This is a genomic window from Taibaiella koreensis (assembly GCF_003545715.1).
In the GTDB taxonomy this organism is placed as follows: domain Bacteria; phylum Bacteroidota; class Bacteroidia; order Chitinophagales; family Chitinophagaceae; genus Taibaiella; species Taibaiella koreensis.
The window spans coordinates 1-57,470 of the sequence record NZ_QVNU01000007.1 but is presented as its reverse complement, the minus strand read 5'-3'; the positions used below and the strand labels follow the sequence as shown (position 1 = coordinate 57,470).

Here is a 57,470-nt window from a genome sequence, read left to right as displayed (position 1 = left end):
TCGCCGATTCCATGCTTATTGTAAATATAGACATGAAAAGCAGCATCCATAGCCCCACAAATACGTTGTATCTGAGTGTCGTAACCCAAGACAGTTACCAAGGTTCGGGCATGGCTGTCTTCGACGCTTCCCGGAACCTTGTCGGCCATGATACCTTTACGACTACAGGCGTGAGCTACGGAGGCACAGCATCCGGCTTCAGGAGTGGTAATGCCCAATACACACTCGGCACCTATTTCGGAGCCAACTGTACCTTTAAGGGCCAAACCTTCAACAATCCGTTTGGCAACGGAAGGTTCGGCTTTGTAATGAAAACAGACTTGAATGGCAATCTGATTTGGAAACGCCAGCTTAATTCAGTGGCCAGCACAGACGTCGGGCTTACTGCGTGGAACGGCGACTTGTCTGATAGTAAAATAGCCCTGACCGGATTTGCGAAAAGCGTTGTGATCGGCTCCGATACATTGATCTTGCCCGGCATTACCGGCAAGATCCCCGTGGTTGTCATGGACAGTTCTGGTAATGTGGTGAAGATGGATTTCTGGAACAACGACAACTCCACCGGAGGCATTGAATCCGGCACGACAGCGACCTTTCGCAAGAACAATATTTATATAGGGGGAACGGTAACGGATTCCATCTGGGCAGGTAATTCTGGCTACCGAAGCCATGGTGGTCCCAGCGATTTTTTTATCGCCAAATATGGATACAGTTGCAATTGTTCACCGCCTTTTGCTGTATTTACCCATACGGCGCCTGATGCAACAGGTCTCGTCACTTTTACCGCTACCTCTATAGGGATAGACAGCGTACGCTGGCGTTTCGGCGATGGCAGTACCAGCACCCTGCTCAATCCATCCCATACTTTTCTACCGGGCAGCTATACTGCTTGTGTTACCGTCTATAACGCTTGTGGTAATTCGCAAAGCTGCCAGACGATAACCATTGATTGTCCACAGCCATCAGCGGCATTCAACTATACCACAACAGGCAACATGGTGACCACAACCTATACCGGTAGCGCTCCGGTAGACAGCATACGCTGGGACTTTGGCACCGGCGCTTATACAACAGGCTTTACGGCCAACCATACCTACCCCTCATCAGCTACCTACACTATTTGTGCCATCAGCTATAAGGGCTGCGGCACAGATACGGCCTGCGAACAAGTCACCCTTGCTTGTCCCTTGCCTGATGCAGGCTTCAGCTATACAGCATCCGAAAAGGCATTGCAATTTCAATATAACGGCATACAGCCCGCAAACACCGTTCACTGGAGTTTCGGAGATAATGAGGTCGGAACAGGCCATACAACCAGCCATACTTACGCAGATGCCGGCAGCTATGTGGTATGCGTAACAGGCACTAATTCCTGCGGCGACAGCAGTAACTGCCAATCCATTCAGGTGCAGGGAGGGGTAGGAATCATTGATCCCGCCGATTTTTCCCGTGTCCTGGTTTATCCCAACCCCACGGCCAGGGTACTTGTTATAGAAAACATGATGCCTTCTTCTGTGCTGCATATCTATGACGTTAGCGGGAAAAAACTTCGTAACATCACTATCACAAAGCCGAGAGAAAACATCGATATAAGTAGCTTGTCTCCCGGCGCCTATTTATTAATATATACAGGCACTAAACAACAGGTATCCTGGCGTTTTATAAAAGAATAGGCAAAGAAGCACTTTTGATCTCCAGATTTAAAGACTAAGTTATAGTTTGAGCGGGACATGTTTTGGGAGCCGGCCTTGAGCCTGAACTACTTACAGCGGCTAATCCCTTATGACAAATAAGGTGGGAATATTTTTGAAATCACAATGGCTAATCATAAGGTTCAAGCTATTAAATGTTTCCGTTATAGTATCACGCTTGCTCAAAAACGGAACACACCTGTATAAAATTGTTCACCGTTAATCATTCGTTCTTTTTTGTCCAGATATAAGTTTCCAAATTGCAGGTAGTAAGCAACACGAAAATAGGTTCTCATTCCTTAGCGAAGACATGTTGATTGCCCCGGAGCCAGAGCACTTCAGCGCAGTTTTTCTTAACACTTAAAACCGATAAAAATGAAAAAGAAAAAAGTAGCCCTCGGTAAATTATCCTTAAACAAGGGCACTATTGCACCTCTTACCAGTACCAATGTCGCTATGGTTGTCGGTGGAGCTACAATTGATAACTGTTCTTTAAATTCCGTTTGTATTTGCGCTCAAACGAAACCACCGGTTTGTGCGCCCATAACTGTTGGCGAAACATTGCCCTGTAATGGTCGTATATGTTTCATCACAGACTAAGCACCGGGAACCGAACTGCATCAGAAATGCCCGATCATTGCTGATCGGGCATTTCTGACATTTACATCAGCCCATACCACCAATAAGTCTCAGGAATTCTTCTTTTTTCCTTGAGGATACCTGTATCTCTTTTTTATCGCTCATGATAACCAGCCCCCCCCTGCCACGAACATATTTTTCAACGTACTTCAAATTGATCAGGTGCTGATGATGCACCCTGGCAAATCCATGATCTTTCAGCAACTCTTCATAGACTGCAAGCGTTTTTGATACAACTACTTTTTTCCCTCCGGTTAAATAGACATAGGTATAGTTGCTGTTGGCTTCACATCGAACGATATCTGCGGTATGCACGTAAATAAAGCCTTCTAAAACCGGCAACGCGATTTTAGGCAGCTCTGGTAGCCGTCTGAAGCTTTCAAAAAATCCTTTGAGCTGCTGCGCTTGCTGCTTGTCATCCCGCAGCTGCTTAACACGGTTGACCGTTACTATAAGTTGATCGATATCGATCGGTTTAAGCAGGTAATCCAAGGCATGGTGCCTGAAGGCCTGAAGGGCATAGCTGTCATAGGCCGTAACAAATACGGTATAAAAATCGATCCCCGATAATTTATTGAATAATTGAAAGCCGTTCTCCCTGGGCATATTGATATCCAGGAACACCAGTTCGGGCGCGGTGTCCCTGATCGAGACGATTGCCTCATCAATACAGGATGCCTCTGCGACGACCTTGATATCGGGGCAATATTTAACAAGAAACCGTTGTAATATTTTGCGGCTTTCGTATTCATCATCGATGATAACTGTACTAATCTTATTCATATCGCTATTTAATGGGTATTATTATGATTACTATGGTTCCTTGCCCATAGCCCTGCAGCGTGTTTTTATCCAGAATGTTTACAGCGATATAGGTATTATACAGCTCGTTGATTGTAGCGATACGACCGTCCGTAATTTTCATGCCCATAGACTCGTAGTTGCCAGGCCTGCTATCCAGTGCTTTCGCTTTTACGAAGCCGACGCCGTTGTCTTCTATTGTACAGACTATATTACTACCATCGCGATGAAAAGATATCGTCAGCTTTCCCCGTATGCCGTCCAGGTGGCGCAGCCCGTGAATGATGGCGTTTTCCGTATAGACCTGCAGCAACATTGTTGGTATTTTCTCCTGTTCCATTTCAGGGCCTAATTCAATACGGTAAGCAAAAGCATGCCTGGAACGCATTTGCTCCAGTTCTATATAGGTTTTAAGTAGCGACACTTCGTCGGCCAAGGAAATCCAGTGTTCTTTTGAGTGATTGAGGGTTTGCCGTATAAGCCTCGCAAATGCCGACATATAGTAATTGGCACTCCGCTCATCATTCTCACTATAATAATTCTGGATCGCGTTCAAAGAATTGAACATAAAATGAGGATTAATCTGAGCACGTAACGCCTGCATCTCAAGTTCAGCCATTCTGCGCCTTCGACTCGCGATTTCCGTTTCCCTGCGTTTCAGGACGGCTACTCTTCGTTTATAGATCAGCGCAAGCAGGAGCAGCATGGCCAATATGACCAGCACAATAAACCATATCTCTCCCCAGAATGGCGGCAGTATAGTGAGATATAGTACTGCAGCGCTCTTACTCCAATTGTTGTTCTTACCGGCCGCCCAAATCATAAGTTCATATTGGCCTGGCTTGAGCGCACCCAGGTTCAAAGTACTTTGGGTCGTTTGTATCGTATCGTTACCGCTGCTACCCCGCAGCAGGTACCGATAGGTAATATCATTACCACCGACATAAGAAATGCAGGTGTAACTAATGACGACATTGTTTTCATTATATTTCAGACTGACATTCCTTGGATAATTGATAACCTTATTTTTATGGGATAGACTGAGTACATAAACCTGCGATGGTACAGTAAGGTCGGTTTGATCTTGCCTGATGACCACAATTCCCCTGGACGTCGCTAAATAGGCTTTCCCTGCTGCAAAAGCGATATCGTTGATGATATGCATGGGTAAACCTTCGGCAGTCGATAAATGATAAATGGTGCAGGTCGAGTCGTCAAGCAATGTAACACGATCGATCCCTTTATCTGTACAGACCCATATTCGCCCCTGCTCATCAACGGCGGCCTTACTGCAGAGATTACTGATCAATCCTTTTCTTTCATCAAGATGAAGGGTCATTTTCTGCTTATCCAGGATATAAAGCCCGTCATTGGGCGTGCTGACCACTACTTGCCCTTTTTTTGTTACCGCAAGCGACGTAATATGCCTGTCGGGCAAAGCGCCATTGCCAACCCACTGCTGTATCACATTCTCTCTACAGTAATATAACCCATTGATGGTGCCCATCCACAAAGTTTGCTGATCATCTATAGCTGTTGCCGTTACCAGCGTGGTAGCCGCTGCAAAAGGCAAATAGTTCCATACATCACGGGCTATATTGTATAGCGCGGTGCCACCATGCCGCCAGTTGTTAAAACCAACAAGGCAGCTATTGCCAGCAAGGCATCCGGACTTCTGCGGAGCATTTAGCATCATTTCATTTTTACCACTTGCCCTGCTGATTTTGTACAACCCGGCATCTGTACCGGCTAGAAAAGCTGCTTGATTGATGGGCAGCATATAGCGAACCCGGTTCCAGAAATTACCGCTATTTATGTTAAATGATATTATACTCCCATCTCCGATCTGGTCTATAAGGCCGTTATCATAGCCTGCCAGTATGCCTTCCGGTGTGTAGCAAACGGAGAGCACATTGTCTCTGGACAAGCCCGTTTTACGATCATAGATTTCGATGGCATTGGGAGCATCCATATATATGCCATCGCTGGCAGTAAGATACCAGGAATTACCTTGGTGATCGGTAAAAAAATGATTGACTGCCGTTCCCTTTAGCGCCACTGCCTGCCGGGAATCTATTTCCTGCTTTGCCGGATCGTAGGCAAAAACACCCGCTTCTGTGCAGCACCATATCTCCTTATTTTTACCTGGTACAAACTTGAGTATTTTATAAGGCGTTCTTACCAATTTTACCAAAGGCTTTGTCCCCGAAAAATTGATGTCGCAGAAGAACTTCGTCCCAGACCGGTATAAAGCATCTCTGGAAAGAACGCCATACAAATGCCCCCCATAAAAAGCGGTACAGATATAGCTACCTTCCAGCAATGTATCCCAGCCATGGCTAGTCTTCTTCAGTATCCGGTCCGGATCTATCACATAGTCGACGCCTGCGTAATGGAACGGCAGGGGCGTGCCCTCAAAAGTCCTGCCAGGGTCGGAAACGGTTATCCGGTCCTTGTGTACGATATAGGTACGTTTACCTATCAGGCAAAATTCATTTTGCACATTATAGGAAAAGAAATGATATTTTATTCCGGCTCTTTCGACGCTTCGGCATAAAGCGTCGTTATGTGTCGAGTATACTTTGCCATCGAGGATGTACGCCGGCTTTCCATTGTAGCACAATAGCCAGCAACGATGCCAGGGGTCTTCCATCATGTCGAAAATTTCATTGTCTGGCAGTCCCTGTTTGCTGGTAATGTTTTCAAAATAATGCCCATCAAAACGACTCACGCCCCAGTTCGTGCAGAACCAGATAAATCCGCGACTGTCCTGGAAAGCGCTGTACACAGTATTACTGGGTAGCCCTTCGTTTATGGTATAATGCCTCATGAGTTGTCGTTGTGCACGACTATATGTTGCACTGCAGATTAGAAGGATGAGGAGGTAAGCGTAACGAACCATGACATTGATTACCGGTCTAAAGTAGGAAGAAATTACCGGCAATTGAAAGAACAGACAAGTCATGCAGCAAGGGATTGCACAGTTACTCATCGATAAAACATACCTGCTCAAAAACAAACGCGCTGAATCATTTGCCTTTTTTTTCCACCATAATTTCTCATATTATCTGATCCAATTGGACTTGATGAGTTTCCCGGCGAAATAGTTGTAAATGCTTGCTAAACCACATGTTTTTTGTGTAGGTGAGACATCAATTTTAGCCAAATTGAACGTCGTCTTTACCACCATTTACAAAGCCAATAAAATAAACCACCCTAAGATGTAGGGTGGCTATTTTTAATCATCATCGCCGGACTTTATTTAGCAAAGTAGCTTAACAAATCACTGGTGTAGTAATTGTCCCGGTACATGGCGGAGTGCTCGTCGGGCAAGCGTCGCAAACGGATTCGCAGGTGCCAAAACAGCTATTTTCAAAAGTGTGACAAACCTGAGGGGTTGAAATCATGCCGCCTACGACCTTGTGTTGGTCATCTGCGCCAAGGTTTGAAATCGTCTCTTTGGCTAAAACAAGCTTTCTGCTGATTTGAATCTTTTGTTTTTTCATTTTTTGGTTTTTAGTGGTGTTTTAATAAAGTATTTTAAATGTTCCTCGGCCGGAGGTTGGTTGTAACATGTAAGTCATGTGGGTTTATCCTGGAATAAGAATATGCATCTGTTTTGAAGTTATTCTTTAAAACATGGTCAGCTCTTTTCAAAAGTCATGATGCAATTATAAATTGGACGACGATCTTTTCCTTCTGACTGTCCTTTGTTTTGCTTTATCTATTACCTGCAATTTGGAGGCTTATATTCAAACCAAAAACAGCAAATGATTGGGCGTGAAGATTTCTGAGTATGTGAGTCACATTGCAGAGTATGTGTTCCAGACTTTGATGAGATCAGACCTATCATTCCAATTGACACAGCCTTCGCCGGCTTTCGGATTTAAAAGCTGCTCACTGAAATGGAAGATAACGCCGTAAAACGAGTTGACGTCCAATAGCCTATGGCCATCAACTATTGGTGTGCTGATTGACAGCAATCGTATCGTGCAATTGTTCAGTAATCTGCTCAGTAATGCGTTAACAACCGGTTCTGGCAGAGGCGTTTTTGAAGGCGAAAAATTGATACTCCGGGTCAGTAATTCCGGCAAACCCATTTCTGACGCGGTTATAAAATCCTTATTCCATCCGTTTTCCCGCGGCGACATCAAGGCCGGAGAAAAAGGTTTGGGGCTTGGCTTATTCATCTCCTCTGAAATCGTAAAGGCCCATAGCGGGACTATCGAAGTTTCTCTGATAAAAAAACAATGTTTGCGGTGATTATTTAGGAGCCGCATTAAAAGATTAGCAGGCGTCCGGCAGCAATAAGCCGAAGACGGTCAACAGCAAAAATATTCGCTTTTCATACCGAAACCTGTCTCTTTAAGATTTGGTCCTTTTTGTGCTTGACAACGCCCAAAGGATAAGCAGCGGCTGAAAGGCCAGCCTCACCAGTCGCTTGTTATCCGTGTTAAGCCCGAAGGCGTTACGGTGATGCGTGTACTGTGCAATATTACCGGGGAACACAGCGGCGAAAAAACCGGCAGCTATCTTACCTACGAAATCACGGTGTTTTTTCGGCGCGGCAATCAGCGCCGTTCCCAAAGCGATCTCGGCAAAACCGGAATAAACCACGGTATCATCCTTTTTGAGTGGTACCCAATCGGGCACTTGCGCACGGAATGCTTTGCGGGCAAAGCTCAGGTGACTGGTACCGGCGAAGACCATGGCCACACCTAGCAGGATACGCGCGCTATTTTTGATTTTTTCTTTTTCCATTTTTACTCTTCTTTATCGCTTTCCGCTTCGGCTTTTTTGTTTTCTTCCAGCAGGTTGGTGGTGTGAGGATGCTCAGCCAATATACTTTGATAGTTGTATCTTTTTCGATAAATACAGAATTGACAGCTGTTTCTACGAAAAGAGCATTCCTACCGATGCTTCTGCTTCCGGTTATTTTGGGTACTTCAATACCTTTTCCGCAATACCAAGGATAAGCATTACCAATAGCATATTTCAGATTTTCAAACATGCGCCTGTAAAATTACGTAATGCATCAGGATCATATTCTGTATTTAACAATAATAAGCTATACACTATCAGTTACGGTTGGCCTTGGAAAGCTTCTCTCCCTGTGGAAAGAATAAATTTTGACCAAACACTAACAATACTTTTTCTCAGGGCTCAGTTCTCCTCTCAAAAAGCCTTTCATCTTATTTAATCTAAAAAGTCCTACCCCGCCCAGCCTTCCCGGTCCAGGCTGCGGTATTGGATCGCCTCTGCCACATGCTCGGGGCGTATCGACGATCTTTCTTCCAGGTCGGCAATAGTGCGTGCTACCTTAAGAATGCGGTCGTAGGCCCTGGCGCTGAGGTTGAGCCGCTCCATAGCTGTCTTGAGCAGGTTGTTGCCGGCATAGTCCAGCACACAGATCTCCTTGAGCAGCTTACTGCCCATAACGGCATTGCAATAGATACCCGGATGCGCCTTAAACCGCTCTGTCTGCCGGTTGCGGGCCTTCACCACCCGCTCCCGGATGGTGGCACTACTCTCGGCCACCCGTTGCGACGATAGCTCGGTAAAGGCTACCGGCGTTACTTCAACATGCAGATCGATACGATCCAGCAGGGGTCCGGAGATCTTGTTAAGATAGCGCTGTACCATTTGCGGGGAGCAGCTGCAATCCTTTTCGGGATGGGTGTAATAGCCGCAGGGACATGGATTCATGGAAGCGATAAGCATAAAGCTGGCCGGAAAATCGATGCTCAGTTTGGCCCGGGAAATGGTTACCCGCCGCTCTTCCATAGGCTGTCGCATCACTTCCAGCACCGTACGCTTGAATTCTGGTAGCTCGTCGAGGAACAGCACACCATGGTGCGCCAGCGATATCTCGCCCGGTTGCGGAAAGCCGCCACCGCCTACCAGCGCTACATCGCTGATGGTATGGTGCGGACTGCGGAAGGGGCGCCGGGCCACCAGCCCGGCATTGGCCGACAGTTTACCGGCTACAGAATGTATTTTGGTGGTCTCCAGTGCCTCGTGCAGGGTGAGCGGCGGCAGTATGGTAGGCAGTCTCTTGGCCAGCATAGTCTTGCCGGCCCCGGGCGGACCAATAAGTATGGCGTTGTGCCCACCGGCCGCTGTGATCTCCAACGCCCGCTTGATATGCTCCTGCCCTTTGACCTCACTGAAATCGATGTCGAAATGATCCTGGGCTGTAAAAAACTCGGCCCTGGTGTCGACCTTGGCAAGGGGTGGCCTCCCCTCCCCTTTTAACAGCTGCACCACCTCCTGAAGGTTCGCAACCGCAAATACATTTAATCCCGATACCAACGCTGCTTCCCTTGCATTTTGCTCCGGCAGGATCATGCCGGTAAATCCTTCCTTCCGGGCCTGGATGGCCATAGGCAACACGCCCTTTACCGGCTGCAGCGCTCCGTCGAGGGAGAGCTCGCCCATCAGGATATGGGTTTTAAACAGGTCGGACGGCAGCTGCCCGGTAGCGCCGAGTATGCTGATAGCAATAGGCAGGTCGTAAGCCGAACCTGCTTTTTTGAGATCGGCCGGCGCCATATTGATCACCACACGGCTCCGCGGCCGTTCAAACCCGTTGTTCTTAAAAGAAGAGAGAATACGGTCGATGCTTTCCTTCACAGCATTGTCGGGCAGGCCCACGATGGCGTAGCCCAGCAAGCCGGCGGCTACATCGGCTTCCACGGTGATCGTCATCGCCTCTACGCCCAGCACGGCGCTGGCAAATACTTTTACAAGCATATCGCTGGATTAAGATTTCAAATATAACAACATGCATCAATTATGCAAAATCTGATTCTATGAGCCTCAGCGGTCGCCTGTCATCGTTTCCTTTCGCATTCCTTAAGGCCAATAGGCGAAAATTAGCCCTGCATTCTTTACTTTTGCGCCCAATATGTCTACGCCCCATTTTCATTTGCTCAGGATCAAAGAAGTGCGCCCGGAAACGGCCGAATGTGTATCCGTGTCCTTTGATATTCCGGAAAGCCTGAAAGAAACCTTTCATTTTTTACCCGGCCAGTACCTTACGCTCCGCACCAATATCGACGGCGTGGAAGTACGTCGCTCCTACTCCATCTGTTCTGCACCCGGCGACGAGCTGCGGGTGGCGGTCAAAAAAGTGGACCAGGGCAAGTTCAGCGGTTTCGTAAATGAAGGGCTGAAAGCCGGCGATACGCTGGAGGTGATGCCCCCACTCGGTAAATTCACGCCGAGGAGCAATGAAAAAACGGCAAAGAAATACCTGGCTTTTGCGGCGGGCAGTGGCATTACGCCGGTGATCGGGATCATGAAAACCGTATTGCAGCAGGAACCGGAAAGCGAGTTCACGCTTGTTTATGGCAATAAGAACAGGGGTTCCATTATTTTCAAAGAAGGCATCGAAGCCCTGAAGAACAAGTATATGGAGCGGTTGCGGATATACCATGTGTTTACCCGTGAAACCATGGACACGCCTTTGTTCAATGGCCGCATCAATACGGAGAAAGCAAAAATGTTCTGCGAACGGCTGATCGACCTGGAGCAGATCGACGAGATCTTCATTTGCGGACCTGAAGATATGATCCTGGGATTGCGCGATTATTTTATCGAGGAAAGAAAGATGCCGGCGCAGAAGGTGCATTTCGAGCTTTTCTCCTCCCCCGACCAGCCCAGGGCTGTACACAAGGACTGGGAAGAGAAGCAGCAACAGATCGATCACAGCAAGATGAGCCGGGTAACCGTACGGCTCGATGGTGCGGCCTTCGAAATGGACCTGGCTTATGGCGGCAATAATATACTCGACGAGGCCTTACGCCAGGGCGCCGACCTGCCTTATGCCTGCAAAGGCGGCGTATGCAGCACCTGCAAGGCCAAGCTGGTTTCGGGCGAGGTGGATATGGAAGTCAATTATGCGCTGGAGCCGGACGAACTGGCTGCCAACTTTATCCTCACCTGCCAATCGCATCCCCGTACCGAAAAGGTAGTAGTAGATTTTGATATCAAATAAAAAATCGAAGCAGAATGAATACGATGCAGTGCTTCCCAGGCGCTGCATTTTTATTTAACACATATTCTGCCGGAAAATGCTTATATTCATATCGCCAATAATACAATAACCCTGCCTATGCCTGATGCGTTCACTTATCTGGTTGTCGACGACGACGAGCTGGACCGCCTGACCCTCATCAGCGAGGCTACCAAGTATGCCTGCCTGCAACGGGTAGGCACCTGCAGGAATGGCCGGGAAGCGCTCGAATACATTCGCCATCTCAAGCCCGATATTGTTTTTTCCGACATCGAGATGCCCGACATGGACGGTATGGAGATGATGCGCACCCTCTACGGAACGGTGCCCATACCTGTCTTTATCACCTCTCATCCCGAATTTGCTCTTGAGAGCTATGACCTGGAGGTATTCGATTATATCCTGAAACCCTTATCGGCCGAGCGGTTTGAAAAATGTATCAGCCGCATACAGGAATTTTTCCGCCTGCGGCAGCGGGCTATGGCTGTGGCGCAACCCGAAGAAAACGGTTACATCCTGGTCAAACAGGGCTACGAGAAGCACCGCCTGCACCATAGCGATATTCTTTACCTGGAGTCCATGAAGGACTATACCAAGATCAGGACCATTTCGGGCCAAAGCCTGCTGGTGCTGGAAACCCTCAGCAGCCTGTTGCTGCAATTGCCCGGAGATCAATTCATGCGCATCCATCGTAGCTATGCCGTCAACCAGCGCAAAGTGGAGTCGATAGGTACCGGCAAGGTAATGGTGCAGGGCGTAGAGCTGCCTGTGGGCAAATCGTTCAAGTCGGCCGTAGGAACAAGAATAAGTTAAGCCCGATAACATTAAGAATATTTAACAAACATTATTCCCTACCAATATACCTAACGATTATTTTTGCGCTCTGCAATTATCCTTTAAACCCCCTCATATGAAAACAGAAGAATACATTATCATCCTGGTGGGCGTTACCGCCGACGACAAGGAAGTGACCATTGTGTACAGCTCCGACTCCCGCAACGAAGTATCGGTAAAAGTGAGCTACAGCAGCGGGAAAACCGTAAAAACCTTTGAGCATATCGCTCCTGCGGAACAAGGTGTGCTCACCTTCCCATCAAGCGGCTTAATGCCAGGCACCTATACCTGTGCCATTTATGAGAATGGAACAGAAAGAGACAGCAGGTCATTTAATATCAGGTAAACTATGACCTGTATTCAAAAGGCCTGCATCTGCATGCAGGCCTTTTGACATTAGCATATCCATAATTTAAATATTACCTTAGTACTACATTAGACCAGACCAAACATCAGTGAATACGTTTTGCTTCCCGCATATGCAATCCCTCTTCTGATGAGATATATCTTTATCCTGCTGCTGCTTTGCCAACTTCAGCCACTTTTCGCCCAACAGTCCGCTATCCCCGATTTCGATCGCATAAAGGATTATACCGTCCGTATGGATAGCCTCAAGGCTTATTGCAATATTCAAATAGGTAGCGATGCAGCCAAAGGCGTTGATTTTCCACAGGCGATCGCCTGTAGCCGGAAAGGCATCGCTATGGCCCGGAAAGACGATTACCTGCGCCGCGCTCATTTTGCTCTGGTAGCCGGCATAGGTTATTATTCACTTGCGAGCTTCGACAGCGCGCTTATTTTCATGAAGCTATCGGTTAAAGAAAGCGTCCCCGCCCGTAACAGCTTGCTCATCGCCTGGAGCAGGAGCAATCTTATCCCCTTGTATATGCAAAGCCAGCAAGCGGCGGCAGCCGACTCCATAGCAGATGAGCTGAAGGTGTTCGCAGATACTTCAAGGGAACAGACAGCGCTGGCCAAATGCTATTATGGGCTGGCCACTTATTATTACCTGAAGTCCTACTACGCGACTGCTCAAAGCTATTATCTGCGCAGCCTGGAGATCATCCGCCGCCTCATGGATACCTCGGCAGATAACCGGCATCGCATGGATTATGCCGTCCAGAACTACATGTTGTATAAGGTGTATGCCAATACAGAGCTGTACGACAAAGCGCTGCAGGCGCTGAAAGAGGGCGGCAACTACCTGCATAGCGCTGCTTCGCTTACACTGCGTTATTATTCAGCTTATGTGGATGTCTATACCACCACACCCATCGCCAATATCGACTCCGCATTGCATTATTATCACCTGCTTGAGGAGCTGCCGCGACCCGGTAAGGGTATCAACTCCGAATATGTGATCTCCAATATAGCGTTGGGCCAGTTTTATACCAAAAAGGGCGATTTTACACAGGCCCAGGTCTATATCGATAAAGCCACAGCGCTGGCCGATGCCAGTAAGGCGCCCTTTCTCATCCACCAGGTACAGAATATTAAGGGTATCTATAAATACCATACCGGCGCTTACGACGAAGCCATTGTCTTGCTGGAACAAGCCATGGCCATTAATAAAAATGTGCACAAAGGCAATTACCTCGAAGACCTTTACCTGATTGCCCAGTCTTACAAAGCCAAAGGCAACCTGCGCAAAGCCATGGACTATTACGACCTGTACGACCGGGAGAAAGATACTTTTACCAAAGCCAATATGAACCGGTACTTTGCCGACCTGGATGTACAATACCGCTCCAGGGAAAAGGAAAAGCAGATCAGCTCGCTCAGCAGTGAAAACCAGTTGAGGGCACTGGAGCTGGCTAACGCAAGCCGGCTGCGGCTGTTGCTGATCGCCGGGCTGGTGGCACTCGGCATCATTTCGCTGCTGCTGTTCCGCATTTACCGTAATAAAGAAAAGCTGAACAAGATACTGAACGAGCGGAACAGGGAGCTGGACCAGCTCAATGTGCGGCTGGCCCTGGCCAATGAAAGCAAGGCCAGGCTGTTTGGTATCTTCAGCCATGACCTGCGCTCGCCGGTAAGCAAGATCGCCCAGTTCCTGCGCCTGCAAAAAGAAAATCCCGACCTGTTCAACGATAACGCGCGTTCGGAATACCATGAAAAGTTCACGCAAACTACTGCCAACCTCCTCAATACCATGGAAGACTTGCTCTTATGGAGCAAAAGCCAGATGGAGAATTTTACACCCGAATACCACGCGGTGGCCATAAAGGAGCTGGCAGAAAGAGAGCTGGGCCTGCTACGCGGGCAGGCGGAAGAAAAATCATTGCACATCGATAACCAGATACCGGAATCGTTCTTTTCGGTAACCGATGAGAATTTTGTGAGCATTATCCTGCGTAACCTGCTGCAAAATGCCGTGCGGTACAGCCGCGAGGCCGGAACCATTACCCTGAATGTACAGGATAACGAGGTATGGATCTCCAATCCTTCTACTTCTGGCATGAGCGCGGCGGCACTGAACGAGCTGTTGCAGCGGGAGTCGGTCAGCAGCAGCAATTATGGCCTGGGATTACAGATCGCCCACGACCTGGCCGGGCGTATCGGTATCCGGCTCAGCTTTACAGAAGCGCAACCGGGATATATTACCGCAAAGCTTGCATGGGAGCGACCTTCATAGCTTCATAAGGACGGGCATCAATGGTCGTAGCTGAGCACACGGCTCACTTTCCAGCCTTGACCGGTCCTGCGCCATACCATTGTATTCTTAAAGGTACCGCAGTCCTGCTTTCCTTGTTCAAGGTGGCAAAAGCGATGCCGGCTTTCTGCAATCGCCCCATAATCTTTGACCGGGTACACTTCCAGGCTGCCCGGGATCAATTCTCTCCTCAGACCGGTAGTGGCATTTTGCTGAAACAGGCGTTCAAAGCCTTGCTTTGTCTGCTCATAGCCCGATAGACCACCCTTGTCGTGGTAAAACTCTAGGTCTTCTGTAAAGAAGGACATAAGCCCGGCCAGGTCGTGCCGGTTAAAAGCAGCGAACATAAGGCTATCCTCGCGGGCGATCTCGCGGTACAGGGTTTCCGATACCGGCTTATAGGCCTTTGCTACCGGGCGGCAAGCGGTACAGGCCTGGAAGCAGGCCGGCAACAGCAGCAGGCCGGCTATCCGGCAGATCATCAGTTTTAGGGTCATCGGTTTGTATTTGTCTGGCCCACCCGTTAGGGCCGGGCTTATTTCCGGTAAGCTAATCGCTTTCTATGCGCCATTCCAGGTCGATCCGATCCAGGTCGGTATCAGGATAGCCGATCTCCTCCCGGCTGAATGTCCGTTTGGCGGGATCGAGAATGAGACAGAGTGTTTCATCTATTTCAGAAAGGTTGCCGGCGATAACTTCTTTCAATTGGCGTTGCAGGTAATAGCTGTAATGCAGGCCTGCCGAAAAACCTTCCAGCATACCCGCGTTGGGATAGGTTAATTTAAATACCTCCTGCCTGAAGCGAAGCAAGTGATTGAACAGCCAGGCGATGTCAGCCGGCTTTTCGCGGATATCGGCCATTAGCTCCGGTTCCAGTTCCGTTATTTTTTCCTTGATTTTTGCATGGAGCGCCGCATTGGCGCTTTCCTCACGATCGTGCAGGAATTCCCCGTGCAGCAGATACTGGAGATCAGAAAGCTGACTCAGGCGACCAGCCCTGTCCTGTTTACCCCCTCCAAAGGAATAGACGATCTGAACCGCCGGATTGATCTGCTTTTTGGTCAATCCGAAAGCTGCCTGTAGGGCCCCGATCCGTGCCTGCCTCGCCATCGCCGGCCGGGAATGTCTTCTATCCGGCAAACACCATAAGTAATTGTAGTCCAGTATAAGGTTCAATAGATCCTCTACGGTTATTATTGCATTCATAGCCTCATTAATCTTGTTATGGGGATGCTGCTGTAGCAGACCAGGCCGGCGCCATCAATGACCGCCACCGAAATGCATGTTGGAGCAAATCGAGAATCCGATAAGCAGCTCAACCACCAGCCATATGCCGCCGGTGAGCAGCATTATTTTACCACGCTTCCTTGACTCCGGAATGAGCGCCAGGATGAACCCCGTCAGCAGCAGCACAAAAGGTGCAAAAAGCAATATGAGCAGCAAAGAGAGCAGGATCATAGCTAAAATAAGGATTTACAGAACAGGGCTGAGCCGCTCCTGCTGCAGGGTCTTGAGATAATACTCTTTATCGTCCCGGTAAAACAGATTCATCGTCTCAAAAGGTATAATACGGCCATCTTTGTGTACGATGTGCACACAACTTTTCTTGATCGCCCTCACATCGAAATCATAGGCATCTATGAATCGCATGATTATGATACGGAACAGGTTGTCGTAAGTAAGGCCCGGGGCCTGAACCTGCGGCAGGCAGCAAAGCAACTGCTTCATGTTTTCTTCTACCCTGTCGACCGAAATGCCGGTACTGAAAATATCCAGCATCCTTTCTTTCAGGACTTCGTCCTGCTCGTATACGATCGTATTGCGGCTGTTGTCCAGCAACAGCGCCGGGTCAATGTACCGCGTCAACGGGAAAACCTGATCCGATAGTTTGAGCGCATAGCCCATAGCCAGCGCGTCCGGGTTGCAAGGCACAGGAATCAGGTCATTGGGTTGGAACACGGAAGTCTGCTCCAGTATCTTCCTCCGTACATCCGTAAGGGTAATGCGATGCAGTGCAGGATCAAAGTTCTCGTTGCGACCTGCTACCTGCACCGGCTGGAACGTTACCCCACGCACACATCGCTGCTGCAGCGCAAAGTCGATGATCGCGCCGAGTTCATCATCATTAACACCCATTTGTACGGTAACCACCAGCGTCGTCGACAGGTTAAGTGCATTCAGATGCTCCAGCGCCTTTTTCCGTACATCGGTAAGATCTTTACCCCGCAGTTTCTCGAGCGCATCCGGCCGGAAAGAATCGAACTGAAGATAGAGCTCAAAGTCGGGCATATAGCTTGCCAGCCGCTGTGCAAACGCAAAGTCACGGGCAATCCGGATGCCATTGGTATTAACCATGAGATGCTTGATCGGCCGGGCTTTTGCCTTATCCAATATTTCAAAAAAATCGGGATGCAATGTAGGCTCGCCCCCGCTGATCTGCACTACGTCGGGCTCACCTTCATTTTCTACGATGCGGTCGAGCATACTTTCCACTTCGGCCAGGGTACGGTGTCTTCCGTAGTGCGGGCTGCTCATGGCGTAACAGGTAGGACAGGTCAGATTGCAGCGGTCTGTGATCTCGACCAGGGTGAGGCAACTATGTTGCTCATGATCCTGGCACAGGCCACAATCATAGGGACAGCCATACCGCGTTTCGGTATTGAATTTTAAAGGGGTTTCCGAAGGCTTATTGTAATTCCGGATATTTTTATAATAAGCAATATCTGTAGCGATCAGCACCTTTTCGAATCCGTGCTGCGGACAATGCTTCAGCATCATTACCCGCCCGTCTTCAAATACAATTTTGGCATCCACCCGGCGGAGGCAAGTGCTGCAGATGCTCAGTGTAAAGTCGTAATAGGTATAAGGGCGTTCAGGCATAAATTTTCAACAGGCGCTTCGGCTGATAAAGATAACGGTAATAATAAAGCAAGCCAACCAGGCAAGCCAGCTGAATGCTTGAAAGGCCAAAAAAGAAAGTATAATGCGGCTTTACAAAATCCAGCAGGAACCGGAACAAAAGATAGCTGATCATAAAAAGCTTGAATCGTGCGCCGGTGGCCAGACCATATTTTTTTTCCAGCAGTGCCAGGCTTATCCATAGCAGCACCAGAAAACCTATCTCGTAAAGGCTCACCGGATGCCGGAGCAAGCCGTCACCGAGATACATACCGGTAATCCAGGACGTGGGCAGACCATAGGTTTCTTCATAAATACCCATACTGAAGCAGCCGATACGTCCCAGGATAAGGCCCAGCAACATAGGATAGGTGAACAGATCCCCACTGCTGCGCCGTTCGCCTATGCACCGCTTTACAAGTTCCACGCCCCAAAGTCCTCCCAGGAATCCACCCACCACCGTCTTGTTCTCGTAAAAGTAGCGCCAGGGATGTCCGCTGTGCATGAGCCCGGGGGGATTTTCCAGACCGCCTAACAGCCGTGAACCGATCAGCGCGCCGGATGCTGCACCCAATATAATCCACAAGCGGTTTTCCTTGCCTATCTCATCTCCCTGCCGCCGCTTCAGGTACAAATAATACCGGAACGCGATAAAAAAGCTCAACACTTCAGTAACAGCATGCAGCAACACCTGCTCCCCGCCCAAATGGATATATACAGGAAAAGTCAATAGCCGGATATTCTTTTATAGTTAGAAATAAAGATAACATTTTAACGTCAATGGCTTTCTTTAAACGGCATCTTCTGTAAGCCAATGGCCAAACCGTCCGGCTCACCTTTCATTGTTATATCTCTAAACGCCTTCTGTTTTCCGCTTGACCACCAGCAGCCATTCCCCGCCATCCAGCGGCAGGTAGCCGTACTCGTAGCTGAAATGGTAGGTTTGCCCTTTCTGGTTCTGGTATTGGTGGGTATGGTATTTAAAATTGAACCCGGCCTGGGCCAGCTTTTCCCACAATACCTTTTTCATCTCCTCCCCTTCGGGTATTTGTTCCTCCAGCAAACGGCGGTTCTTGCGCAGAATATGGTTCACATTACGCACATAATTGTTCTGATCGCTATTCTGCTGGTTGTTGTACGTATTCCGGCAGGCATCGTCGCAAAATTTTTTGTCGAGGCGTCCACGCAGCGGCTTGCCACAGGTGAGACACAAGCGGGGCATCGTTTCCATTGTCTGAAGTTAGGAAAAAATTTCCGTTTTCAAACGACAACAAGCAGTTACATCCGCTCATAAATGGTTAAAAACCGGCTACGGCTTCTGGTCGCCCCCATCTTTGCCTTGGCGTCGATCGGAAGAAGATAGCGCCGTTACAAAATAGCAAAATCCATTTTTCATTTTTTAAATTTTCATGTTATGAGCACTTTAAGAAACCGAGTTCAACTGATTGGACACCTGGGCGCAGCCCCCGAAATGAAAACACTGGAAAACGGCGCTAAAGTAGCCCGCCTGCGTATGGCCACCAACGAAAGCTACCGTACCGCAGCCGGCGAGTGGAAAGAGGAAACCATGTGGCATAGCGTCAACGCATGGGAGAAGCTGGCCGAACGTGCCGAGCAGCAATTCCATAAAGGCAGCTATGTGATGCTGGAAGGCAAGCTGGTCAACCGCTCTTATACCGATAGCACCGGAGCCAAAAAATACATTACCGAAGTGAGGGCCGTAAGCATGGTACTCCTGGATAAAAAACAACAGGAACAGACAAGCCTGGTAGCCGAAACGGCCGGGCCTGAAGATGACGGATTGCCGTTTTGAGCAAATCCCTATAACATCAACAGCTCCTGGAAACGGAGCTGTTGATATGTTTATTATGAGATGCGATGGAGATGGTTCCGGTCCCGAAATTTTTTCCGAACCAGGATAAATCATCACCCGCCGATACCGCAGCCGGCACAGTGTGTATCCAGCGAAGGACAGCCGCCGCTCTGACAGGGTGTACATTGAGTAGCCTCCCGGCCACAGGTAATTCTGCTACACGGAATCCCGCAGCTGGCCTGCTCTTGTATTGCGGTGCAGATACAGCTGGCAAGCTCCGAAATGCCACCGATAACTTTATCGGCAGATAATGATCCGATCGTTTCCTTGTTCAGGCTAAGCTTGCTCAGGCTCACTACTTTCTTTTTCATAAAAGGCATTTTGATTGAAGATCCTCCCCTGTCGCGCCTTGGGGTGGTTGTTCGGCGATTTTTTTTATATTCCGGCTACCGGTTAGCGGCCATTATTCTTTTACAAAACGGGCAAGCTGCACCTTGCCGTTCCGGTCGGTTATCCGTATACCGTATACGCCGGGCAACAGAGAAGCAACCGGCAGGCTGAACGATGTTCCGGAGACCGCTTGCCGCAGCACTTCACGGCCGGTAAGATCGTAGACAGCAGCTTCGGCCGGCATATAATCGTTGCCGGTTTGTATATGCAACGCGCTTTGCGCCGGGTTAGGGAAAAGCGAAACGGCCTGTTCTCCCGGTAACATAGCTATATCTGTGGGGGCAGGCTTAAGAACACCGCAGGCATTGGATTCGCTATAGGGGAAAGAATAGCTGAGCATTACTTCTTCAATGGCAGGTACGGAAATGATATAATGATCCGATGGCGCATTTACAGAAGGCAGATTGGCTACAGATACCATAACATCCCCGGCACAATCAAAGCCATAATTATTACGAACAACATAGGTACCTCCGGGGTAAGAGCCGGAATACACCGGATAATTACCCAAAGTATTGATCGTCATAAGACCGCCTTTGGAAGCATCGGAGGGGTTGTGCGGCGTATAACGCAACAAGTTGCCGTTGTCATCGGTTTCCAGGTAAATGGCAGTACCGCTATTAGAACCCGATATGCAATAACGGGTAAGCGGCCCGCGACGCCATACATTGAGCCCCTGGCCATAGGAATAGGTACCGGCTATCTTATTATACTGTTTGAAAAAATCGACCACGAATGTCATGGGATCCAGCTTGACCATAATCAACGCGGAATTGAGATCGCTACCGCATGGGAAACCACCGGAAGCATCGATGGATGAGCCGGTCAATACCAGCTTTCCGCCGCCGGCATCGGCGACATCAAAGCAGTTTGGAAACATATGAAAAGCGCCCTGGTGCAACATGGCATCATGATAGAAAGCCCCATTGGCATCGACCAGGGTAATGAGGATGCCACCGTCAATGCCCATGCCTTTTTGGTCGGCATTGCCAGCCAGGGCATAGCAAAACTGGCCGCTTGCGGTAGTAAAGGGAATGATTCGGGCATAGCTGGTACTAAGGTTAGCGCCGGGATAAGGATCTGTTACCTTGTCGCCCCGGCTCCAGAGCACATTACCTCCCGCATCCGTACACACGATCAATCCATCGGAATAAAAACCGTTCATACTGCCGCACGCGATCAACCGTCCGGTGGCCCTGTCTTCTACCATGGCGCTAAAGCCGCCCTCCACATCGTAACGCTTATACCATATAACAGCTCCCGTGCTATTCGTTTTCAGCAAAAAGGGCTGACTATAATACGGTATTCCCGTGCAGCCGCTGATCTCACTACTCTGCACACTGGTACCGCAGATCAGGTAGCCCCCATCTGCCGTCCTTATTGCGCCGGCGGTATAGAAAGCATTGGTCAGCTTACGGCAGCTTCCCTGTACGCTCATGGCGTGGCTCACTTCCGTTTGTGTAGCGTAGGTTTTCAGCCACAAAGTATTCAGCTGATCGTCGAGCAGCTGTAGCTGGATACGGGACAAGGGGCCACCCGGTCCGCTGTTATCCATACCCGAAAGCAAGGGAGGAGCGATGTTCCCCGAAAGAATATACTGATTGATCGCCGGCTCGTACCGGATAACCGAGGTACTGTTGTAAAAATGCCGCATGAGGTTCTGGGCATTACCTGACATAACGGACAAGAGGAGGACGAATAGGATTACGCTACACTTTCTCATGAACAGGAGCCACGTTTATGCCTGTCTAAATGTGGCCAAAATTTTGAAGTTAGGTTAAAGGAATGATGTTGACCATCAAGGTAATATACAATGCGCCACCTAGCCAACCATTAATGATTAAGTGTCGTCTTATAGCAATAAGTGTACCGCTCCGGCAATAGCCTGTTAGCCATTCCGGGGGCCGTGCACAAACCGAAAAGATTTATCTTTAGGATCACCAACACCTTACGGATTTCAAAACAGTCTGGCTATGCGCATTAGCTTTAAGCTATGCTTTTTATTGCTGCTTTATGGCAGCTGCCTTAAAGCCCATGCCCAGTTGCCTGGTATGCGGCGGTATACACAATTTGATGGCTATACTGCCTCTACAGGCTATCTGCTGGACCAGGATGCCGAGGGTTTTTTGTGGATCGGTACCGACAATGGCGGCATGCGCTTTGATGGAAAAAAATTCGGCGTATTGCAGGAGCTCAGGCATTCTCCCGATGTCGATATCATTTCCTGCAGCCCTATTGGTAAAGACCGTATTCTCCTTGTTCCGGCCAACCATGCTACCCGCTTGCTGGAAAAAGGTAAGTTGATTACGGCCCGGGAAGACCCTCGCCTGATGGACACGGCCCTGCGCGAGCTCAATTCCTTCACGCGTGACCCCGTAACAGGCAGCAGGTGGCTATCCAATAATTCAAGCATAGAAGTGCTGCATCGCTTTTGCGGTGACAGCGTCAGTGTATTTCATCTTTCTGAGCCCAACTTCAGCCTCCATTATATTTTCAACAACCGGATCATCGGTCTCAGAGGAAAAGAAATAGTTTGCTATACCCTGGCCTCCCGCTCCATCCAATGCCTTTATGACGGTGCTACAAAAAGAAAGTTGCTGCACGATAACCAAACCCAGTTGATCGACGCAGATTGCAGCGCCACCTATATCTTTATCCATAGAATACGCAGCCGGGAAGTAGTGGCATACCGCTATGTTGAAGGCGATAGCACGGTAAATCCGGTTCGCATCCTGCAGCTGTCCCCGGGAACCTCTCCCGAGTTTCGCGTCTTGACCGACAACCAGGGACGGCTCTGGATAAAATTCTATGGGAAAGGCGGGATCGCCTATTACGGCGATATAGAGCGGGGCACTTCACGGGATTTCTTCCAGTTCATGCAGCCCATGGCGCTGAATACACTTTTTATCGACCGGAACAATAATCTGTGGATGACCTCCCGTAACAATACCTTGTATTTTTTATCGCAAAAACACTTTCAGAATGCCCTGCTGACAAAGGCTTTCCCACGCCGTCAGGAAACGCCAAGGGCTGTTTCGGGCGATCAGCAGGGCCGGCTGCTGATCGGCTATATCAATAGCCCGGAACTGGACTACATCAATGCAGGAGAAAAGCACCGCATCCGGCTGATTCATTCTTTCGACCAGGGTCTACGCAAGATACTGCCCACCGGGGATGGACGATACCTGTTGTGTGCCGCCAATGTGGCTCTTTTTGACCCGGCAAAGGTGGCGCTTAGTTACCTGGGGATCTACGGCCATGTCAAAGACATTTGCCTTTACAAGAACAAAGGCCTGCTCATAGCCACCTCTTACAACCTGCAATACTGCCCCTCGCTTTCCAATGGCAACAAAGCAAGGAGCCTTCTCCGGCGCCGGTGTACGGCTGTAGCTTTACTTGGCGGAGACAGTATCATGGTGGGCACATCCGGCGGACTATATATCATGCAGGGCCTCGGCGGCCCCATCGGAAGGGCAGACCATCCTGTGCTGAAGGAGAGCTCTATTTCTGATTTGCAGGTAATGGCCGACGGAAGCCTGCTGGTAGGCACCAATGCCCGTGGTTTGTACCGCTATACATCCGGGGGGCAAGTATTACCGGTACAAACAGCCGGTGGACAGCCCGAACAGATCCGGGATATCTACCGGCAAAACGATAGTATTTACTGGGTGGCCTCAGACAATGGCGTATGGCGTTTTATTTTCGGGAAGAAGGGCAACCTGCTATCATCCCAGAATTATACCTTCTACGACGGCCTGCCCTCCAACAATGTGAATGCCGTATTTGTCAGCAGGGATACCGCTTATATCGCTACTGCCGACGGCATGGGCGTGGTGCCGCTCAGGGATAGCCTGCGGTACACCATGGCTGCGCCGGAGATCTATCTCAACACCTTACAAACAAATAAGCTAAGCTTCCGGAAACCCACAGACAGGATCGTCCTGGATCACCTGCAGCGGGACCTGTTATTTAACCTGAGCGTGATATCCTATGAAAGCCTGGGTAACCTGCGTTATTACTACCGCCTGTATCCTTTTCAGCAAGAATGGACGCCCGCCACCGACCCGGATGTCCGCTTTACCCATTTGCCGCCCGGCCAATACCGGTTCCAGGCCTACGCACTCAATGCCAAGGGCGACAGGAGCAGGAAGACGATCGATATTATGATCAACATACAGCCGGCCTTCTGGCAGACCTTCTACTTTACTGCCGCAGTCTTTGCTGTTATTGGAACGATCTTATTTTTAGTATTCCGTTACTGGGTACTTCGCCGGGAACGCAACCGGCTGGAAAAAGTGCAGGAGAAGAAACGGCTGGCCGAGCTGGAGCTGGAGGCCATTAAAGCACAGATCAACCCCCACTTCATTTACAACTGCCTTAATTCTATCCAGTACCTGAATTACAAATTGGAACATGAGCAGGCACAACAATACCTGGACCTGTTTGCCCGCCTCATCCGCATGACCATGCAATACTCCCGCCAAACCTTTATACGGCTTGATGAAGAAGTTAGCTACTTGTCGCTTTACCTGCAGCTGGAACAGCTGCGTTTCAAAGACAAGCTGACCTACCATATTGCAGTAGATCCGGCTGTGGACCGCTCCGTGCTGCTGCCGGCCATGCTGGTCCAGCCTTATGTTGAAAATGCGTTGAAGCATGGCATCGCCGGCCGTGATAAGGGAAGCCTGGATATACATTTCTGCAGGAAAGCCAACCAGCTCCAGGTAACGATACAGGACAATGGCGCCGGCTTTTCGGGACAGAACAGGCCCGGCGCCCAGGGCTTAAGGCTTTCGGGAACGCGGGCGCTCTCCTATAACGAATTGTTCAATTTCAACATAAGCATACACGCCTATAACCGGCAAGACAGCGAGCCTGGCAGCACCGGCGCTGTAGTGAAGGTAGGGATGAAGTATTTTCAGGAGTCTTTAAGGGACATATCGTAAACTTGGTGGAAGAAAATATGCCATTCGCCCAAAAGATTTGCACCATCCGGTTACAAGTTGTTGTTTTGAATACATAGCCCAACACCATTATTATGGAACAATTGCATAAAGTTGCCGTCATCGACGATGAAGCGGATGGAAGAAATATCATCTGCCTGCTGCTGGAACAGCATTTTCCCGATCTCAGGCTCTGCGGAGTGGCCGAAAATGTAGCACAGGGAACCGCGCTCATTCGCTCGGTACAGCCCGACCTGATATTCCTGGATGTAGAAATGCCCGACGGAACAGCATTCGACCTGCTGGCCTCCTGTAAAGACCTGTCGCCGCATGTGATCCTCGTTACCGCATACGACCACTATGCTTTGCAGGCCATTAAAATATCTGTGCTGGATTACCTCCTTAAGCCTGTCAACCGGGACGAGTTCGTTGCGGCGGTGCGCAAAACCATCGGCCGCGGCCAGGGAGATAGCCGGGAGGCCATGTTCGGTTTGCTGACGCAATTTCAGCGGCAGCTCAATATCCGCAAGGTCAGGATACCGACCCTAAGTGGCTTTTCGGTAGTGAATGTAGACGATATTGTCCGTTGCGAGGCCTCTGGCAATTACACCATTCTATCCTTTACCGATCATAGTAGTATTGTGGCTTCCCGTCCGCTGGGCGATTACGAATCGGAGCTGAAGGCCTATGGCTTCCTGCGTATCCACCACAAGCACCTGATCAATCCCAACCAGGTAGTCGAATACCAGAAGGGAAAAAGCGGCGGTGGCTATGTCATACTCCGGGGAAGAGAAATGCTGGAAGTATCGGCCCGCAGGAAGGCTGCGCTGCTACAGGCTTTTGGCGCCTGAAGTTAGTGGGCGGGCATCTGCTTTATCACCCACCAGCTCAGCAGCACCAGCAAAAGCAGGATAAGCGCAAAGAGCCAGCCCCAGTGGTGTTCCAGCTTCGGCCGGCGCCGGCGCTGCTTCCTGCGGCTTTGTATCTGTTTGCGTAGCTGCGCATTGATCTGACCGGCTATGGCTTTCAGCTGCGCTTTATCTTTTATTTCCGCCAGTCCTTCTACTGCATCGTTCAGAAAAGGATCCTGTTCCAGCAATGTTTCAATCCGGAACTGCTCTTCCGGCGACAGGCTGCCTTCAACATAGGCGAGCAACTGCGCTTCGTCTATATTGTCGTGGTGCGATCCTTCTGTTCTGTTTCTTTTCAGCACGATACAATTGATTTATTGTTGGTCCCGCTTCCGGGTCACCGGGATTCCATTTTCAGTCTCAGGTTCCTCTTCCCGTTCTGAATATGACTTTTTACCTGCTTGATATCATATCCGGTCTCCCCCGCGATCTGCTGGTAGCTTTTCTTTTCAAGATAAAAAGCCGACACACATATCCTTTGCTCCTCTTTGAGGGTGGCCAGCTCTGCCTTCAGGCGATCGATATCTTTTTCTTTTTCTATCAGCAAAGATAAGGGCACTTCTTCCGGCTGCGCTATAAATTGCAGGGGCGCCTCATCGGCATAGTCCTTGCGCCCGCGCAATTGGCTAAGACACAGATTGCGGGCTACCTGATACAACCAGCCGCCTATATTATCGATCGGATACTTGGGTATTTCCGACAGGGCTTTCAGAAAAACCTGCTGAACGGCATCGCGGGAGGCATCCTGCTGTCTCAGGTATTTCATACATACGCCGAAGAGCAGCACGGTATAGCGCTCCAGCAAAATACCCAGCCAGTCGCTGTTGCCATCGGCCCTGAACCGGGCGAGCAGTTCTTCATCGGTGATATGTTGGTTATCCCTGGACAATGAATTCTTTTTCTATTCGCCTTCTGCACGGCATATACGCCTCCTTCCTCAGACAAAGATGCCAATTTAAGAAATTTCCACACAGTATCTTTTTCATGCCGGTTCGCAGCGGTGCTATCGCCTATTCCCTTAATTTTACGGCGGCCGGAATATAGCCTTCGCAACCCCGGCCGGCCAATCCTTAACCAGCGAAGCCAGAAAGCTATGAACGATTATCAGGTACCCGGGGCGCCATCCCGGCCAGGCCCGCAATGGCCGGTTTATGTAGTACCCCCGCTGCTGCTTGTCCTGCTGGTGTGGCTCACCTGGCCACATATGCGCTATTACGTAGACAGCGACGCGCTATGCTATCTCAATATTGCAAAGCAGTATGTGGCCGGTCACTACGATCATGCCATCAATGCTTACTGGAGCCCTATGGGCTGCTGGCTTACCGCGATATTGGCAAAGCTTACCGGCTGGGAGCTATTTACCAGTGCCATTATTGTCAATACCGTATCGGTGGCCGGTCTTATGGTCAGCAGCCAATGTTTGTTCAACCGCTTTCGCGACCGGCCTTTCGAACGTTGGTGCTTTGGGCTCATGTCGGCGGGCTTTTGGCTATATGCCCTTTATTTCCAGTCCTTCACCGATTTCTGGCAGTTCCTGTTCCAGATGCTGGGTTTGCTGCTCCTGCTGCGGGACGATTTTACCGAAAAAGTATGGATATGGCTGCTGCTGGGCGTGCTGGGAGCCCTGGCCTATTTCAGCAAGGCCTATTCCTTCTTTTTTTTCCCGCTCATGATCTTTATGGCAGCGTCGGTACGGCTCCGGGTTCCGGGTTCATTCCGCTGGAAACGGCTGGTCGCGATATGCCTCGTCGCCGGTGGTGTTATGCTGGCGTTCGACGCACCCTGGATCTATCTCCTGCATGAAAAATACGGGATATGGACCACCTCTACCGCCGGAAAGCTCAACGCCTCCTGGCGCATTGTAGGCACCCAGGAATTCAGACAGGGGATCAAAACGGTTGTTCCCCCACCCTATGACGGTTCTCTGTTTTATTTCGAAGATCCTTATAGGGTACAGGGGCGCCTGGTCCGCTTTTACGACTCTCCTGGCACCATGCTGCGGCAACTGGCCCGTATAGGCTACAACGCCCTGGGCTGGGTAAGCGTCAGCAACCGCATTTCGCCTTTCTTTTTCCTCACCTGGCTCATCACCCTGGCCTTGCTGGCCACCAGGGGTTGGTTCCGCAAGCTGGGGCCACCGATGAAAATCCTGCTCCTGGTGTACCTCGTGTACCCCTTACCTTTCTGGCCCTTTACCTTCGAAGGCGGACGGTACGTGTGGTTCATTATGCCCGCGGCAGCGATCCTCTTCTTCGTCTATGCCGGCGAGAAACTCGTTCCGCTACTTTCTCCCCGGATCGGGAAAGCATTTACAGCCGTTTTTTTCCTGTCTTTCCTGGTTAATCCCGTGCTGGAACTGAAGACCATGTGGGGAAAAGGCGCCGCCGAACATCACATGGCGCAGGAGTTGAAAAGCCTGGGGATCCAAGGGGCCTTTGTAAGTAACCGCAGCTATGCCGATGCTTCTATTTCCCTGTCGCAGCTCTCCTGGTTTTCGCAAAATGCCTGGTACTGCCAGCCGCTCAATACAACCAGTACCCGGGAGCTGCTGGACGATGCCCGGCGCTATGGCGTTCATTATTATTTTTATTTTTACGAGGGTAATGGCGACGACTATCAGCTACGGACAGCCGATGGCCGCATACAACCCGACCTGAGCCAGGACCGGATACCGGGGTTAAAAGTATTTTCGCTCGCGCCATAAATCCCGGGTTTCATTTACCTTTGCCTCACCCCAAGCCAAATCACCAACTTTAACCATATTTCATTTTATCTGATGAGCGCATCGACGATTGGTACGGAGAAAGACAAAAAGGTAATCTTTGACTACGAGCATTGGGAAAAGCAGCTGGCCGGCATCGCCCGCAGCTATCAGCAGGCGGGGCCTTACCCCCATATCCAGCTGGAAAACTTCCTGGAACCCTGGGCGGCAGAAAACGCATTGGCCGAGTTCCCTTCCGTAAAAGATGAGGGCTGGATCCACTATGTTCATATCAACGAAAAGAAACACGGCCTCAATAAGCTGGACCTGTTGCCACCTTTCATCCAGGAAGTAATCAAAGAGATGAACTCACCGGAATTCGTCACCTACCTAAGCAAGCTGACCGGTATTCCCAACCTGCTTCCCGACGATATGCTGGAAGGCGGCGGGCTGCATCAGTCGCAACGCAACGGCTTCCTCAATGTGCATGCCGACTTTACCGTGCATCCACACAAACGGAACTGGCGCAGGCGCGTTAATATCCTTATTTACCTCAATAAGGACTGGAAGCCGGAATACAATGGCGACCTGGAGCTGTGGGACCGTAATATGAAGGGCGTTCAGCAAAAGATCGCCCCCCTGTTCAACAGGTGTGTGATCTTCAACACGGACGAGGATTCTTACCACGGCGTACCCGACACTATCCTTTGCCCGGAGGATATGACCCGGAAATCGATCGCACTCTATTATTTTACAGAAGAAGAGGTAAAACCTACCCTCCGGTCGACCAATTACAAGTCGCGGCCGCAGGATGGCGCCAAATCGATCCTGATTTATCTCGACAAAAAGCTGGTCGCAGGCTACACCCGGGTCAAGCGGGCGCTGGGTATTAATGATGCCTTCGTAAGCAAGATCCTCAATATTTTTGGCGGCAAAAAAAAGAAGTAGGCTGCCTTTCTCATTTTTCTCAAAAATCCTGCTCAAAATGGCAGGATTTTTAATTTTTGCACCATTTCAAGCCTTATTTTGATTAAAATCCAATCTTTTTTCCACAAAAAGCAGAAATAGTTTACTATTAATTTCGGGGAAAGAACTAAATATTTACTTTTGCAGCCTGTTCTTATTAAAGTAATTAATCACAAATCCTTCTTCAGTATAAAAAATGGCTAAAGGGAAGGTAAAAACATTTTCATGGCAAACACAGCAGATATCCGCAACGGTCTTATTCTGAAATTGGACGGAGCATTGTACAGCGTAGTAGAATTTGGCCAGAACAAAACGGCCCGGGCTGCCGCTAAAGTATGGGCCAAACTGAAAGGCGTTGACAACAACAGAAGCATCGAGCATACCTGGAACTCCGGCGATACCGTTTACCCCGTACGTGTAGAGCGCCGCAACTACCAATTCCTGTATAAAGACGACAGTGGTTTCAACCTGATGGACAACGATACTTTTGAGCAAATCGTCGTTGCAGAAACAATGGTGAGCCGGCCCGACTTGTTTAAAGACGGCCAGGAATGCACGGTGATGATCAATACCGAAACGGAAATGCCTATGGGCGTGGAGCTTCCGGCCTCCATCGTACTGCGTGTTACCTATACCGAACCCGGCCTGAAGGGCGATACCGCTACCCGCACCCTGAAACCGGCAACGCTGGAAACAGGTGCTTCCGTGAACGTGCCGCTGTTTGTAGATAACGACGAACTGATCAAGATCAATACCGTGACCGGCGAATATGTCGAACGCGTAAAGGGCTAAATAGGATACCATTCAGAAGCTGTTCCCGGGAGCAGCTTCTGATTTTTTTAAAAGCAAATTCAGAGCAAGCTCCGGCCGCTCCTTGTAACCGGAGTGTATTAAATCAGCAATTATGGAATTCAAACAGATCCAGGAACTGCTTAAGGCGGTAAACAAATCCAATATCAGCGAAGTATCGATCAAAGACGGTGATTTTGAGATCACGATCAAACAGGCGGCTTCCGAGACCCAATTTGTAGCGGTGCAAACGACTACGGCGCTGCCCCAACCTATGGCTATGCCTGCCGCGTTGCCCCAGGCTGCGCCCATGGCTATTGCGCCCCAGGCATCGGCAGCAGCCACGCCTGCCGAAACCAGCAATACCGTTACCATCAAATCGCCCATGATCGGCACTTTCTATCGTAGCTCCGGTCCCGATAAGCCCGCTTTCGTGAATGTAGGCGATGAGATCAGGCCGGGCCAGGTGATCTGCATCATTGAGGCCATGAAGCTTTTTAACGAGATCGAGAGCGAAGTAAGCGGCCGTATCGTGAAAGTACTGGTCGACGACGCGACACCGGTAGAATACGACCAGCCGCTGTTCCTGGTAGAGCCCTAGCCTGAGGTGTTGATAAGCAAATTTGAAAATGAGAAAATTTGAATATTAATCACAGGTACAATAGCCACGTTAGCCCAATGGAGATAAACGGGAAAAAAGCTATTTTGCTGATTATATCATTTTTTTATTTTTTGAAGATGCAAAAAGAAAAAATTGACAATAACCCATTGTTGAAGCTTTCATTCGCGTTTTCGCTATTAGTTATTGAATATTGCGAAATACTGGAAAGCAGCAGAAAATTCGTGATCGCGAATCAGCTTCTGAAGTCCGGCACAGCGATCGGAGCCAATGCAATGGAGGCGCAGAATGCAGAAAGCAAAGCAGATTTTATTCATAAAATCAAAATAGCGGCAAAGGAAGCGGAGGAAACGCAGTATTGGCTGAGCCTTTGCTCTTATGCCCCAAAGTATCCCGATTGTACTACATTGCTCACAAAGCTGGAGGTACTTCATCAGATATTGGGGAAAATACTGTCGACATCAAAAAGGAAAAACGATCGTACAACTTGAACTTTTTGCATGACAAGCGATTTGCATATCGGCGCATTTTCACATTTTCACATTAGAAATACATGTTCAAAAAAATACTGATTGCCAACCGGGGTGAGATCGCCCTGCGTATTATCCGCACCTGCCGGGAAATGGGCATCCAGACTGTTGCGATCTATTCCACAGCCGACAAGGACAGCCTGCACGTACGTTTTGCTGATGAAGCAGTATGTATCGGCAAAGCGCAAAGCGCCGATTCGTACCTCAACATCCCGCATATTATGGCGGCTGCCGAGATCACCAATGCCGACGCCATCCACCCCGGCTACGGCTTCCTGGCCGAGAACGCAGGCTTTGCTGAGATCTGCGCCCAGTACAATATCAAATTTATAGGACCCACACCCGATATGATCCGTTCCATGGGTGACAAAATGACCGCCAAGGAAACCATGATCAGGGCCGGTGTGCCGGTAATCCCCGGTTCTGAGAACCTGCTGCAAAGCGTGGCAGAAGCCAAACAACTGGCCAAGGATATGGGATACCCCATTATCCTGAAAGCCACTGCCGGTGGCGGTGGAAAGGGTATGCGTGTGGTATGGCACGAAGAAGAGATCGAGAAGGCCTATGATACCGCCAAGGCCGAAGCCGCCGCTTCGTTCAAGAACGACGGCATCTACATGGAAAAATTTGTGGAAGAACCCCGGCATATCGAGATACAGGTGGCAGGCGACCAATACGGTACCGTATGCCATATGAGCGAAAGGGATTGCTCCATTCAGCGCAGGCACCAGAAGCTGGTGGAAGAATCACCCTCTCCGTTCATTACACCCGAGCTGCGCCAGAAAATGGGAGAAGCGGCTATTAAAGCGGCATCGGCCATTAATTATGAAAGCGTAGGCACGATCGAATTCCTGGTCGACAAGCACCGCAACTTCTATTTCATGGAAATGAATACCCGTATCCAGGTGGAGCACGGCGTAACGGAAGAAGTGATCAGCTTTGACCTGATCAAAGAGCAGATCAAGATCGCAGCAGGCGTACCCATCAGCGGTAAGAACTACGAGCCTAAGATGCATGCCATCGAATGCCGTATCAATGCCGAAGATCCATACAACGATTTCCGCCCGAGCCCCGGCACCATCACGGTGCTGCATACGCCGGGAGGACATGGTATTCGCGTCGATTCCCATATTTATGCCGGCTATACCATTCCGCCTTATTACGATTCTATGATCGCCAAGGTGATTGCTATTGCGCAAACCCGTGAAGAAGCCATCTCAACTATGGAACGCGCCCTGAGCGAATATGTGATCGAAGGCGTAAAGACTACGATCCCCTTCCATATTCAGCTGATGCGCAACGAACAGTTCCGGGAAGGTAACTTTACGACCAAATTCATTGAAACATTCGAACTTAAATAACAAAGTCCGGGTATCCGGATATAGGAAACAAAGCCGGTCCTTGAGCTTGTCGAAAGGACAAAGATGGTGTTTCGACAAGCTCAACAACCGTTATGTAGAAGGAAATTGTATCCTGTTTCCTATATCCGGATAGTCACTTAACAAAAAAGATCTTAACGATAAATTTCTTTCATCGTTAAGACCTGTATCTTCAAGACCTGTACTGTAAAGACCTATAAGGTATCCATCCTTATAGGTCTTTGTGGTAATACCCAATGCCATGATATTACTGCCAGCCGAACATATAAGCTTCAAAACGAGTCTGGGAAAAGAGGAAGTGCTCCAAAGGCTAACCACAATGTTAACGCCGCCTCCCCATTCCTCGCGGAGCTTCTGGGGCGGGTTTTCCGGCGCTGCCTATAAGGGAAAAATAGCAATGGACGGCTTTGCCATAAGCAGGGAAATCCGTTATCGCAACTCTTTTCTTCCCCGCATCAGCGGCAAAATTTATACCGATGTGGACGGCGCTACGATCGAGGTGCGGATGAGACTCCATCCGCTTGTCCTTGCCTTTATCTGCATTTGGGCTTTGGGGGTTGGGTTCGCTGCAATCGCCGCATTGTCTGCCGGCGGACCGGCCGCATTCATTCCTGCCGCAATGTTGCTGTTCCTGTATGTATTGGTTATGGGCGCATTTAAGTTTGAAAGCCGGCGGTCTATCGATGACCTGCGGACGCTATGGGAGGCCACAGTAGTACGCCCCGGGAATACCTGATTATTTTTTTGACTATCCCGATACAGGAAACCAGCTAAAAATAGGGCCATGAAGAAATGATCCTTTGGGTTAATGATTAAAACGTTGATCTCTGACCCTATGTCCGGCAATGCTGAATTGAAGTTGCTATCTATTTTTAAGCCCGGGTGCGCCAGCCAAAAAAACAGCGAGCATTGTTTTTTTTCCGCCTTTTTTGTTTTCTTTTTTTGCTCCGCCAAAAAAGAAAAAGATATTGACACCCAATAAAAGATGGACAAATCAAAGCGTGCCAACTGGTATCTATGGACATGCAAAACTTTGTTTCCTTTATCCGGATAGTCAATATTTTTTATTTGCAAACGCGTAGTTTTGCTGCACCAATAAATATAAACCCCATGGACAACCAGAAAGTAGACCTGTTCCTGATGACGAACGGTAAGTACTTTGAAAGCTATCACCTCACCGCTATCCGCGACCGCTTGCTACAGGCCGACGATTCGCGCTGGATGGCGCTCCAGACACTGGAGTTCAACGATCCCACCACTATACTGATCGTGTCCCTGCTGGCCGGCAGCCTGGGCATTGACCGTTTTCTCATCGGCGACACCGGCATGGGTATCGGTAAGCTACTCACCTGTGGCGGCATGGGTATATGGGCTATCGTAGACTGGTTCCTCATCATGGGCGCTACGCGGGAAAAGAACCTGGCCAAGCTGCAGCAGGTGCTGTACTAAAACGGGCTATATATGCGCCGCAACCAGCTATATGTCTTTTTGCTCCTGGCATGTGGGGCTGGCTATGGCTGGCTGGCTTTTTCGGGCAATATGCTCCATGAGCACAACACCTTCAGGCTTTGCCCCTGGCATTTCCTGACCGGCTTACCCTGCCCTGCCTGCGGGGTTACCCGGGCCCTGGTGGCTATACTCGATGGCAAGCCTTCGGCAGCCTTTTATTATAACCCTCTGGGTTTTCCTGTATTCCTGTTCCTGCTGGTGGCGCCGGTATGGATGCTGCGCGACCTGATATGGCGGCAACAGAGCTTTTATATGGCCTATCGCCGGGTTGAAGCGATGCTGCAGAGACCTCCCTTTGCGCTGATTGCCATCGTGCTCGTCCTGGCCAATTGGATATGGGGGATCAGCAAAGGCTTATAGCGGGCAATATCGAAATTCCAAAACCCAAATCTCAAATTCCCAAAATTCAAAATCTAAAATTCAAAATCTAAAATCTAAAATCTAAAATCTAAAATCCCATTTACCTGACCACAGCCCATATTTACCGAAAAAAAATCACGATCCGGGACGAATGCCGTAATTTAGAGTAGCCATCTAAGACGATATTATGTTGATGGTATTTTATCCTGGTTTTTGTTTTTGTTTTTTGTTAGCAGCCATGGCAACGGGTGTTTCCCGCTAGCCATGGCTTTTTTTCAATGCCTTGATAAGGCCGGCAGGCGTATCGCTTGTGTTAATTATTGTTGTTACGGGATTTTTTTAATAGGTATTTCAAAATAGTTCCCTACTTTCGCCACGGTAAAAAAAGAAAACATGTCCTTTACACAATTGCATCATCATCATTTTCATACCGGCACTCAGCCAGGTGGAAATGATTTGGTGTAATCCCAACCATATTTCTGAAACCCGTCTGAGCACATCAGGCGGGTTTTTCTTTTGCCCTCTCCCACCCGATTTGCCCAGGCACATTTTTATCTTTCATGTGCACATTAAAGCTGGCCATACAAAAGAACGGCCGACTGAGCGAGCAATCCCTCGAATTGCTCAAGACCTGCGGTATCCGGCTTGCCAATGGCGACCGTAAGCTAAGAGCAACCGCAACCAATTTTCCATTGGAAGTACTCTTCCTCCGCGACGATGATATTCCGCAATACGTAGAGCAAGGCGTAGCCGATATCGGTATCCTGGGAGAGAATGAGGTACTGGAAAAGGCGCGGAACGTGGCAACGCTGGACCGGCTGAGCTTCGCGGCCTGCAGGCTTTCGCTGGCCATTCCCCGCGAGGAAAGCTATACCGGTCTGCGTTATTTCAACAATAAAAGGATCGCGACCAGCTATCCCCGTATCCTGGGCGCTTTTTTAAAAGAACAGCAAATCGTTGCCGAGATAGAAGAGATCGGTGGCAGTGTGGAAATAGCACCGGGCATAGGCCTTGCCGATGGTATCTGCGACATTGTGAGCACCGGCAGCACGCTGCTGATGAACGGCCTCAAAGAAGTGGAAACCATACTACGAAGCGAAGCCGTGCTGATCGCTACGCCTGGCATCGGTCCCGGACCGGCAGCCATACTGGAGCAGCTCCGTTTCCGCATTCGGGCCGTACACAATGCGGCAACGCACAAATACATATTGCTCAATGCACCCGATGCAGCGCTGGCGGAGATCAGCACGCTTATTCCCGGCATGAAAAGCCCAACCATATTGCCTTTGGCACGCGAAGGCTGGAGCAGCATCCACTCTGTTGTACGGGAAGATATATTCTGGGAAGTGACGGGCCAACTAAAAAAAGCCGGCGCCGAGGGCATCCTGGTGATCCCTATAGAAAAAATGATCCTTTAACCTGCTAACATCATCTCTTTATGCAGAAAATACGCTACCCGCTCCTATCGGCATGGCCAACATTGGCACAGCGTCCCGCAGCACCTGTAACCGATATCCTTCCCCTGGTCAACCGTATCTTTGACGATATACGGCGCGATGGTGATGAAGCCTTGGTACGATACTGTAGGCAATACGACGGGAACGACCGGCCGGTGCAACGTCTAAGCCATCAGGCAATCGCTGCGGCGGCAGACAAGCTAGAAGAACCATTGAAACTGGCGATACAGCTGGCTGCCGGCAATATCACGCAGTTCCACGCAGCACAGCGGCAGGAACCCTTGTCCGTGGTTACCATGCCCGGTGTCAGCTGCCGCCTGGAAAGCCGGCCCATCGACACAGTGGGCTTGTATATACCGGGCGGTTCGGCGCCACTCTTCTCTACGGTGCTAATGCTGGGTATTCCGGCGCGCCTGGCCGGCTGCCGGGAAGTAGTGCTATGCACACCTTCGGATAACAACGGCGCTATTGATCTGGCCATCCTTTATGCCGCAGACCTGGTGGGCATTCGCACCATCTTTGGTATCGGCGGTATACAGGCTATCGGCGCTATGTCTATCGGTACAGATGCCGTACCTAAGGTGGACAAGCTTTTCGGACCGGGAAATGCTTATGTAACAGCAGCCAAACAAGTAGCGCAGCTCAACGGGACGGCCATCGATATGCCGGCCGGTCCAAGCGAAGTGCTGGTGATCGCCGGCAACGGCTGTAATCCTGCTTTCATTACCGCCGACCTGCTGTCACAAGCCGAGCATGGTCCCGACAGCCAGGTGCTGCTGCTATCTGACGACGAAGATACGATCGACAATGTATTGGCGGCATTAGAGCAGCAGCTGCAAGCCTTGCCCAGAGCGGATATTGCGCGGCAGGCTTTGCAGCACAGCAAAGCGATATTGCTGGAAAGCCTTAAAGCCTGCCTGGACTTCAGCAATCATTATGCCCCCGAGCACCTGATACTTGCCATGGACAATGCCCCGGCTTATACCGATCAGGTGCAGCATGCCGGCTCTGTATTTCTGGGACCCTACAGTTGCGAAAGTGCAGGCGATTACGCGAGCGGCACCAATCATACCTTACCGACCAACGGATATGCCCGGAGCTATAGCGGCGTATCGCTGGATGCTTTTCTCAGGAAGATCAGCTTCCAGGAAATCAGCGCAGAAGGATTACGCCGGCTGGGTCCGGCTATCGAGCTGATGGCCGAAGCAGAACAATTATATGCACACAAACAAGCTGTAACCATTAGATTAAAATCTTTATAACGATGCGTTCCCTACAACAACTGATACGGAGCAATGTGCTGGACTTCCAGCCTTATACGAGCGCACGCTCTGAATATAAAGGCGGGAGCAACATCCGGCTCGATGCTAATGAAAATCCCTGGGGTACCTTTAACCGTTATCCCGACCCGGAACAGCTGCAACTGAAACAGGCGCTGGCGCGACACAAGCAGGTGGACCTCGCCAATATTTTCATCGGCAATGGCAGCGATGAGATGATCGACCTGGCCTTTCGCATCTTTTGTCGTCCCGGGCAGGACAAGGCCCTGATCTTTACGCCTACCTATGGTATGTATGAGGTCAGCGCCCGCTTGAATGATGTAGCAGTGGTAAGATTGCCCTTAACCAAAGACTTCCAGATCGATGCGGAAGCCTACCGGGAAGCCCTGGCAGATAAAGATCTGAAGCTGGCTTTCCTCTGTTCGCCCAACAATCCTACCGGCAACTGTCTCGATGCGCTGACGTTGGTGCTGGACACCTTCGATGGCATTGTTATCGTCGACGAGGCCTATATCGACTTCGCAGGCAGGGATTCCCTGCTGGAACAGCTGGACCGGTACCCCCACCTCATCGTACTGCAGACCTTAAGCAAGGCATGGGGGCTGGCAGGCGCCCGGATCGGGGCCGGCTATGCTTCTGCAGCGATCATCAACCTTTTCCATAGGGTAAAGCCCCCTTACAACGTGAGTACCCTGAACCAGGAAGCAGCTTTGGAAGCCCTGTCCGATACGGCAACTTTCGAGCAGCGTAAAGCGATGATCCTTGATCAGCGGCGATGGCTGGAAGCAGCGCTGCGACGACTTCCTATGGTGAAAAAGGTCTACCCTTCCGATGCCAATTTCCTGCTGGTGGAAATGACGGAGGCGGAGCAGGTGTACGCCCACCTTGCCGCACAGGGCCTGATCGTACGTAACCGCCATAGCCAGGCGCCCGGTTGCCTCCGGATCACTGTGGGAAGCCCCTCGGAGAACGCACAGCTTGTCGGCGCCCTGCAGCAAATGGTTTTATTCTATTAAAAAATGATTGACATGAAAAAAGTACTGTTTATCGATCGCGACGGCACCTTAGTCATAGAGCCGCCCGATTTCCAGGTCGACAGCCTGGAGAAGCTGGTCTTTTATCCCGGCGTTTTCCGGTTCCTTTCCCGCATTGCCGCCGAGCTCGACTACGAGCTGGTGATGGTAAGCAACCAGGATGGTCTGGGCACGCCATCTTTCCCAGAAGAAACCTTCTGGCCGGTACAACGCAAAATACTGACCACATTGGAAAACGAGGGTATCATCTTCAATGAGATTCTTATCGACCGCTCCTTTCCAGAAGACGGATCGCCGGGCCGCAAACCCGGGACCGCTATGCTGACCCACTATCTCAAAGGTCCTTACAACATAGCTGAGTCTTATGTGATCGGCGACCGGCTGACCGATATCCAGCTGGCGCAGAACCTGGGCTGTAAAGCTATTTACCTGGGGGAAAAGCAGCAGGAGACAGCCGCACTATCAACCCCGTCCTGGGCCGACATCTACGCTTACCTGAAGCAACAGCCGCGCTGTGCCAAGGTGAAACGCCGGACCAGCGAAACCGATATCCTGGTACGGCTTAACCTCGACGGATCCGGCAAAAGCGCGATCGGTACCGGCCTGGGTTTCCTGGATCATATGCTGGCGCAAATCGCACGCCATGGCGGCTTCGACCTGGAGGTTCAGGCCAAAGGAGACCTGCAGGTAGATGAGCACCATACGATGGAAGATGTGGCGATCGTGCTGGGCAGCGCCTTCCGTGAAGCCCTTGGCAGTAAGAAAGGCATCGAACGTTACGCTTTCCTGCTCCCTATGGACGATTGCCTGGCACAGGTGGCCCTCGACCTGGGTGGCCGGTCCTGGCTGGTATGGGATGCCCATTTCCGTAGGGAAAAAATAGGTGATGTACCGACCGAGATGTTCTCCCATTTCTTCCGGTCCTTCTGCGATCATGCCGCCTGTAACCTTAACATCAAAGCTGAAGGCGACAATGAACATCACAAAATTGAGTCCATATTCAAAGCGTTTGCTCGCGTGTTGCAAGCAGCGATACACAGGAACGACAGTTATCTTATCCCCAGCACAAAAGGCAGCTTATGATCGCTATCGTAGAATACAATGCCGGCAATATCCGCTCGGTGATCAATGCGCTGGAACGGCTTGGCCGCGAAGCTATAGCAACCGACGATGAGGCGCTGATCAGGCAGGCGGAGAAGGTGATTCTGCCTGGTGTGGGTGAAGCGGCCTCCGCTATGCAATATCTCCGGGAGAAAGGACTGGACCGGCTGCTCCCCACGCTGGAACAGCCTGTGCTCGGTATCTGCCTCGGCCTGCAATTGATGTGCCGCTTTTCGGAAGAGGGCACGACAACAGGCATGAGCATTTTCGATACGGTAGTCAGGCGTTTTCCACCCGGTGCCAGGGTGCCTCATATGGGCTGGAACAACCTGCAGCAGCAGGAAGGTCCATTGTTTGCCGGTGTCGATGCTGAAGCCGACGTTTACTTTGTGCACAGCTATTACGCGGCCTGCTGTGCCGATACAATAGCGGTCTGCGATTACCAATTGTCTTTCAGTGCCGCCTTGCAAAAAAATAATTTTTATGCGGCCCAGTTCCATCCCGAAAAATCGGCCGGCGCCGGTGCAGCAATCCTTAAAAATTTCCTGAGCTTATGATCCTCATTCCTGCACTTGATATCATGGATGGGCGTTGTGTACGTCTTTCCCAGGGCGACTATGCCCTGCAAAAAATCTATTCTGCCGATCCGCTTGAGGTGGCAAAGTCCTTCGAGGCGCATGGCCTTACACGACTCCATCTCGTCGACCTGGATGGCGCCCGTTCCCGACATGCGGTCAACTACAAAGTGCTGGAACAGATCACGCGGCATACTCACCTGGCAGTTGATTTCAGCGGTGGTCTCAAAACCGCTGAAGCGCTGCGTATGGCGTTCGATTGCGGCGCCGCGTATGTAGTGATCGGCAGCATGGCCGCGGAAGCCCCGGAGCGCTTTTTGGAATGGCTGTCGACTTATGGCCCGGAACGCGTGTGGCTCAGTGCCGACTGTCGCCAACGCAAGATAGCCACGCAAGGCTGGCTTACAACGACCGATACCGATGTGGTTGACTTCCTTTCTGCTTACAGCAAGCAAGGTGTTCAAACAGCCATCTGCACCGACATCGGTAAGGATGGTATGCTGGAAGGTCCGTCCACCGGCCTTTATGAAGAGATCATCAATCAGGCCGGCCTGGCGCTCATCGCCAGCGGCGGCATCGCAAGTCTTGCCGACCTGGCGGTGCTAAAGGCAGCAGGCTGTGCCGGAGCGATCATTGGCAAAGCCCTGTATGAAGGGAACATTACTTTAAAAGAACTGGAATCGCTATGCTGAAAAAAAGGATCATTCCCTGCCTCGATATCCGCGATGGCAGGACGGTGAAAGGAATACATTTTGAACAGCTGCGCGATGCCGGCGATCCGGTTGCCCTGGCCCGCCAATATGCAGCAGAAGGCGCCGACGAGCTGGTCTTTCTCGATATTACCGCTACGGTAGAAAAAAGGAAGACTTTATGCGCGCTGGTAAGCCGTGTTGCCAAAGCAATTCATATTCCGTTTACCGTAGGCGGCGGCATCAACTCTGTGGCCGATGCCATACAGCTGATACAATCGGGGGCCGATAAGATCAGTGTCAATACCGCTGCTGTACAGCGGCCAGGACTCATCGGAGAGCTGGCCGCAAGGCTGGGCAGCCAATGTGTAGTAGTGGCCATCGATACCCGTATAAACGCAGGGCAGCAATGTGTCTTTACACACGGCGGACGCCAGGCGACATCCCTATTCACGACGGCGTGGGCCAGGCAGGCTGCAGCTTATGGCGCCGGCGAAATACTGCTTACGGCTATGGGTAAAGACGGCACCGGCAGCGGCTTCGACCTGACTACCATACAGGAAGTATGCCAGGCCGTGTCCCTGCCGGTGATTGCTTCCGGCGGTGCAGGATGTCCGGACGATTTCAAAACCCTTTTCGAGACAACCGAAGCAACGGCTGCTCTTGCCGCCGGCGTATTCCATTTTGGCAAACTTCGCCTGCCGGAGCTTAAAGCTTATTTAAAAACCGCTCAAATTCCCATAAGATGACAATCGACTTTGACAAGGCCGGAGGGCTGGTGCCGGCAATCATACAGCACTATTATACCCTGGAAGTATTGATGCTCGGCTATATGAACGCCAGCGCGCTCGAACAAACCCGCAGGGAAGGCAAGATAACCTTCTATAGCCGCAGCCGTCAGGAATTATGGACCAAAGGCGCGACCTCCGGTAATGAAATGAGGGTGGTGGATATCTGTAAAGACTGCGACAACGATGCGTTACTCATCCGCGTTGAACCCCTGGGCCCGGCCTGCCATACGGGCGCCCGCTCCTGCTTTGGCACGGAAAGCGCCAGGGGATTTCTCTACCAGCTTGAAGCCACGATCAGCAGCCGCATTGCCGGCGATGATCCCGCCTCCTACACCGGTAACCTGTACCGGCAAGGGATCAATAAAATGGCGCAAAAAGTGGGTGAAGAAGCAGTAGAATTAGTAATCGAAGCTAAAGATGATAACGGGGAGCGGTTCTGCAACGAGGCGGCAGACCTGCTCTTTCACTTCCTGCTGCTGCTGCAGGCCAAAGGGCAAAAACTTGAGCGCATTGAAGAAGTGTTGCAGCAACGCAGCACGAAGTCCGGCAGGGAATAAACTGCGACTAAGATCCGGTAAGGGCGACGCATAGTGGAATAAATTTTTCTACTCATTGAGAGGGGTATGGTATCTTTACGGCCGTATTAAATTTACAGGACGTACATGAGCGATCTACACTCGTTTTTTGCAGCAAAACACTTTGCTGAACTCCCTCAGAATGATGCCCGGCACGCTTTACAGATCGGGAAACGCATTTTACCCATTACCGAATACAATAGTGACTGGAGCGAAGCCGATATTGTGCTGGTCGGTTGCGGCGAACAAAGGGGCACAGGCCTTGATGCCCCCTGGAGCCACAGTCCCGACGCCATACGGGAAGAATTGTACCGTATGTATGATTGGCATACTTCGGTAAAGGTGGCCGACATGGGCAATATCAGGGAAGGCGCTACGCCCGGCGATACCCGTGCGGCCTTGCGCACCGTGCTCCAGGAAATAGAAGAAGCGGGTAAGATAGCAGTAGTGATCGGCGGCTCACACGACCTTACGCTCCAGCAATATGATGTGTTCAAAAAGCTGGGTAAGACCATCAACGCTGCGGTGATCGACATGCTGATCGACCTTGAGGAGACGGAAGGCATCAGTGATGAAGGTTTCCTGATGAATATGCTCACCGAACAGCCCAATTTTGTGCGCCACTTCAGCCATATGGGTTTTCAGAGCTATTACGTCAACCCCAATATGCTGGAAACGCTGGATAAGTTACGCTTCGACTGCTTTCGCCTGGGCCGGGTAAGGGAAGACATGGAAGAGATGGAACCGGTATTGCGGGACTGCAATTTGCTAAGCATTGATATGAATGCCGTACGACTCTGCGATGCGCCTTTTCTGAAGAACGGCTCTCCCAACGGCTTTTTCGGCGATGAGATGTGCCAGCTGGCGCGATATGCAGGTATGAGTGGCCGTCTGTCCTCTCTCGGGATATACGGCTACCAGGCGGAATGGGACAGGAGCAAACAAGGTGCTAAACTAATCGCACAGATGCTATGGTATTTTGTGGACGGCTACCTGGTACGCAGGAATGAAGCCGTGCTCAACAACCGGGAAGAATTTATTGAGTATCATGTGGCGTTCTCCGGTAATGATGCGCTCTTCCTGAAGAGTAAAAAGACCAATCGCTGGTGGATGCAGCTACCTGAAGGCACTTTCACGCCCTGTAGCTATAACGATTATCTTACTGCAGGCAATAACGAAATCCCCGAGCGCTGGTTCCGGGAGCAGGAACGCATCGTATAAAACACCTCGCTATAGCTGTCTTTGGGACAAACTCGAGGACCGGAGAGGATTTGTTTCTTATATCGGCGCGGCCAAATAACTTTATAGCATAAAAAATACCAGGCTTATGGGTAAGCCTGGTATTTTTTGTATGACCTATGTGCTGATGAAAAAAAGTCTGCAATGGTACTACCACATTAAAAGCAGGGAATGAGGCCCTTACCTGTCTTAAAGAACTAAAAGAAAAAGACGTATGAAAATCTGGCACAATATTTGATGTACATAGATTATCTTTTCATAGTACGCGGTTATTGGTTTAAAGAATGTCCTCTATTCCTGGAGGACATTCGTTTTTCACCCCGGTTTCTATGATTTAGCTTTGCTCATAGCCTGCTCGCATTTGCTTATTTTATCCAATATCGACTTTCGTTCGGCTTCCGTTGCAATCACCTTGGTCAGGGCCATCCGATAGGCGGCTATTGCCTGCTGATAGCTCTTTTGCCCCAGGTAAATGTCGCCGGTAAGCCGGTATGCATCGTAATATTCGGGATTGTTTGGCGCCAGTTGCCCTACATCGGTCTTCAGGTGATCCAGCCAACTCATCTTTGCCTGTCTAAATTGAAGGAAATGCGCGTAGGTAGGGGTAGCCAGGAAGGGGTCCGGGGCAATGTTCAGGCCGGTATCGGCAATTTCCTCATCCCCGGCGAGGCCTTTCATCGCAAATACTTTCCGCAGGTCATAACATACATAGGCGCCCATCTGCCAGGGCGAAGTGCTTACCCACATACGCAGGCTATCGGGCATAAAGATCACGGAATGATGCGCGACGAACTGGTTAACGGCCTTTTCATTACCCACACCGATGTCGGCATCGTTGAGCCCCTTATAGTCGCGCAGAATGGCAGCGACTTTGGCAGGGTTAAGCGGATAGCTCTTTTGCAGCAGCTCCTGCAGCCGCTGATAACGGTATACAGAGGCGCTGCCGGCCATTTGCTCCCGGTTGAGCTCCTGTCCTTTCAGCACGTCACTCTGATAATGATTGGCGCATTCGATATTGTCGGTATGCGGATCATAAACGCCTAGCGTATCCGGCGTCTTTTCGATCACGACCGACCGGTGATCGGCTGCGGAACCGATCAGGAAGCTTTCACTCACAAACATTTTACGGCGGCGGGCGATCGCTATCGCTTCCTGTATATTGCCGGCATATTGCAACACTTCCCTTGCCACCAGCGATACCGGTGTTGCAGCCCCATGTGGAATCGACGACCTGGCCGCATTGATCGTTACCGTAAGGCCTTTATCATTCATCCCGGATACGACACCGATAAAGCCGCCCCAGGTAACGAACGCGAACTTGTGCCCTTTATCGGGCGCCACAAAAGAGACGATCTTGTTTTTGGCAAATTCGTCGCCAACCCAGAAATCGAAATTCCGGCCCAGGATCATGGCGCCGCTCTCCGTTTTGGTATCCCAGGCGCCGAACGAGGTACAACCCACCAGCATCAGGTTTTGCAGGGCATGACCGATATCGTGGGCAGCATGATAATTTAATTGCCTGGAGTAGTTGCTGCCGATCCACTGAAAGCTGTCGGATGCAGCCCGGGAAATACCGTAGATCTCTTCTTTATACTCATCGGTTACATGCGCCGGAAGATCCCGGTTCATAAACCCTATAATGTATTTCAGGAACTTCAGGTACGAAGGCGAAGGGATCATTTTGCGGATCTGGTGGGTAAAGGCCATTTCCTGTGACACGATCAATTCGCGCGAGAGCTTGCCATTGATCACGCCGCGCTCGTAAGGCTTTCCGGAAGTATACATTTCGAACAAACCATAGCGACTTTTCCGCAACCAGTTATCGCCGAGTGTATAGGCCGTGCTGTCCAGCGGCTGCCGCTGTAACTGTTCCACTTGCCTGTCAGCAACGGCTGGTGGCTTGAATTCCGACACCTTCCAGACGTAGATACCGAAAAGGAGCAACAGCACGACGAAAATGCCCAGGAACCAGGCTAAACTTTTGAGAATCTTTTTCAGGATACGCATGGGGATGCAAAGATAAGCAGGAGAAAAGGAAGAATAACCGCTGTTTGACAGGGAAAACAAGGGTTTAACGATCATTCCAGGGACGCTGCCTCAAGGATAACATATATAACAAGACAGGCTGCCGTAGGGCAGCCTGTCTTGTTATATATGCACAATCTTTCCGATCAGATGGTCATGATCTCTTTTTCCTTGTCTTTACAATGTTGGTCAACCAGGGCAATGTGTTTATCGGTAATGCCCTGGATGCTGGCTTCGGCTTGCTTACCCTCGTCTTCGCTCAGGCCATCCTTCTGCAGCTTTTTGATCTGCTCAATCATATCGCGGCGGATGCTGCGCACCGATATTTTACCCTGCTCTCCTTCTGCATTCACCTTTTTTACCAGCTCTTTACGACGCTCCTCTGTGAGGGGCGGCAGGAACAGGCGAATCACCTGTCCATCGTTTTGAGGCGTTACGCCCAGATTGGCCTGCATGATCGCGCGCTCTATAGGTGCGATCATCGGCTTTTCCCAAGGTTGCAGGGACAAGGTACGGGCATCGGTCACGGTAATATTGGCGACCTGGTTCAGCGGCGTGGGGTTACCATAATAGTCGACCATAATGCCGTCGACCATTTGCGGATTGGCCTTACCCGCCCTGATCCTGATCAGCTCATTTTCCAGGTGGCTGATCGCCTTCTTCATCAGATTACTTGTATTCTGTATGATATTATCTGCTTGTTCTGACATATGTAGATCAATTTTTCAAGGGTAGCAAAAGTAGCAAACCCGATGGCAAATGCCAAATTTTATGATGTAAATGCTTCCGGATTGCCTTCGCCAGACCTCCACCGGGCATGCAGCATACGCTCCCTGCCCTGCATATCTTTCCGCAATACCGTATGCCAGCCCAGTGCTTCATAATACTGTCTGGTCGCCTCTGCATGGTCCATATGCAGCTCCAGGAATACGGAACCTCCCGGGCGCAGCTTCAGTGCAGCAAAGGCAGCTATGGCTTTGTAAAATTGCAGGGGATCGTGGTCGGTAACAAATAAAGCCAGGTGCGGCTCATAATCCAGCACATGAGCAGCCATACTTTCCTGCTCGGGCAATGTAATATACGGCGGGTTGCTGACGATAATATCTGTACCCGGCCATTGATCCCAGCTTTCCCGCTGCAGAATATCGGCCTGCAGCCATTCCAGGGATAGCCCCAGGGCGCCGGCATTGTGCCCGGCGACGGCAAGCGCTCCTTCCGACAGATCGGCGGCATATACTGTTGCACTATCGAGGTGTTTTTTCAACGCCAGGGCCAGGCAGCCGCTTCCGGCCCCGATATCGACTGCGGTGACGCCCGGTTTTTCGTTCCATTCTTTTATGATCCAGTCGGCCAGCTCCTCGGTCTCGGGCCTGGGGATCAGCACGCGCTCATCGACAAAGAGCTTCATGTCGAGGAAATAGCATTCACCCAGCACATATTGTACGGGACGCTGCGTCATTAGCGACCGGCTGTATGCCTCCAGCTGTTGCTGCTGCTCCGGGTTTAGCATTGCTCCCGGCTGCGCCAGCCAGGCACTGCGCCGATAACCGGTAACTGCCTCGATCACCCATCCGGCGATGTTTGCTGATTCGGATTCATCGTATATGGTTGTCAATTGCTGCGTTAATTGCCGGAAAGCGGCTTCGGTTTCAAGGCTCACAGTGTACCGGCTTTCATTTTTTCAAGCGTCTCTTTCATGGACGCAACCGCATCTTCCGGCATGTCTTTCATGCTGGCAACAGCCTCCGCCTCAAGCGTGATTGCCTTTTCCTTATCGCCGCTCAGGTACAAGAGGTTGGCATGCGTATCGGCAAGCATGGGCCAGCTCTCGCTGTCTTTACCCGCCAGGGCCATGGCTTTATCCGACCATTTCGCGGCCATGGCCACGGCAGCAGGATCATCTTTTTTCCTTTCTACTACCTTCCAGGCCGATTCATTCAGGGCTTCTGCAGCACCAAGGGTTGCCGAGCGGCGCATGTCCGGGTGTTGTGCCAGGGTAGCTTCGATGGAAGCATCATATTTTTCATCGGGCACTTTCATCGCCTTCAACTGGTAGATCAGACCGTCAATGGTACGCTTCAGCTCTGCTTTGTCATACTCAGCATAGGTACCCGAAGGCAGCTCCAGCAAGTAATTGGCTTCATCGATGGCAGCTTCCCAGGCCCGTTGTCCATTGCCCGTCTTCCCAAAATATTCTTTGTAAAAATAATGCATGCCCGAAAGCCCCCCTGCGCTTATGTCATAGCGCCGCATACCTTCGTCAATCAGCTTCAACAGATTTTCGTCTTTGGTTTCAATAGCACGGCTCAACGTATTGTAGGCCAGTCGTGGACCGAAGTAATAAAAATAATCTGTCATATCGGGATACAAGGCGCTCACCTTTTCTTTATTGGCATAGATCACCGGTACCGCTTTGTTGTCGAGCGTCTGGGTATATTCAGTCAGAAATTTCAGGGTCTCATCATCCGGTTGAGCCGGCACAAACTGCGCTACGTAAATGTCGAGGCCCTTATCTCCGTTATGATCGAGGCGCTTGGCTTTGGCCAGGTATGCTACCAGGAATGCTTTGTCCTTTTTGCCTTTAGCCAGCTGCGCCTCATAATCGGCCCATTTCATCGGGTCCTTTTGTTCCAGCAAAGCCGTTTCGGCGCGACCAAGGAACTCGTCCATCTCGCAGGCCCCCATTACCCGGTATACCACGTTTTGTGTATTGGGATCGATATACAAATTGGTCGGGTAACCTTCTACTTTATATTGCTTTGCCAGATCGATGCCTTCTCCCTTCTCTGCATCGATTTTATAATTGACAAAAGTGGCATTGTACTTATTACCGGCAGCTTCGGCCGGAAAAATATTCTTGGCCATGATCTTACAAGGACCACACCAGGTGGTATAGATATCCATGTAGATGAGCTTCTTCTCTTTTTTCGCTTTGGCAAGCACCTCTTTCCAGGAGCCGGTCTCGAAGCGGATACCCTGAGCCTGCGCACAAAGGACGACAAAGCTGCATAAAAGCAGCAAACCGATCTTTTTCATCCGTATTATTTTTTGCTGCTAAGATACTCGAATTCGGGCTGTATTGCTATGAATTCAAAAATTAACCAGTCGTCTTCCCAAAACACGGTGCATTCGATTAAATTTGCACATTGCGATTAGCTATGCTACAAAAATTATACATCCGTAACTATGTGATCATAGATGAGCTGGAGATCCGGTTCGATCAGCACCTGAATGTGATCACGGGAGAGACCGGCGCCGGGAAATCGATTATCCTGGGTGCGCTATCCCTGATCCTGGGCGACCGTGCCGACACTTCGGTGCTCATCAACAGGGAAGAAAAGAGCGTTGTAGAAGCCACCTTTCATACGGAGCACAATACTTATTTCAACGGCCTGCTACAGCGGGAGGAACTGGATATAGAACCGCTCACCCTCATCAGGAGAGAGATCAGCGCTACGGGCAAAAGCCGCGCCTTTATTAACGACACACCGGTAACACTGACCCAGCTCAACGAACTAACATCGGCCCTGGTAGACCTTCACCGACAATTTGATAACAGGGCTCTCGAAGAGCATACCTTCCTGTACGAAGTGATCGACGCCGTTGCGGAGAACCAAACCCTGCTCGCCGATTACCGGTCGCAATACAGCCGCTACAAGCAACTGCAGGGCGAATACCGCCGGCTATCGGACAGCCTGGCCCAATGGCAGAAGGAAGCGGATTACAAGCAATTCCTGTTTGATGAGCTGGAGCAGGCTTCTTTCAAAGAGGAAGAGATCGAAGCTGCCGAGCAGCAGCTAAAGCAATTGAGCCATGCCGAGCAGATCAGTTCGGTATTGCAGGCGGTTTATGGTGCACTGGAAGAAGGTGAACAGCCGCTGAACAATGAGCTGAAACGCCTGAGGCAGCAGCTTCAATCGATCACCGCCGTGCAGATAGGCGCAGAAGGCCTTGCTCAACGCATGGAAAGCGCCATCCTGGAATTGAAAGACATCGCGGAAGAGCTGGACAACATGCAACGCGGCATAGATCTTGATCCCGGACAATTGCAGACCTTGCAGGAGCGACTGGACCTGGGCTATCGCCTGCAGAAGAAGCATGGGGTACAAACAACTGCGGAACTGATCGCCATTCATCAGCAGCTCTCTTCCGAATTGCAGGAACAGAACAATGCCGGCCAGGCGCTGCAGGACCTGCAGGAACAAATAGCACAGGCGACCGCAACATTGACCCGCCTGGCGGCACAGCTTCATAAAAAACGACAGGCAACGGCGCCGGGCTTCGCCGGGAAAGTAAACGAGCTGCTGGCATTGGTGGGTATGCCCAACGCCCTGCTAAAAATAGAAGTGCAACCTTCGGAATCCTTGCAGGAGTATGGCAGCGATCAGGTGAGTTTTCTTTTCGATGCCAACAAAAGCGGCAAATTCAGTCCTGTACAGAAAGCGGCATCCGGCGGGGAAATGAGCCGTATCATGCTTTGCATCAAAGCGTTTACCGCCAAAGCGCTTGCATTGCCTACACTTATTTTTGATGAGGTCGATGCCGGCATTTCCGGTGAAGCCGCTAAGCAGGTAGGCTTGCTGCTGCGCTCGCTCAGCGATTACCACCAGGTACTCTGCATTACGCACCAGCCACAAGTAGCCGGCAAAGGCACACAGCATTATTATGTATACAAGACCACGACCGAACAGGGACAGGTCAAAACACGCATCCGCCTGCTCAACAACGATGAGCGCATCAGGGCCATCGCGCAAATGATCGGTGGTGAGCAGCCATCCGAAGCGGCCATAGAAAACGCCCGTGAGCTGGTAGGATAAAAATATTCCATGCAACACAAGGCCCCGGGGACCAGCTTCCACGGGGCCTTTTTCACGATCACAACAGCCTCATATAAACGTTATCAGATACAAACACATTCCGTTTGCGCCGGATTCTGGCGCGTGGCGCAAATGGTCCCGTTGGGCAATTGCTGCGTCTGGCAATTGGGTGTTTGGGTAATGCCGCAAGCCACAGTGCCGCCAGGCTCGGTACACCAGCAGCTGCCGGCGCCGGTAATGGGACAGTTGATATTGGTTGCCGGTACACAGGTCGCGCCGCCGCAGGCATTGGTCAGCGTAGGCGCCCCGCCAATCACAAGCCCGGCCTGGTTACCATTAAGGGCCGATACTACTTGCTTGTTCAGCATCAGCTTCCGCTGAAAGTCGATCTTTTTCTTTTTCATCGTTTTGGTGTGTTGTTTGGTAAATGAATGCGCCACCAAAATTGCCGGGTTCTACTGAAAATTATTTTCAGTGGTTTTCTGTAACAGATCTTAACGGGCAAAAACAGCGGCTGCCTAAAATGGTTTCAAGCCTGTCACATCGAGCAGTTCGAATTGTAAACAGGCTTGAAACGTAATTTTCAGGCGGCCTCTGTTACACAGTAAAGCCAAGGTACTAAGTCCGGGCCTGAACCAGCCCGGTGTTGTCACCGGGCCCCGCTGTGTATTAGTTACAGTTACCTCCCGGTCCTACCAGTGTATTGCAAACCGGCACGTAGGAGTAGCGTACACAGCAGGCGCAGCCCGGCGCGGCAGAGTTTTCGGTTTGGTTGCGGGTGGGACCGCCAGGACACCATTCCTGTCCTACGGAGATCGGTCCGCCACCGTTGATGCGTGCCTGGTGATCTTCGGTCAGGAGCGAGATCGTGTCCTTATTCAGGTTCAGCTTCTGCAATGTGATTTTTTTCTTTTTCATACATCGACGTTTTAGGTAATCAAAGTTCCTGCCCCACACTGAAAAAAAATTTCAGTGTCTTTACCTATATTATCGCGATGACGGCCCGCTGTGCAGAAGGGATCAAAACCGGCCACCCTGTAAAGAGCGGCCCGTTTTACCATAAAATATATTCTGGTCATCCCCGGGGGGTTAGAACACCACGCGGGCAAAGCCAATACTGTTGCGGCGTAGCACAGGGATCAATAGCTCCCTGGTGTCTGTTTGCTTACCCGAACGGGGCAGCCAGTCGGCGCCGGCCGACCGGCCCGGATTCATTTTTTTCAGCTGAAGACTACCCGATATATCAACGGCGGCCAGGTTAAGCGTGGATTTGCTGGTCGAAAAATCGTTGTAGAGGAATACCAGGCTGGCGCCCGAATTGAGCATAGCATAGGAAGAAAACAGTCCGTCGTCTTCCTGCGAGTATTGCTCCTTGCGAATGAAGTTCTGCCATTTGCGCTCACCGTTTATATCATAGTCCAGCACCATAATGTCGCCATAATGATACTCCCTTGTCGACGAAGTGGGATAGCCGTTGTTGTACCAGGAGTAATAGCCGCCGTAGCCCGGTCCGTAAATAGAAGTACGTGTGGTAATATAGTAGCTCTCGCCTACCAGGATAAATCCGCCGTCGTTCTTAACGATAAGGTCGCGCACCACGAAGTCGTTAAATGCTTTTTTCTTATTGCGGTCATCCGTGGCATTGCGCAGCTGATCGTCGAAAGGGATCTTCTTAAACACGCTGAAGGTATCGCTGGCCCTGTCAAACATAGCATAAACGATTCCATCAAGATTGCCCGATTTTCTTCCGGCAAAGAAAGCGCCTATATAAATCTGATCCTTGTTGTCGTCGGCACGCATAAACAATCCTGACAAGTAATCGGTGCCGAGGGGCAATGCTATATCCCTGAATTGTGCGCCGTCGGGCGCCAGGCGGAAGAGCCAGGCGTCGCCGCTGAGGCTACGTTCGTCCGAACCGTTGAAGCCGGAGAGATACAAGCTACCGTCATTGGCCAGTAAGGACTGCCCCAGGCTGAAATCGTCCTGGGAAGTGATAAAAGGATGCCCCTTAGCCAACACATTAAGAGCATTGTCGAGGAGTATGGTGCTGAATTCCTGGCGGCCGTTCTTTCTTTTACCCAATCTGAACACGACGAGCTTGCTCTTATCGCCACTCATTGCTGAGGAATAGTACTGCCTGTCGGCAGACAGCCAGCCCATTTTCACCGAATCCAGGGCTATCGGCTTTTGCAGCATGCGCGCTCTGCTGTCCAGCTTCGCCGCATACTGCACCACCTGGCTGCTTTGTACCGCCTGGTACAGCACGATGATCTGGTCGTCGGTGGTATAAAAGCGGGTCGCATATATTTTCTGCGGGAAAAAATCCAGCGCTATAGTCGCCAGCAGGCGCATAGAATCATTGTAGGCATCGAGATAATAACCCTCCTTCGATGCGCGATAGGTGTACAAACGGTCGCCCGACCAGCCCACAACGTTGAAATCGCTGTTCTGGAAGGTGAATTTTTGTTCCCGGGAATAAAAAATATCCTGTGCGCTGGCCGGTCCGAAGGAAAACCCCAGCAGCAATACCATGCTGAAAATTATGTTTCTCATCTTATAGCAAAGTTACGTTCCATACAACAAGTTAGACATAAATTCAGGCAACAAAAAATATAATTAACCGCTGCTTATGAAAGCCTTGCAATCCTACCGGTCACAAATTAACAGGCATAACAAAACAATATAGTTATATACATGTAATTATTTCGGAGAACCGATTTAGCCACCTAATTTTGTAAATAAATTGCTATGTCCCAACAAAATAAAAGGATCGTTATCCTTGGAGCGGGCTTTGCAGGATTGCAGCTGGCACGTCAGCTAGGCAATACTTCTTTCGATATTACCCTCATCGATCGTTACAATTACCACCAATTCCAACCCTTGTTCTACCAGGTCGCTACAGCACGTATCGAACCCAGCAGTATCTCATTTCCTTTAAGAAAGATATTCCAGGGTAAACGGAATATTCACGTTCGTGTTGCCGATGTGAAAGAGATCCGTACCGGGGAAAACAAGGTGGTAACCGATATCGGCGACTTTCCCTACGACCGGCTGGTGATCGCCACCGGTTGTACCACCAACTTTTTTGGCAACCAGGAGATCGCGGCAAAAGCTTTTCCTATGAAAAGCACCACGGAAGCCATGGCCCTGCGCAACCGTATCCTCATGAACTTTGAGGAGGCCTTACGCGCAGACGGCGAAGAGCTGGAAGCGATCCTGAACATTGTAGTAGTGGGCGGCGGCCCCACCGGCGTAGAGCTTTCCGGCGCCTTTGCCGAAATGAAACGCAATGTGCTGCCAAAAGACTACCCCGATATGGATTTCAGCCGGCTGCAGGTATACCTGCTTGAAGGCAGCCCTGCAACCCTGGGGCCCATGTCGAAGGCATCGCAACAAAAATCGCAGCAATACCTGGAGCAGTTGGGCGTACAGGTATGGACCAATTCCGTAGTAGAACGCTACGACGGCACTACCGTTTATCTTAAAGATGGCCGCAGCGTTAAAACACATAACCTGGTATGGGCAGCCGGCGTTACCGGGAATGTTCCCGACGGCCTGCCGCGGGAACTGGTACAACGGGGCAACCGCCTTAAGGTTGACCGGTACAACCAGGTTGATGGCTTTGACAATATTTATGCGCTAGGTGATATCGCGTATATGGAAACCCCCAAATATCCCAAAGGTCATCCGCAGGTAGCCAATGTGGCGATCAACCAGGCCAAGCTTCTGGGCAAAAATTTCAAAGCATCGCTCGCCGGAAAAAGCCGGAAGGAGTTTGAGTACAAAGACCCGGGTTCCATGGCTACTGTCGGTAAGCGCAAGGCAGTAGTCGATCTACCCCGCTTCAGCTTCCAGGGTCGGTTGGCCTGGTTTACCTGGATGTTCCTGCACCTGATGCTGATCCTCAGCGTCCGCAATAAATTGTTTATCTTCATCAATTGGGCCATCAGCTATTTCACCAACGACACTACGCTGCGCCTGATCCTGCTGCCAACGAAAAAGCAGGTGGAAATGGTGATGGAAACCGACGAAGCCGAACATACGTAGGAACAGCCTGAAACAGAAAGCGCGGGCAGTAACCTCTGCGGCGGAGAGAAGGCAACCCTGTTCTGCAACCGGCTTACGATTTTCTGTGCACTGGTATAGCCCGGCACAACCAAACAAAAATCAGATCTATGCTCATTCACCTGCATCCCGAAAACCCTCAGCCCCGCAACATCAAAGCGGTAGTAGATTGCCTGCGCGCCGGTGGGGTGATTATCTACCCTACCGATACCATTTACGGCATTGGCTGCGATATCTATAACCCGCAGGCCATCGAACGTATTTGCCGGATCAAGAATATTCAACCCAAGGATGCACACTTCTCTTTTATCTGCCGCGACCTGAGCCACCTCAGCGATTATGCCCGCAATATCGACACCCCTGTTTTCCGGCTGCTGAAGAAAGCGCTGCCCGGCCCTTATACCTTTATCCTTGAGGCCACGAGAGAGGTGCCGAAACTATTGAAGACCAAAAGAGATACCGTAGGCATCAGAGTGCCCGACCATATTATTTGCCAGACGATCGTACAGGAGCTGGATCACCCGATCATGAGCGCATCGCTGCCCATGGACAGCGATGTCGAATATTACACGGATCCGGAGATCATACACGATATCTTTGAAAAGCAGGTGGACATGGTGATCGACAGCGGCATAGGCAGTATGATGGCCTCTACGGTGATCGATTGCACAGGTCCGGAACCAGAGCTGATAAGAGAAGGCGCAGGACCCTGGGAAGGACTTTTGTAAGACGGCCGGCGCACTTCGCGAGGAAAACCCTGAGTCCGAAAATCAAGGTTTGGGTCTATTGTTTCCGGCTACAAGATGCTTGTAACTTGCAGGAAACAAACACCATTTTTTTATGAAAAAGGCAAAGTTGTGTATCCATAAGCTGGCGCTGGGAAAAGAAACCATAAGTGTGCTCCAGCAAAGGCTGACCACCGGCGGAGGTGGTCCCGGTCCATCCAACCAGACACTTTGTACCTGCGGTCCCAACAATTGCTTGTCGGCAACCGTGGGCACCTGTCCCAGCTATTGCGATTCCTGCTGGCAGACCTGCAATCATACGACCTGCCCGCAGTGGTGCCCCTAAGATGTAATAAAAAGCCGGAAAGGCTGTCTCTTACATTTGCGTAATGCAAACACAAGAGACAGCCTTTCTCTTACACAGTCGCTTCACTGATATACCGCATAATCACGCGCCAAAGATCGCCACGATCTTATAGCTGTCATCAAATACCACTTGCACCCTGGCGTTATTTACGGTTTTATAGGCCTGGTCTTTTATGCTGAAATAGGTAAAATCGACTGTATAAACGTAAGTATGCTCATCGATCTTACGGATATCTTTCAGGTCGTTCACGGCATTTTCCGTTATCGACCAGGAATGACGATAGCGGTTGGCCAGCTGGGCCTGACTGGGTGGCTGCAGGTCCCAGTAACGGTACATATTGGAAGAGAAGCAGGATAGTATTTCCCCGAGATTGCGGTGTTCTTCGGCCAGCAGGAAGGTTTTGATGGCCGCCACACCATCGCCTTGATCCACGCTGGCAGTGGAAGCCTCCGTCGTCAGCTCGAAATCGTTCTTGTAATTGGCCAGGGGCAGCTTTTCAATATTGATCGCGAAGAACAGGTTGTCTTCGATCACACCTTTGGTCGTAATGCCGATTACCTCGCCCTGATCGTTGAATAAGGCGCCGCCACTGCTGCCATGGGTTATATTGGCCGTATTCTGGATGACGCGGTTATCGTCTCTGAATGCAGATATGATCCCGTTGGAAAGGGTTTGCTCCAGGCCCCGTGGATTGGAGACGGTAAAGCATCCGGCCCCTATTTTAGGCAAGGCCGTGGCAATGGTTGCCGGTTGGAATTTTTGCGTTCCGCTGCCTATTTTGAAAAAGATATAGTCGTCGTCTTCGCTGAAGCGATAGATCTTGGTGATCGGGTATTTGCGGCCATCGGCATCGATAGCGTAGGCCCGCTTGCTGTTCTGGAACACATGGAAATTGCTGATAGCATCGCCTTCCTCGTTAATGATGATGCCGGAGCCCTGGCTTTGCTCCTCCTCGCCTTCGGCCATGATCATTACTACGGATTTGTGCACATGGTCAAACTTATCGGCGAGCGTCTCGTTAGCCTTGCTGCTGCTCTGGCGCAGCTCGCTCAGCTCTTTTCGCTGGGCTTCGAGCTCCTCCTGCATCTTTTTGCGATCTTTGTCTTCCGGGTTGCTGCAGGCCGCTAGCAACCACAATCCGGCGCAGCAGATAAGGGCCGGTAGGTAATTCCTGGTCTTCATATTTCGGCAATGATAAGGGTTCTATCGGGCGTAAAGATGCAAAAATATCAGGTAATTCAGACTATTTGCAGGAAGGTAATACGGACAAGCTAAAAGGAAAAGGCGATCAGTCCTCCAGCAGATCGGGCCGCCTCTGCTGTGTCCGTTCCAAAGCTTTCTCGTAACGCCAGGCATCGATGATCTTGGGATCGCCGCTCAAGAGCTCCTGCGGCACTTTCCAGCCCCTGAAATCGGCCGGTCGCGTATAAACAGGGGGCGCCAGCAGATCGTCCTGGAAAGAATCGAACAAAGCAGAAGTCTCGTCGCCGAGCACACCCGGTATCAGCCGGCCCACGGCGTCCACGACCACTGCTGCCGCCAGCTCGCCGCCACTCAGCACATAATCACCTATCGACAGCTCCAGGGTTACGAAGTGTTCTCTTATCCGTTCATCTATTCCCTTATAATGCCCGCAAAGGATCATCAGGTTCTCCTTCATCGACAGGCGGTTGGCGGTTTTTTGCTCAAACCTTTGCCCGTCGGGCGTCATAAAGATGATATCGTCGTAGCTACGCTCCGACTGCAGGCTTTCGATAGCCCTCACCAGGGGTTCTGGCATCATTACCATACCTGCCCCACCCCCAAACTGGTAGTCATCGACCTGGGCATGGGCATAGGGCGTATAATCGCGCAGGTTGTGAACCTGTATTTCCAGCAGCCCCTTTTGCTGCGCCCGTTTCATGATGGAGTGGGCAAAAGGACTTTCGAGCAAATGAGGTACAACAGTAATGATATCGATGCGCATTATGAGATGTTAGATATTAGACGTTAGATGTTAGATGTTAGACGTTAGACGTTAGATATGAGATGTTAGCGATTGTAAGTATTAGGTATTAAGTATTAGGTATTAGATATTAGGTATTAGGTATTAGGTATTAGGTATTGGGTATTAGGTATTAGGTATTAGGTATTAGGTATTAGGTATTAGGTATTAGGTATTAGGTATTAGGTATTAGGTATTAGGTATTAGGTATTAGGTATTAGGTATTAGGTATTAGGTATTAGG

The 57,470-nt window shown here is 50.4% G+C and carries 57 protein-coding genes (1 of these 57 running past the window's edge); 32 read left to right on the top strand and 25 right to left on the bottom strand.

Features of this window, described 5'->3' with window-relative positions; all coding sequences use genetic code 11:
• Together DZK30_RS20500 and DZK30_RS26010 are read left to right on the top strand one after the other, a co-directional pair.
• On the top strand, positions 1–1,673 hold the 3' portion of the coding sequence (locus DZK30_RS20500; RefSeq protein WP_118976063.1) for a PKD domain-containing protein. It extends 718 nt beyond the left edge of the window; only the last 1,673 of its 2,391 coding nucleotides appear in the window; its start codon lies off the left edge, out of view; its stop codon occupies positions 1,671–1,673.
• Between the two features lie 393 nt (positions 1,674–2,066).
• On the top strand, positions 2,067–2,291 hold the full coding sequence (locus DZK30_RS26010; protein ID WP_162903289.1) for a class I lanthipeptide: 225 nt from the start codon (positions 2,067–2,069) through the stop codon (positions 2,289–2,291).
• Positions 2,292–2,357: 66 nt separating this feature from the next.
• On the opposite strand, the gene DZK30_RS20495 is transcribed toward DZK30_RS26010, so the two are convergent.
• The 3 genes from DZK30_RS20495 to DZK30_RS26005 form a co-directional block, all read right to left on the bottom strand.
• The gene (locus DZK30_RS20495; protein WP_118976062.1) at positions 2,358–3,113 is read right to left on the bottom strand and encodes a LytR/AlgR family response regulator transcription factor; all 756 of its coding nucleotides are present in this window, start codon (positions 3,111–3,113) and stop codon (positions 2,358–2,360) included.
• 4 nt (positions 3,114–3,117) lie between these two features.
• Positions 3,118–5,961, bottom strand: a complete 2,844-nt coding sequence (locus DZK30_RS20490) for a sensor histidine kinase (RefSeq protein WP_162903288.1) — start codon at positions 5,959–5,961, stop codon at positions 3,118–3,120.
• Positions 5,962–6,406: 445 nt separating this feature from the next.
• Positions 6,407–6,637: a class I lanthipeptide gene (locus tag DZK30_RS26005; protein WP_162903287.1), complete on the bottom strand. Its 231-nt coding sequence runs from the start codon at positions 6,635–6,637 to the stop codon at positions 6,407–6,409.
• 460 nt (positions 6,638–7,097) lie between these two features.
• On the opposite strand from DZK30_RS26005, the gene DZK30_RS20485 reads away from it, so the two are divergent.
• Positions 7,098–7,394 (top strand): sensor histidine kinase, encoded by a 297-nt coding sequence (locus DZK30_RS20485; protein WP_205529513.1) that lies wholly within the window; start codon positions 7,098–7,100, stop codon positions 7,392–7,394.
• A gap of 102 nt (positions 7,395–7,496) precedes the next feature.
• Here DZK30_RS20485 and DZK30_RS20480 read toward each other — a convergent pair whose 3' ends face one another.
• The 3 genes from DZK30_RS20480 to DZK30_RS20470 form a co-directional block, all read right to left on the bottom strand.
• Complete coding sequence (locus DZK30_RS20480; protein WP_118976059.1) at positions 7,497–7,892, bottom strand: DoxX family protein; 396 nt, start codon at positions 7,890–7,892, stop codon at positions 7,497–7,499.
• Positions 7,867–8,142 carry a hypothetical protein gene (locus tag DZK30_RS20475; RefSeq protein ID WP_118976058.1) on the bottom strand — a complete coding sequence of 92 codons (276 nt, stop codon included), beginning with the start codon at positions 8,140–8,142 and terminating at the stop codon, positions 7,867–7,869. Before DZK30_RS20475 ends, DZK30_RS20480 begins: the two co-directional genes overlap by 26 nt.
• A 200-nt stretch (positions 8,143–8,342) precedes the next feature.
• A complete protein-coding gene (locus tag DZK30_RS20470) occupies positions 8,343–9,884 on the bottom strand; it encodes a YifB family Mg chelatase-like AAA ATPase (RefSeq protein WP_118976057.1) in 1,542 nt (513 codons plus the stop codon).
• Positions 9,885–10,038: 154 nt separating this feature from the next.
• On the opposite strand from DZK30_RS20470, the gene paaE reads away from it, so the two are divergent.
• The 4 genes from paaE (at position 10,039) to DZK30_RS20450 (ending at position 14,617) form a co-directional block, all read left to right on the top strand.
• A complete protein-coding gene (paaE, locus tag DZK30_RS20465) occupies positions 10,039–11,130 on the top strand; it encodes a 1,2-phenylacetyl-CoA epoxidase subunit PaaE (RefSeq protein WP_118976056.1) in 1,092 nt (363 codons plus the stop codon).
• A 117-nt stretch (positions 11,131–11,247) separates the two neighbouring features.
• Positions 11,248–11,961 (top strand): LytR/AlgR family response regulator transcription factor, encoded by a 714-nt coding sequence (locus DZK30_RS20460; RefSeq protein WP_118976055.1) that lies wholly within the window; start codon positions 11,248–11,250, stop codon positions 11,959–11,961.
• Positions 11,962–12,058: 97 nt separating this feature from the next.
• A complete protein-coding gene (locus tag DZK30_RS20455) occupies positions 12,059–12,328 on the top strand; it encodes a hypothetical protein (protein ID WP_118976054.1) in 270 nt (89 codons plus the stop codon).
• Between the two features lie 150 nt (positions 12,329–12,478).
• Positions 12,479–14,617 (top strand): ATP-binding protein, encoded by a 2,139-nt coding sequence (locus tag DZK30_RS20450; protein WP_118976053.1) that lies wholly within the window; start codon positions 12,479–12,481, stop codon positions 14,615–14,617.
• Between the two features lie 17 nt (positions 14,618–14,634).
• On the opposite strand, the gene DZK30_RS20445 is transcribed toward DZK30_RS20450, so the two are convergent.
• The 6 genes from DZK30_RS20445 to DZK30_RS20420 all read right to left on the bottom strand — a co-directional run bounded on the left by DZK30_RS20445 (position 14,635) and on the right by DZK30_RS20420 (position 18,764).
• Entirely contained in the window at positions 14,635–15,132 is a 498-nt protein-coding gene (locus DZK30_RS20445) for a nuclear transport factor 2 family protein (protein ID WP_118976052.1), read from the bottom strand.
• Between the two features lie 52 nt (positions 15,133–15,184).
• A complete protein-coding gene (locus DZK30_RS20440; RefSeq protein WP_162903286.1) occupies positions 15,185–15,841 on the bottom strand; it encodes a hypothetical protein in 657 nt (218 codons plus the stop codon).
• Positions 15,842–15,895: 54 nt separating this feature from the next.
• Complete coding sequence (locus DZK30_RS20435) at positions 15,896–16,093, bottom strand: hypothetical protein (RefSeq protein ID WP_118976050.1); 198 nt, start codon at positions 16,091–16,093, stop codon at positions 15,896–15,898.
• A gap of 15 nt (positions 16,094–16,108) precedes the next feature.
• A complete protein-coding gene (locus DZK30_RS20430; RefSeq protein ID WP_118976049.1) occupies positions 16,109–17,515 on the bottom strand; it encodes a radical SAM protein in 1,407 nt (468 codons plus the stop codon).
• Positions 17,508–18,263 (bottom strand): prolipoprotein diacylglyceryl transferase, encoded by a 756-nt coding sequence (locus DZK30_RS20425; RefSeq protein WP_118976048.1) that lies wholly within the window; start codon positions 18,261–18,263, stop codon positions 17,508–17,510. Before DZK30_RS20425 ends, DZK30_RS20430 begins: the two co-directional genes overlap by 8 nt.
• Before the next feature lie 123 nt (positions 18,264–18,386).
• Positions 18,387–18,764 carry a DUF2116 family Zn-ribbon domain-containing protein gene (locus DZK30_RS20420; RefSeq protein WP_118976047.1) on the bottom strand — a complete coding sequence of 126 codons (378 nt, stop codon included), beginning with the start codon at positions 18,762–18,764 and terminating at the stop codon, positions 18,387–18,389.
• Between the two features lie 183 nt (positions 18,765–18,947).
• Between DZK30_RS20420 and DZK30_RS20415 the strand changes: the two genes are divergently transcribed.
• A complete protein-coding gene (locus tag DZK30_RS20415) occupies positions 18,948–19,346 on the top strand; it encodes a single-stranded DNA-binding protein (RefSeq protein ID WP_118976046.1) in 399 nt (132 codons plus the stop codon).
• A gap of 113 nt (positions 19,347–19,459) precedes the next feature.
• On the opposite strand, the gene DZK30_RS20410 is transcribed toward DZK30_RS20415, so the two are convergent.
• Both DZK30_RS20410 and DZK30_RS20405 read right to left on the bottom strand, forming a co-directional pair.
• On the bottom strand, positions 19,460–19,717 hold the full coding sequence (locus tag DZK30_RS20410) for a class I lanthipeptide (RefSeq protein ID WP_162903285.1): 258 nt from the start codon (positions 19,715–19,717) through the stop codon (positions 19,460–19,462).
• 92 nt (positions 19,718–19,809) lie between these two features.
• Positions 19,810–21,519, bottom strand: a complete 1,710-nt coding sequence (locus DZK30_RS20405) for a T9SS type A sorting domain-containing protein (RefSeq protein WP_118976044.1) — start codon at positions 21,517–21,519, stop codon at positions 19,810–19,812.
• 250 nt (positions 21,520–21,769) lie between these two features.
• Between DZK30_RS20405 and DZK30_RS20400 the strand changes: the two genes are divergently transcribed.
• Positions 21,770–24,742, top strand: a complete 2,973-nt coding sequence (locus DZK30_RS20400) for a sensor histidine kinase (RefSeq protein ID WP_118976043.1) — start codon at positions 21,770–21,772, stop codon at positions 24,740–24,742.
• 92 nt (positions 24,743–24,834) lie between these two features.
• Positions 24,835–25,590 (top strand): LytR/AlgR family response regulator transcription factor, encoded by a 756-nt coding sequence (locus DZK30_RS20395; protein WP_118976042.1) that lies wholly within the window; start codon positions 24,835–24,837, stop codon positions 25,588–25,590.
• 2 nt (positions 25,591–25,592) lie between these two features.
• Here the strand turns inward: DZK30_RS20395 and DZK30_RS20390 are convergent, their stop codons facing one another.
• Together DZK30_RS20390 and DZK30_RS20385 are read right to left on the bottom strand one after the other, a co-directional pair.
• On the bottom strand, positions 25,593–25,952 hold the full coding sequence (locus DZK30_RS20390) for a hypothetical protein (RefSeq protein WP_118976041.1): 360 nt from the start codon (positions 25,950–25,952) through the stop codon (positions 25,593–25,595).
• Between the two features lie 35 nt (positions 25,953–25,987).
• The gene (locus DZK30_RS20385; protein ID WP_118976040.1) at positions 25,988–26,539 is read right to left on the bottom strand and encodes an RNA polymerase sigma factor; all 552 of its coding nucleotides are present in this window, start codon (positions 26,537–26,539) and stop codon (positions 25,988–25,990) included.
• 204 nt (positions 26,540–26,743) lie between these two features.
• Here DZK30_RS20385 and DZK30_RS20380 point away from each other — a divergent pair, with 204 nt between their 5' ends.
• The 18 genes from DZK30_RS20380 to DZK30_RS20290 all read left to right on the top strand — a co-directional run bounded on the left by DZK30_RS20380 (position 26,744) and on the right by DZK30_RS20290 (position 43,226).
• Positions 26,744–28,354 (top strand): hypothetical protein, encoded by a 1,611-nt coding sequence (locus DZK30_RS20380; protein ID WP_118976039.1) that lies wholly within the window; start codon positions 26,744–26,746, stop codon positions 28,352–28,354.
• 72 nt (positions 28,355–28,426) lie between these two features.
• Positions 28,427–29,299 carry a 2OG-Fe(II) oxygenase gene (locus tag DZK30_RS20375; RefSeq protein ID WP_118976038.1) on the top strand — a complete coding sequence of 291 codons (873 nt, stop codon included), beginning with the start codon at positions 28,427–28,429 and terminating at the stop codon, positions 29,297–29,299.
• 243 nt (positions 29,300–29,542) lie between these two features.
• Positions 29,543–30,109 (top strand): elongation factor P, encoded by a 567-nt coding sequence (gene efp, locus DZK30_RS20370; RefSeq protein ID WP_118976037.1) that lies wholly within the window; start codon positions 29,543–29,545, stop codon positions 30,107–30,109.
• 112 nt (positions 30,110–30,221) lie between these two features.
• Positions 30,222–30,707, top strand: coding sequence for an acetyl-CoA carboxylase biotin carboxyl carrier protein (accB, locus tag DZK30_RS20365; RefSeq protein WP_118976036.1), 486 nt, complete (start codon positions 30,222–30,224; stop codon positions 30,705–30,707).
• A 77-nt stretch (positions 30,708–30,784) separates the two neighbouring features.
• Positions 30,785–31,216 carry a four helix bundle protein gene (locus DZK30_RS20360; RefSeq protein WP_240432960.1) on the top strand — a complete coding sequence of 144 codons (432 nt, stop codon included), beginning with the start codon at positions 30,785–30,787 and terminating at the stop codon, positions 31,214–31,216.
• Positions 31,217–31,278: 62 nt separating this feature from the next.
• Entirely contained in the window at positions 31,279–32,616 is a 1,338-nt protein-coding gene (accC, locus tag DZK30_RS20355; RefSeq protein ID WP_118976035.1) for an acetyl-CoA carboxylase biotin carboxylase subunit, read from the top strand.
• A 259-nt stretch (positions 32,617–32,875) separates the two neighbouring features.
• Complete coding sequence (locus tag DZK30_RS20350) at positions 32,876–33,370, top strand: hypothetical protein (protein WP_118976034.1); 495 nt, start codon at positions 32,876–32,878, stop codon at positions 33,368–33,370.
• 374 nt (positions 33,371–33,744) lie between these two features.
• The gene (locus DZK30_RS20345; protein ID WP_118976033.1) at positions 33,745–34,083 is read left to right on the top strand and encodes a TM2 domain-containing protein; all 339 of its coding nucleotides are present in this window, start codon (positions 33,745–33,747) and stop codon (positions 34,081–34,083) included.
• A gap of 12 nt (positions 34,084–34,095) precedes the next feature.
• A complete protein-coding gene (locus tag DZK30_RS20340; protein WP_118976032.1) occupies positions 34,096–34,503 on the top strand; it encodes a DUF2752 domain-containing protein in 408 nt (135 codons plus the stop codon).
• A 560-nt stretch (positions 34,504–35,063) separates the two neighbouring features.
• Positions 35,064–35,921, top strand: a complete 858-nt coding sequence (gene hisG / locus DZK30_RS20330; protein WP_118976030.1) for an ATP phosphoribosyltransferase — start codon at positions 35,064–35,066, stop codon at positions 35,919–35,921.
• 20 nt (positions 35,922–35,941) lie between these two features.
• Complete coding sequence (hisD, locus tag DZK30_RS20325; RefSeq protein WP_118976029.1) at positions 35,942–37,222, top strand: histidinol dehydrogenase; 1,281 nt, start codon at positions 35,942–35,944, stop codon at positions 37,220–37,222.
• Between the two features lie 2 nt (positions 37,223–37,224).
• Positions 37,225–38,256 carry a histidinol-phosphate transaminase gene (gene hisC, locus DZK30_RS20320; protein ID WP_118976028.1) on the top strand — a complete coding sequence of 344 codons (1,032 nt, stop codon included), beginning with the start codon at positions 37,225–37,227 and terminating at the stop codon, positions 38,254–38,256.
• A 12-nt stretch (positions 38,257–38,268) separates the two neighbouring features.
• Complete coding sequence (gene hisB, locus DZK30_RS20315; RefSeq protein ID WP_118976027.1) at positions 38,269–39,357, top strand: bifunctional histidinol-phosphatase/imidazoleglycerol-phosphate dehydratase HisB; 1,089 nt, start codon at positions 38,269–38,271, stop codon at positions 39,355–39,357.
• Complete coding sequence (hisH, locus tag DZK30_RS20310; protein ID WP_118976026.1) at positions 39,354–39,932, top strand: imidazole glycerol phosphate synthase subunit HisH; 579 nt, start codon at positions 39,354–39,356, stop codon at positions 39,930–39,932. Before hisB ends, hisH begins: the two co-directional genes overlap by 4 nt.
• Entirely contained in the window at positions 39,929–40,642 is a 714-nt protein-coding gene (hisA, locus tag DZK30_RS20305) for a 1-(5-phosphoribosyl)-5-[(5-phosphoribosylamino)methylideneamino]imidazole-4-carboxamide isomerase (protein ID WP_118976025.1), read from the top strand. The genes hisH and hisA overlap by 4 nt, the downstream gene beginning before the upstream one ends.
• Positions 40,636–41,388 carry an imidazole glycerol phosphate synthase subunit HisF gene (gene hisF / locus DZK30_RS20300; RefSeq protein WP_118976024.1) on the top strand — a complete coding sequence of 251 codons (753 nt, stop codon included), beginning with the start codon at positions 40,636–40,638 and terminating at the stop codon, positions 41,386–41,388. The genes hisA and hisF overlap by 7 nt, the downstream gene beginning before the upstream one ends.
• A complete protein-coding gene (gene hisIE / locus DZK30_RS20295; protein ID WP_118976023.1) occupies positions 41,385–41,987 on the top strand; it encodes a bifunctional phosphoribosyl-AMP cyclohydrolase/phosphoribosyl-ATP diphosphatase HisIE in 603 nt (200 codons plus the stop codon). The genes hisF and hisIE overlap by 4 nt, the downstream gene beginning before the upstream one ends.
• Before the next feature lie 105 nt (positions 41,988–42,092).
• On the top strand, positions 42,093–43,226 hold the full coding sequence (locus DZK30_RS20290) for a formimidoylglutamase (RefSeq protein WP_118976022.1): 1,134 nt from the start codon (positions 42,093–42,095) through the stop codon (positions 43,224–43,226).
• 345 nt (positions 43,227–43,571) lie between these two features.
• On the opposite strand, the gene DZK30_RS20285 is transcribed toward DZK30_RS20290, so the two are convergent.
• The 4 genes from DZK30_RS20285 to DZK30_RS20270 form a co-directional block, all read right to left on the bottom strand.
• Positions 43,572–45,251, bottom strand: coding sequence for a C45 family peptidase (locus DZK30_RS20285; protein ID WP_118976021.1), 1,680 nt, complete (start codon positions 45,249–45,251; stop codon positions 43,572–43,574).
• 164 nt (positions 45,252–45,415) lie between these two features.
• Positions 45,416–45,979 (bottom strand): ribosome recycling factor, encoded by a 564-nt coding sequence (gene frr, locus DZK30_RS20280; protein WP_118976020.1) that lies wholly within the window; start codon positions 45,977–45,979, stop codon positions 45,416–45,418.
• Between the two features lie 59 nt (positions 45,980–46,038).
• Complete coding sequence (gene prmC / locus DZK30_RS20275; protein WP_118976019.1) at positions 46,039–46,929, bottom strand: peptide chain release factor N(5)-glutamine methyltransferase; 891 nt, start codon at positions 46,927–46,929, stop codon at positions 46,039–46,041.
• Complete coding sequence (locus DZK30_RS20270; RefSeq protein WP_118976018.1) at positions 46,926–48,305, bottom strand: thioredoxin family protein; 1,380 nt, start codon at positions 48,303–48,305, stop codon at positions 46,926–46,928. The genes prmC and DZK30_RS20270 overlap by 4 nt, the downstream gene beginning before the upstream one ends.
• 122 nt (positions 48,306–48,427) lie before the next feature.
• Here DZK30_RS20270 and recN point away from each other — a divergent pair, with 122 nt between their 5' ends.
• Positions 48,428–50,086, top strand: coding sequence for a DNA repair protein RecN (gene recN, locus DZK30_RS20265; protein ID WP_118976017.1), 1,659 nt, complete (start codon positions 48,428–48,430; stop codon positions 50,084–50,086).
• Positions 50,087–50,169: 83 nt separating this feature from the next.
• Here the strand turns inward: recN and DZK30_RS20260 are convergent, their stop codons facing one another.
• The 3 genes from DZK30_RS20260 to DZK30_RS20250 all read right to left on the bottom strand — a co-directional run bounded on the left by DZK30_RS20260 (position 50,170) and on the right by DZK30_RS20250 (position 52,639).
• Positions 50,170–50,490 carry a class I lanthipeptide gene (locus tag DZK30_RS20260; protein WP_162903284.1) on the bottom strand — a complete coding sequence of 107 codons (321 nt, stop codon included), beginning with the start codon at positions 50,488–50,490 and terminating at the stop codon, positions 50,170–50,172.
• A 265-nt stretch (positions 50,491–50,755) separates the two neighbouring features.
• Complete coding sequence (locus tag DZK30_RS20255) at positions 50,756–51,004, bottom strand: class I lanthipeptide (protein WP_118976015.1); 249 nt, start codon at positions 51,002–51,004, stop codon at positions 50,756–50,758.
• A gap of 171 nt (positions 51,005–51,175) precedes the next feature.
• A complete protein-coding gene (locus DZK30_RS20250) occupies positions 51,176–52,639 on the bottom strand; it encodes a hypothetical protein (protein ID WP_162903283.1) in 1,464 nt (487 codons plus the stop codon).
• A gap of 195 nt (positions 52,640–52,834) precedes the next feature.
• On the opposite strand from DZK30_RS20250, the gene DZK30_RS20245 reads away from it, so the two are divergent.
• The 3 genes from DZK30_RS20245 (at position 52,835) to DZK30_RS20235 (ending at position 55,222) form a co-directional block, all read left to right on the top strand.
• Positions 52,835–54,133, top strand: coding sequence for an NAD(P)/FAD-dependent oxidoreductase (locus DZK30_RS20245; RefSeq protein ID WP_118976013.1), 1,299 nt, complete (start codon positions 52,835–52,837; stop codon positions 54,131–54,133).
• Between the two features lie 128 nt (positions 54,134–54,261).
• Positions 54,262–54,879, top strand: coding sequence for an L-threonylcarbamoyladenylate synthase (locus DZK30_RS20240; RefSeq protein WP_118976012.1), 618 nt, complete (start codon positions 54,262–54,264; stop codon positions 54,877–54,879).
• 112 nt (positions 54,880–54,991) lie between these two features.
• Positions 54,992–55,222: a hypothetical protein gene (locus tag DZK30_RS20235; protein WP_118976011.1), complete on the top strand. Its 231-nt coding sequence runs from the start codon at positions 54,992–54,994 to the stop codon at positions 55,220–55,222.
• 102 nt (positions 55,223–55,324) lie between these two features.
• Here DZK30_RS20235 and DZK30_RS20230 read toward each other — a convergent pair whose 3' ends face one another.
• Together DZK30_RS20230 and trmD are read right to left on the bottom strand one after the other, a co-directional pair.
• Positions 55,325–56,425 carry a S1 family peptidase gene (locus DZK30_RS20230; protein WP_118976010.1) on the bottom strand — a complete coding sequence of 367 codons (1,101 nt, stop codon included), beginning with the start codon at positions 56,423–56,425 and terminating at the stop codon, positions 55,325–55,327.
• A gap of 106 nt (positions 56,426–56,531) precedes the next feature.
• Positions 56,532–57,209: a tRNA (guanosine(37)-N1)-methyltransferase TrmD gene (gene trmD / locus DZK30_RS20225; protein ID WP_118976009.1), complete on the bottom strand. Its 678-nt coding sequence runs from the start codon at positions 57,207–57,209 to the stop codon at positions 56,532–56,534.
• Positions 57,210–57,470 lie beyond the last annotated feature (261 nt).

Bases quoted from the DNA above. Each gene is read 5' to 3' on its own strand.
- DZK30_RS20470 (WP_118976057.1), bottom strand. From the start codon at position 9,884: ATGCTTGTAAAAGTATTTGCCAGCGCCGTGCTGGGCGTAGAGGCGATG.
- DZK30_RS20495 (WP_118976062.1), bottom strand. From the start codon at position 3,113: ATGAATAAGATTAGTACAGTTATCATCGATGATGAATACGAAAGCCGC.
- DZK30_RS20260 (WP_162903284.1), bottom strand. From the start codon at position 50,490: ATGAAAAAGAAAAAGATCGACTTTCAGCGGAAGCTGATGCTGAACAAG.
- DZK30_RS20410 (WP_162903285.1), bottom strand. From the start codon at position 19,717: ATGAAAAAGAAAGTAGTGAGCCTGAGCAAGCTTAGCCTGAACAAGGAA.
- DZK30_RS20255 (WP_118976015.1), bottom strand. From the start codon at position 51,004: ATGAAAAAGAAAAAAATCACATTGCAGAAGCTGAACCTGAATAAGGAC.
- hisB (WP_118976027.1), top strand. From the start codon at position 38,269: ATGAAAAAAGTACTGTTTATCGATCGCGACGGCACCTTAGTCATAGAG.
- frr (WP_118976020.1), bottom strand. From the start codon at position 45,979: ATGTCAGAACAAGCAGATAATATCATACAGAATACAAGTAATCTGATG.
- DZK30_RS20405 (WP_118976044.1), bottom strand. From the start codon at position 21,519: ATGAGAAAGTGTAGCGTAATCCTATTCGTCCTCCTCTTGTCCGTTATG.
- hisA (WP_118976025.1), top strand. From the start codon at position 39,929: ATGATCCTCATTCCTGCACTTGATATCATGGATGGGCGTTGTGTACGT.
- DZK30_RS20490 (WP_162903288.1), bottom strand. From the start codon at position 5,961: ATGAGGCATTATACCATAAACGAAGGGCTACCCAGTAATACTGTGTAC.
- DZK30_RS20270 (WP_118976018.1), bottom strand. From the start codon at position 48,305: ATGAAAAAGATCGGTTTGCTGCTTTTATGCAGCTTTGTCGTCCTTTGT.
- DZK30_RS20440 (WP_162903286.1), bottom strand. From the start codon at position 15,841: ATGAATGCAATAATAACCGTAGAGGATCTATTGAACCTTATACTGGAC.
- accB (WP_118976036.1), top strand. From the start codon at position 30,222: ATGGAATTCAAACAGATCCAGGAACTGCTTAAGGCGGTAAACAAATCC.
- DZK30_RS20240 (WP_118976012.1), top strand. From the start codon at position 54,262: ATGCTCATTCACCTGCATCCCGAAAACCCTCAGCCCCGCAACATCAAA.
- hisD (WP_118976029.1), top strand. From the start codon at position 35,942: ATGCAGAAAATACGCTACCCGCTCCTATCGGCATGGCCAACATTGGCA.
- hisC (WP_118976028.1), top strand. From the start codon at position 37,225: ATGCGTTCCCTACAACAACTGATACGGAGCAATGTGCTGGACTTCCAG.
- DZK30_RS20360 (WP_240432960.1), top strand. From the start codon at position 30,785: ATGGAGATAAACGGGAAAAAAGCTATTTTGCTGATTATATCATTTTTT.
- DZK30_RS20230 (WP_118976010.1), bottom strand. From the start codon at position 56,425: ATGAAGACCAGGAATTACCTACCGGCCCTTATCTGCTGCGCCGGATTG.
- DZK30_RS20250 (WP_162903283.1), bottom strand. From the start codon at position 52,639: ATGAGAAACATAATTTTCAGCATGGTATTGCTGCTGGGGTTTTCCTTC.
- DZK30_RS20445 (WP_118976052.1), bottom strand. From the start codon at position 15,132: ATGACCCTAAAACTGATGATCTGCCGGATAGCCGGCCTGCTGCTGTTG.
- DZK30_RS20235 (WP_118976011.1), top strand. From the start codon at position 54,992: ATGAAAAAGGCAAAGTTGTGTATCCATAAGCTGGCGCTGGGAAAAGAA.
- DZK30_RS20285 (WP_118976021.1), bottom strand. From the start codon at position 45,251: ATGCGTATCCTGAAAAAGATTCTCAAAAGTTTAGCCTGGTTCCTGGGC.
- DZK30_RS20340 (WP_118976032.1), top strand. From the start codon at position 34,096: ATGCGCCGCAACCAGCTATATGTCTTTTTGCTCCTGGCATGTGGGGCT.
- efp (WP_118976037.1), top strand. From the start codon at position 29,543: ATGGCAAACACAGCAGATATCCGCAACGGTCTTATTCTGAAATTGGAC.
- DZK30_RS20395 (WP_118976042.1), top strand. From the start codon at position 24,835: ATGGAACAATTGCATAAAGTTGCCGTCATCGACGATGAAGCGGATGGA.
- DZK30_RS20430 (WP_118976049.1), bottom strand. From the start codon at position 17,515: ATGCCTGAACGCCCTTATACCTATTACGACTTTACACTGAGCATCTGC.
- trmD (WP_118976009.1), bottom strand. From the start codon at position 57,209: ATGCGCATCGATATCATTACTGTTGTACCTCATTTGCTCGAAAGTCCT.
- paaE (WP_118976056.1), top strand. From the start codon at position 10,039: ATGTCTACGCCCCATTTTCATTTGCTCAGGATCAAAGAAGTGCGCCCG.
- DZK30_RS20380 (WP_118976039.1), top strand. From the start codon at position 26,744: ATGAACGATTATCAGGTACCCGGGGCGCCATCCCGGCCAGGCCCGCAA.
- hisH (WP_118976026.1), top strand. From the start codon at position 39,354: ATGATCGCTATCGTAGAATACAATGCCGGCAATATCCGCTCGGTGATC.
- DZK30_RS20450 (WP_118976053.1), top strand. From the start codon at position 12,479: ATGAGATATATCTTTATCCTGCTGCTGCTTTGCCAACTTCAGCCACTT.
- hisF (WP_118976024.1), top strand. From the start codon at position 40,636: ATGCTGAAAAAAAGGATCATTCCCTGCCTCGATATCCGCGATGGCAGG.
- DZK30_RS20375 (WP_118976038.1), top strand. From the start codon at position 28,427: ATGAGCGCATCGACGATTGGTACGGAGAAAGACAAAAAGGTAATCTTT.
- DZK30_RS20415 (WP_118976046.1), top strand. From the start codon at position 18,948: ATGAGCACTTTAAGAAACCGAGTTCAACTGATTGGACACCTGGGCGCA.
- DZK30_RS20345 (WP_118976033.1), top strand. From the start codon at position 33,745: ATGGACAACCAGAAAGTAGACCTGTTCCTGATGACGAACGGTAAGTAC.
- DZK30_RS20435 (WP_118976050.1), bottom strand. From the start codon at position 16,093: ATGATCCTGCTCTCTTTGCTGCTCATATTGCTTTTTGCACCTTTTGTG.
- accC (WP_118976035.1), top strand. From the start codon at position 31,279: ATGTTCAAAAAAATACTGATTGCCAACCGGGGTGAGATCGCCCTGCGT.
- DZK30_RS20350 (WP_118976034.1), top strand. From the start codon at position 32,876: ATGATATTACTGCCAGCCGAACATATAAGCTTCAAAACGAGTCTGGGA.
- hisIE (WP_118976023.1), top strand. From the start codon at position 41,385: ATGACAATCGACTTTGACAAGGCCGGAGGGCTGGTGCCGGCAATCATA.
- DZK30_RS20420 (WP_118976047.1), bottom strand. From the start codon at position 18,764: ATGGAAACGATGCCCCGCTTGTGTCTCACCTGTGGCAAGCCGCTGCGT.
- hisG (WP_118976030.1), top strand. From the start codon at position 35,064: ATGTGCACATTAAAGCTGGCCATACAAAAGAACGGCCGACTGAGCGAG.
- DZK30_RS20290 (WP_118976022.1), top strand. From the start codon at position 42,093: ATGAGCGATCTACACTCGTTTTTTGCAGCAAAACACTTTGCTGAACTC.
- DZK30_RS26005 (WP_162903287.1), bottom strand. From the start codon at position 6,637: ATGAAAAAACAAAAGATTCAAATCAGCAGAAAGCTTGTTTTAGCCAAA.
- DZK30_RS20245 (WP_118976013.1), top strand. From the start codon at position 52,835: ATGTCCCAACAAAATAAAAGGATCGTTATCCTTGGAGCGGGCTTTGCA.
- DZK30_RS20460 (WP_118976055.1), top strand. From the start codon at position 11,248: ATGCCTGATGCGTTCACTTATCTGGTTGTCGACGACGACGAGCTGGAC.
- DZK30_RS20400 (WP_118976043.1), top strand. From the start codon at position 21,770: ATGCGCATTAGCTTTAAGCTATGCTTTTTATTGCTGCTTTATGGCAGC.
- DZK30_RS20455 (WP_118976054.1), top strand. From the start codon at position 12,059: ATGAAAACAGAAGAATACATTATCATCCTGGTGGGCGTTACCGCCGAC.
- recN (WP_118976017.1), top strand. From the start codon at position 48,428: ATGCTACAAAAATTATACATCCGTAACTATGTGATCATAGATGAGCTG.
- DZK30_RS20480 (WP_118976059.1), bottom strand. From the start codon at position 7,892: ATGGAAAAAGAAAAAATCAAAAATAGCGCGCGTATCCTGCTAGGTGTG.
- DZK30_RS26010 (WP_162903289.1), top strand. From the start codon at position 2,067: ATGAAAAAGAAAAAAGTAGCCCTCGGTAAATTATCCTTAAACAAGGGC.
- DZK30_RS20475 (WP_118976058.1), bottom strand. From the start codon at position 8,142: ATGTTTGAAAATCTGAAATATGCTATTGGTAATGCTTATCCTTGGTAT.